47 protein-coding genes and 2 pseudogenes (2 of these 49 running past the window's edge) are annotated in these 57671 nt (G+C 65.0%); 25 read left to right on the plus strand and 24 right to left on the minus strand.

The window, feature by feature from the left end; genetic code table 11:
• Positions 1 to 599, minus strand: the 5' portion of a protein-coding gene (locus tag LOK44_RS14685; RefSeq protein WP_237570793.1) for an SDR family oxidoreductase. It extends 55 nt beyond the left edge of the window; only the first 599 of its 654 coding nucleotides appear in the window; it begins with the start codon at positions 597 to 599; its stop codon lies beyond the left edge, outside the window.
• A 135-nt stretch (positions 600 to 734) separates the two neighbouring features.
• Between LOK44_RS14685 and ggh the strand changes: the two genes are divergently transcribed.
• Positions 735 to 2075 carry a glucosylglycerate hydrolase gene (gene ggh, locus LOK44_RS14690; protein WP_237570794.1) on the plus strand — a complete coding sequence of 447 codons (1341 nt, stop codon included), beginning with the start codon at positions 735 to 737 and terminating at the stop codon, positions 2073 to 2075.
• Positions 2076 to 2090: 15 nt separating this feature from the next.
• Here ggh and LOK44_RS14695 read toward each other — a convergent pair whose 3' ends face one another.
• The 11 genes from LOK44_RS14695 to LOK44_RS14745 form a co-directional block, all read right to left on the minus strand.
• Positions 2091 to 2555 carry a MarR family winged helix-turn-helix transcriptional regulator gene (locus LOK44_RS14695; RefSeq protein WP_237570795.1) on the minus strand — a complete coding sequence of 155 codons (465 nt, stop codon included), beginning with the start codon at positions 2553 to 2555 and terminating at the stop codon, positions 2091 to 2093.
• Positions 2556 to 2605: 50 nt separating this feature from the next.
• Positions 2606 to 3364, minus strand: coding sequence for an amino acid ABC transporter ATP-binding protein (locus LOK44_RS14700; protein ID WP_308192748.1), 759 nt, complete (start codon positions 3362 to 3364; stop codon positions 2606 to 2608).
• On the minus strand, positions 3361 to 5106 hold the full coding sequence (locus LOK44_RS14705; protein WP_237571182.1) for an ABC transporter substrate-binding protein/permease: 1746 nt from the start codon (positions 5104 to 5106) through the stop codon (positions 3361 to 3363). Before LOK44_RS14705 ends, LOK44_RS14700 begins: the two co-directional genes overlap by 4 nt.
• 103 nt (positions 5107 to 5209) lie before the next feature.
• Positions 5210 to 5887: a GntR family transcriptional regulator gene (locus LOK44_RS14710; RefSeq protein ID WP_237570796.1), complete on the minus strand. Its 678-nt coding sequence runs from the start codon at positions 5885 to 5887 to the stop codon at positions 5210 to 5212.
• Between the two features lie 74 nt (positions 5888 to 5961).
• A complete protein-coding gene (locus LOK44_RS14715) occupies positions 5962 to 6765 on the minus strand; it encodes an LLM class F420-dependent oxidoreductase (RefSeq protein WP_237570797.1) in 804 nt (267 codons plus the stop codon).
• Positions 6766 to 6856: 91 nt separating this feature from the next.
• On the minus strand, positions 6857 to 8941 hold the full coding sequence (locus tag LOK44_RS14720) for a PhoX family protein (RefSeq protein ID WP_237570798.1): 2085 nt from the start codon (positions 8939 to 8941) through the stop codon (positions 6857 to 6859).
• Between the two features lie 134 nt (positions 8942 to 9075).
• Positions 9076 to 9216: a hypothetical protein gene (locus tag LOK44_RS14725; RefSeq protein WP_237570799.1), complete on the minus strand. Its 141-nt coding sequence runs from the start codon at positions 9214 to 9216 to the stop codon at positions 9076 to 9078.
• A gap of 40 nt (positions 9217 to 9256) precedes the next feature.
• Complete coding sequence (locus LOK44_RS14730; RefSeq protein ID WP_237570800.1) at positions 9257 to 10159, minus strand: Rv0045c family esterase; 903 nt, start codon at positions 10157 to 10159, stop codon at positions 9257 to 9259.
• Between the two features lie 69 nt (positions 10160 to 10228).
• Positions 10229 to 11314 carry an inositol-3-phosphate synthase gene (locus LOK44_RS14735; RefSeq protein ID WP_237570801.1) on the minus strand — a complete coding sequence of 362 codons (1086 nt, stop codon included), beginning with the start codon at positions 11312 to 11314 and terminating at the stop codon, positions 10229 to 10231.
• 46 nt (positions 11315 to 11360) lie between these two features.
• Positions 11361 to 11909 carry a PadR family transcriptional regulator gene (locus LOK44_RS14740; RefSeq protein ID WP_163919892.1) on the minus strand — a complete coding sequence of 183 codons (549 nt, stop codon included), beginning with the start codon at positions 11907 to 11909 and terminating at the stop codon, positions 11361 to 11363.
• A gap of 251 nt (positions 11910 to 12160) precedes the next feature.
• Complete coding sequence (locus tag LOK44_RS14745) at positions 12161 to 13036, minus strand: DUF1707 SHOCT-like domain-containing protein (RefSeq protein WP_237570802.1); 876 nt, start codon at positions 13034 to 13036, stop codon at positions 12161 to 12163.
• 111 nt (positions 13037 to 13147) lie between these two features.
• On the opposite strand from LOK44_RS14745, the gene LOK44_RS14750 reads away from it, so the two are divergent.
• From LOK44_RS14750 to LOK44_RS30205, 12 genes are all read left to right on the plus strand, one after another.
• Entirely contained in the window at positions 13148 to 13579 is a 432-nt protein-coding gene (locus LOK44_RS14750; RefSeq protein ID WP_237570803.1) for a DUF5318 domain-containing protein, read from the plus strand.
• Positions 13572 to 16112, plus strand: coding sequence for a transglycosylase domain-containing protein (locus LOK44_RS14755; RefSeq protein ID WP_237570804.1), 2541 nt, complete (start codon positions 13572 to 13574; stop codon positions 16110 to 16112). The genes LOK44_RS14750 and LOK44_RS14755 overlap by 8 nt, the downstream gene beginning before the upstream one ends.
• Before the next feature lie 56 nt (positions 16113 to 16168).
• Positions 16169 to 17779, plus strand: coding sequence for a glycosyltransferase family 87 protein (locus LOK44_RS14760; RefSeq protein ID WP_237570805.1), 1611 nt, complete (start codon positions 16169 to 16171; stop codon positions 17777 to 17779).
• A 130-nt stretch (positions 17780 to 17909) separates the two neighbouring features.
• Positions 17910 to 18200 (plus strand): 30S ribosomal protein S6, encoded by a 291-nt coding sequence (rpsF, locus tag LOK44_RS14765; protein WP_003931678.1) that lies wholly within the window; start codon positions 17910 to 17912, stop codon positions 18198 to 18200.
• A 123-nt stretch (positions 18201 to 18323) separates the two neighbouring features.
• A complete protein-coding gene (locus LOK44_RS14770; RefSeq protein ID WP_237570806.1) occupies positions 18324 to 18839 on the plus strand; it encodes a single-stranded DNA-binding protein in 516 nt (171 codons plus the stop codon).
• Positions 18840 to 18901: 62 nt separating this feature from the next.
• Complete coding sequence (gene rpsR / locus LOK44_RS14775) at positions 18902 to 19165, plus strand: 30S ribosomal protein S18 (protein WP_163919897.1); 264 nt, start codon at positions 18902 to 18904, stop codon at positions 19163 to 19165.
• Between the two features lie 14 nt (positions 19166 to 19179).
• A complete protein-coding gene (gene rplI / locus LOK44_RS14780; RefSeq protein ID WP_237570807.1) occupies positions 19180 to 19635 on the plus strand; it encodes a 50S ribosomal protein L9 in 456 nt (151 codons plus the stop codon).
• 482 nt (positions 19636 to 20117) lie between these two features.
• On the plus strand, positions 20118 to 21938 hold the full coding sequence (gene dnaB, locus LOK44_RS14785; RefSeq protein ID WP_372481243.1) for a replicative DNA helicase: 1821 nt from the start codon (positions 20118 to 20120) through the stop codon (positions 21936 to 21938).
• A 1104-nt stretch (positions 21939 to 23042) separates the two neighbouring features.
• Positions 23043 to 23759 (plus strand): TnsA-like heteromeric transposase endonuclease subunit, encoded by a 717-nt coding sequence (locus tag LOK44_RS14790; RefSeq protein ID WP_372481253.1) that lies wholly within the window; start codon positions 23043 to 23045, stop codon positions 23757 to 23759.
• On the plus strand, positions 23756 to 25876 hold the full coding sequence (locus LOK44_RS14795; RefSeq protein WP_237570810.1) for a TnsB C-terminal domain-containing protein: 2121 nt from the start codon (positions 23756 to 23758) through the stop codon (positions 25874 to 25876). Before LOK44_RS14790 ends, LOK44_RS14795 begins: the two co-directional genes overlap by 4 nt.
• Positions 25873 to 26991, plus strand: a complete 1119-nt coding sequence (locus LOK44_RS14800) for a TniB family NTP-binding protein (protein WP_237570811.1) — start codon at positions 25873 to 25875, stop codon at positions 26989 to 26991. Before LOK44_RS14795 ends, LOK44_RS14800 begins: the two co-directional genes overlap by 4 nt.
• Positions 26988 to 29270 (plus strand): TniQ family protein, encoded by a 2283-nt coding sequence (locus LOK44_RS30205; RefSeq protein ID WP_504928327.1) that lies wholly within the window; start codon positions 26988 to 26990, stop codon positions 29268 to 29270. The genes LOK44_RS14800 and LOK44_RS30205 overlap by 4 nt, the downstream gene beginning before the upstream one ends.
• Before the next feature lie 539 nt (positions 29271 to 29809).
• On the opposite strand, the pseudogene LOK44_RS14810 reads toward LOK44_RS30205, so the two are convergent.
• A pseudogene (locus LOK44_RS14810) lies at positions 29810 to 30016 on the minus strand (FitA-like ribbon-helix-helix domain-containing protein); the annotation flags it as partial.
• A 49-nt stretch (positions 30017 to 30065) separates the two neighbouring features.
• A complete protein-coding gene (locus LOK44_RS14815) occupies positions 30066 to 30767 on the minus strand; it encodes a hypothetical protein (protein WP_237570813.1) in 702 nt (233 codons plus the stop codon).
• Between the two features lie 59 nt (positions 30768 to 30826).
• Here LOK44_RS14815 and LOK44_RS14820 point away from each other — a divergent pair, with 59 nt between their 5' ends.
• From LOK44_RS14820 to LOK44_RS14830, 3 genes are all read left to right on the plus strand, one after another.
• Positions 30827 to 31093, plus strand: coding sequence for a helix-turn-helix domain-containing protein (locus LOK44_RS14820; RefSeq protein WP_237570814.1), 267 nt, complete (start codon positions 30827 to 30829; stop codon positions 31091 to 31093).
• A 225-nt stretch (positions 31094 to 31318) separates the two neighbouring features.
• Complete coding sequence (locus tag LOK44_RS14825; RefSeq protein WP_237570815.1) at positions 31319 to 32686, plus strand: hypothetical protein; 1368 nt, start codon at positions 31319 to 31321, stop codon at positions 32684 to 32686.
• A 65-nt stretch (positions 32687 to 32751) separates the two neighbouring features.
• On the plus strand, positions 32752 to 33180 hold the full coding sequence (locus LOK44_RS14830; protein ID WP_237570816.1) for a hypothetical protein: 429 nt from the start codon (positions 32752 to 32754) through the stop codon (positions 33178 to 33180).
• A gap of 90 nt (positions 33181 to 33270) precedes the next feature.
• Here LOK44_RS14830 and LOK44_RS14835 read toward each other — a convergent pair whose 3' ends face one another.
• Complete coding sequence (locus LOK44_RS14835; protein ID WP_237570817.1) at positions 33271 to 33528, minus strand: hypothetical protein; 258 nt, start codon at positions 33526 to 33528, stop codon at positions 33271 to 33273.
• Between the two features lie 336 nt (positions 33529 to 33864).
• Here LOK44_RS14835 and LOK44_RS14840 point away from each other — a divergent pair, with 336 nt between their 5' ends.
• The 3 genes from LOK44_RS14840 to LOK44_RS14850 are packed head-to-tail and all read left to right on the plus strand — an operon-like array spanning position 33865 to position 39662.
• Positions 33865 to 35379 carry a type I restriction-modification system subunit M gene (locus tag LOK44_RS14840; RefSeq protein WP_237570818.1) on the plus strand — a complete coding sequence of 505 codons (1515 nt, stop codon included), beginning with the start codon at positions 33865 to 33867 and terminating at the stop codon, positions 35377 to 35379.
• The gene (locus tag LOK44_RS14845; RefSeq protein WP_237570819.1) at positions 35372 to 36589 is read left to right on the plus strand and encodes a restriction endonuclease subunit S; all 1218 of its coding nucleotides are present in this window, start codon (positions 35372 to 35374) and stop codon (positions 36587 to 36589) included. The genes LOK44_RS14840 and LOK44_RS14845 overlap by 8 nt, the downstream gene beginning before the upstream one ends.
• 1 nt (position 36590) lies before the next feature.
• Entirely contained in the window at positions 36591 to 39662 is a 3072-nt protein-coding gene (locus LOK44_RS14850) for a type I restriction endonuclease subunit R (RefSeq protein WP_237570820.1), read from the plus strand.
• Positions 39663 to 39694: 32 nt separating this feature from the next.
• Here LOK44_RS14850 and LOK44_RS14855 read toward each other — a convergent pair whose 3' ends face one another.
• Together LOK44_RS14855 and LOK44_RS14860 are read right to left on the minus strand one after the other, a co-directional pair.
• Entirely contained in the window at positions 39695 to 41983 is a 2289-nt protein-coding gene (locus LOK44_RS14855; protein WP_237570821.1) for an AAA family ATPase, read from the minus strand.
• Positions 41984 to 42434: 451 nt separating this feature from the next.
• Positions 42435 to 42758, minus strand: coding sequence for a hypothetical protein (locus LOK44_RS14860; protein ID WP_237570822.1), 324 nt, complete (start codon positions 42756 to 42758; stop codon positions 42435 to 42437).
• Positions 42759 to 42806: 48 nt separating this feature from the next.
• Between LOK44_RS14860 and LOK44_RS14865 the strand changes: the two genes are divergently transcribed.
• Entirely contained in the window at positions 42807 to 43883 is a 1077-nt protein-coding gene (locus tag LOK44_RS14865; RefSeq protein WP_237570823.1) for a nucleotide kinase domain-containing protein, read from the plus strand.
• Positions 43884 to 43935: 52 nt separating this feature from the next.
• A complete protein-coding gene (locus LOK44_RS14870) occupies positions 43936 to 44166 on the plus strand; it encodes a hypothetical protein (protein WP_237570824.1) in 231 nt (76 codons plus the stop codon).
• Between the two features lie 3 nt (positions 44167 to 44169).
• Here LOK44_RS14870 and LOK44_RS14875 read toward each other — a convergent pair whose 3' ends face one another.
• The 4 genes from LOK44_RS14875 to LOK44_RS14890 are packed head-to-tail and all read right to left on the minus strand — an operon-like array spanning position 44170 to position 46566.
• Positions 44170 to 45009: a thymidylate synthase family protein gene (locus LOK44_RS14875; RefSeq protein WP_237570825.1), complete on the minus strand. Its 840-nt coding sequence runs from the start codon at positions 45007 to 45009 to the stop codon at positions 44170 to 44172.
• A complete protein-coding gene (locus LOK44_RS14880) occupies positions 45009 to 45935 on the minus strand; it encodes an ImmA/IrrE family metallo-endopeptidase (RefSeq protein ID WP_237570826.1) in 927 nt (308 codons plus the stop codon). Before LOK44_RS14880 ends, LOK44_RS14875 begins: the two co-directional genes overlap by 1 nt.
• 2 nt (positions 45936 to 45937) lie before the next feature.
• The gene (locus tag LOK44_RS14885) at positions 45938 to 46291 is read right to left on the minus strand and encodes a helix-turn-helix domain-containing protein (RefSeq protein ID WP_237570827.1); all 354 of its coding nucleotides are present in this window, start codon (positions 46289 to 46291) and stop codon (positions 45938 to 45940) included.
• Positions 46288 to 46566: an acyl carrier protein gene (locus LOK44_RS14890; protein WP_237570828.1), complete on the minus strand. Its 279-nt coding sequence runs from the start codon at positions 46564 to 46566 to the stop codon at positions 46288 to 46290. Before LOK44_RS14890 ends, LOK44_RS14885 begins: the two co-directional genes overlap by 4 nt.
• Positions 46567 to 46668: 102 nt before the next feature.
• Here LOK44_RS14890 and LOK44_RS14895 point away from each other — a divergent pair, with 102 nt between their 5' ends.
• Both LOK44_RS14895 and LOK44_RS14900 read left to right on the plus strand, forming a co-directional pair.
• On the plus strand, positions 46669 to 47577 hold the full coding sequence (locus LOK44_RS14895) for a nucleoside triphosphate pyrophosphohydrolase family protein (protein ID WP_237570829.1): 909 nt from the start codon (positions 46669 to 46671) through the stop codon (positions 47575 to 47577).
• A 971-nt stretch (positions 47578 to 48548) separates the two neighbouring features.
• A pseudogene (locus tag LOK44_RS14900) lies at positions 48549 to 49873 on the plus strand (ISL3 family transposase).
• Here the strand turns inward: LOK44_RS14900 and dmpG are convergent.
• From dmpG to LOK44_RS14915, 3 genes are all read right to left on the minus strand, one after another.
• The gene (gene dmpG, locus LOK44_RS14905) at positions 49864 to 50943 is read right to left on the minus strand and encodes a 4-hydroxy-2-oxovalerate aldolase (protein ID WP_237570830.1); all 1080 of its coding nucleotides are present in this window, start codon (positions 50941 to 50943) and stop codon (positions 49864 to 49866) included. The pseudogene LOK44_RS14900 and the gene dmpG overlap by 10 nt on opposite strands.
• Complete coding sequence (locus LOK44_RS14910) at positions 50940 to 51860, minus strand: acetaldehyde dehydrogenase (acetylating) (RefSeq protein ID WP_237570831.1); 921 nt, start codon at positions 51858 to 51860, stop codon at positions 50940 to 50942. The genes dmpG and LOK44_RS14910 overlap by 4 nt, the downstream gene beginning before the upstream one ends.
• 232 nt (positions 51861 to 52092) lie before the next feature.
• On the minus strand, positions 52093 to 55557 hold the full coding sequence (locus LOK44_RS14915; protein ID WP_372481244.1) for an indolepyruvate ferredoxin oxidoreductase family protein: 3465 nt from the start codon (positions 55555 to 55557) through the stop codon (positions 52093 to 52095).
• A gap of 158 nt (positions 55558 to 55715) precedes the next feature.
• On the opposite strand from LOK44_RS14915, the gene LOK44_RS14920 reads away from it, so the two are divergent.
• Positions 55716 to 56222 (plus strand): Lrp/AsnC family transcriptional regulator, encoded by a 507-nt coding sequence (locus tag LOK44_RS14920; protein ID WP_237570832.1) that lies wholly within the window; start codon positions 55716 to 55718, stop codon positions 56220 to 56222.
• Between the two features lie 258 nt (positions 56223 to 56480).
• A protein-coding gene (locus LOK44_RS14925) for an aromatic ring-hydroxylating dioxygenase subunit alpha (RefSeq protein WP_237570833.1) crosses the window boundary here: on the plus strand, positions 56481 to 57671 show its 5' portion. 213 nt of this gene lie beyond the right edge of the window; 1191 of the gene's 1404 nt are visible here — the first part of the coding sequence; its start codon is at positions 56481 to 56483; its stop codon lies beyond the right edge, outside the window.

A 57671-nucleotide genomic window follows, 5' to 3' on the forward strand; every position in this document is an offset into this window, starting at 1 on the left:
GCCTGTGCGACCGCCGCTGCCACGGTGTCGGCGCGCAGGAACTGCTCGGGCACGTAGTCCCGTTCCTCGTAGGCGATGAGGTCGCGCTGCATGTCGGTGTCGATCCGGCCGGGATGGATCGAGGTGACGCGTAGGTCCCGCTCGTCGGCGCGCAGCGAGTCCGCGAACGACCGCAGCGCGAACTTGCTCGCCGAGTAGGACGCCAACCCGGGTGAGGCGTTGATGCCGGAGCCCGAGTTGATGAACACGACCTGCCCGCGTGCGGCCCGTAGCGCGGGCAGCAGCGCCAGCGTGAGGGCCACCGCGCCGACGACGTTGACCTCGAGCGTGGCCCGCCACTGCTCGGGGATGGTTTCGGCCACGCGCCCGGGGTACGCGACGCCGGCGTTGTGGATCAGCACGTCGAGTTCGGCGATCGGCTCGACCACGGTCTCGACGTCGCCGGTGTCGGCCAGGTCGATCGGCCACGTCGTCGCGCCGTACAGCTCGGCGACCTCGTCGAGCCGACGCGACGGCCGGCCCGCCAGGAACAGGGTGTGAGTGGGGGCGAGGGCGGCGGCGATGGCCTTGCCAAGGCCGGCCGAAGCACCCGTGATCATCGCGGTTCGGGTCTGTTCTTCGCGCGAGCGCTCATCAGATCTGGTCTGTTCTTCGCGCGAGCGCTCATCACCAGGCACGGCCGCAACGTTACCGAGTTCTGCAAGCCTCGCCGTCCCGTCGCATGATTGACGGCGATGCCCCCCGATCCGACGTTCGCGCCCACCCAGCTCGCGGCCCGCGCCGCCTATCTGCTGCGCGGCAACGACCTGGGCACCATGACGACTGCCGCCCCGCTGCTCTACCCGCACATGTGGAGTTGGGACGCCGCGTTCGTGGCGATCGGGCTGGCGCCGCTGAGCGTCGAGCGGGCCGTCGTCGAACTCGACACCCTGCTCTCTGCGCAGTGGCACAACGGCATGATTCCGCACATCGTCTTCGCCAACGGCGTCGACGGATACTTCCCCGGGCCTGCGCGCTGGGCGTGCGCGTCGCTGACGCCCAACGCCCCGTCGAACCGCCACACCTCCGGCATCACCCAGCCGCCGGTGCACGCGATCGCGGTGCAGCGCATCCTCGATAACGCCCGCACCCGCGGCCGCTCGACCAGGGCGGTGGCCGAGTCGTTCCTCGACCGGCGCTGGTCTGATCTGGTGCGCTGGCACCGTTGGCTGGCCGAGGCGAGGGACCCGAACGAGCGCGGCAGGGTGACGCTGTACCACGGGTGGGAGTCCGGGATGGACAACTCGCCGCGCTGGGACAGCTCGTACGCCAACGTCGTCCCCGGCGACGTGCCGCCGTACGAGCGCGAGGACAACAAGGTCAACACCGACGCCAGCCAGCGGCCGTCGGATCTCGAGTACGACCGCTACCTGTGGCTGCTCGAGGAGATGAAGTCGGCGCGCTACGACGACCTGCTGCTGCCGAAGGTCATGAGCTTCGCGGTGGAGGACGTCTTCGTCTCGGCGATCCTGTCGGTGGCGTGCACCGTGCTCGCCGAGATCGGCGAGGACTACAAGCGCCCGCACGCCGACGTCCGCGACCTGTACGCGTGGGCCGAACGGTTCCGGATGGGCGTCGTCGAGGCATCCGATCAACGCACTGGTGCCGCAAGGGATTACGACACCCGCACCGAGAAGTGGATCCAGACCGAGACCGTCGCGCAGTTCGCCCCGCTGCTCTGCGGTGGACTGCCGCACGACCGGGAACGCGCGCTGCTGCGCCTGCTCGAAGGCCCACGGTTCTGCGGACATCCGGATCTGGAGTACGGCCTCATCCCGTCGACGTCACCGGTGTCGCGGGACTTCCGCGCGCGCGAGTACTGGCGCGGCCCGGTGTGGCCGGTCGTGGGCTGGCTGTTCTCGTGGTGCTTCGCGCGACGCGGGTGGGCCGAACGGGCGGCGGTGCTCCGCCGCGAAGGGCTGCGCCAAGCCAGTGACGGCACGTTCGCCGAATACTACGAGCCGTTCACCGGTGAGCCGCTGGGCAGCATGCAGCAGTCGTGGACGGCGGCTGCGGTACTGGACTGGTTGGGCTGAGCGAGGATTCGAGCGTCAGGACTCGGCGGTCTCGGCGAGGCGAGTGAGCGGCGCCAGCGCCTTGGCGAGGCAGTCGCGATCCTCGACGCTGAGCTTGCTCAGCATCGCCGCGAGCGCCGCCCGTCGGGTCGCCAGCGCCTCGCGGTGCTGGACGAGGCCCCGGGGCGTGACGTCGACGAGCACGGCGCGCAGGTCGGATGGGTCGCGCGAGCGCTTGACCAGTCCCAGTTTCTCGAGCCGGCGGATCGCCACGGTGGTGGTGGGCGTGCGGACGCGTTCGTGCGCAGCCAGCTCGGTCATGCGGATTGGGCCCAGGTCGAGCAGCGTCAGCAGGATCGACAGCTGCGCCAAGGTGAGGTCGGCACCCTCGGCGTCGCTCTTGGGCGCTCCGCCGGTGCGCCGCAGGACGGAGAACAGCTTGGAGAGCACCTGTTGCATCTCTCCAGCCAGCTCAGTGACCTGTGGTTCGGTGTCGACCATAATTCGCTAGTCTAACCTGTCAGTGGCTGTCAGCAGCTGAAGATCGCGGTTTAGAGCACCTGCGACAGGAACTGGCGGAGCCTGTCGGTTTCCGCGGACTCGAAGAGTTGGTCTGGCGGACCGGATTCGACGACGCGACCGTGGTCCATGAACACCACGGAGTCGGCCGTCGACCTGGCGAAGCCCATCTCGTGGGTGACCACCACCATCGTCATGCCGTCGGCCGCGAGGTCGGCGATGAGCGCCAGGATGCCCTTGACCAACTCGGGATCGAGCGCCGAGGTCGCCTCGTCGAAGAACATCACCTGGGGCGCCATCGCCAACGCCCTGGCGATCGCCACGCGCTGCTGCTGACCACCCGACAGCGTGCCGGGCCGCACTTCGGCCTTGTGCCGCAACCCGACTCGCTCCAGCTGCGCCAGCCCCAGTTCGCGGGACTGCTCCTTGCCCAGGCCCTTGAGCTTGCGCGGTCCCAGCGTCACGTTGTCGAGCACGCTGCGGTGCGGGAACAGGTTGAAGTTCTGGAACACCATGCCGATGCGCTGGCGGACGTGGTCGGGATTGTCGGCGAGCACCGAGCGCCCGTCGAGCAGGATGTCGCCCTGGTCGGGTTCGTACAGCCGGTTGAGCGTGCGCAGCAGTGTCGACTTGCCGGACCCGGACGGGCCGATCACCGCCGCGGTGGTGCCTGCGGGCACGTCGACGTCCACGCCGCGCAGCACCGCGTTGGGACCGAACGCCAGGTGAATGTCCGTCGCCGCCAACGACACCGGCTCGAAGGCGGTGGACTTCGTCTCGTTGGTGCTCACACCATCTCCTGGTTTCGCATCGGGCTGGCCGGGTCGAGGGGGTCGTCGGGTTCGGTCTGGGTCCTGCCGCGGCGCAGCCGGTCGTCGATGTAGTTGACGAGGTGCGTCAGCGGGATCGTCAATGCGAGGTAGAACAGCCCGGCGGCGACCAGCGGGGACAAGTTGCCGGTCTGCGCGTTGAGGTCACGGCCCACCTGGAACAGTTCGCGCTGGCTGGCGATGAGACCGAGGAAGTACACCAGCGACGACGCCTTGAGCAGTGAGATGAACTGGTTCACCAGCGCAGGTAGCACCCGCCGGATGCCCTGGGGCACGACGACCAGCCGCATCGACGACGAGTAGCTGAATCCCAGTGCGCGCGAGGCCTCCAACTGTCCGGCCTCGACGCTCTGGATGCCGGAGCGGAAGATCTCGCCGATGTACGCGCCGGCCATCAGACCGAGCGCCGCGATGCCCAGCGGGTAGGGGTTGTTGCCGGTGAGTGGGCTCACGACGGGCCCGATGCCCAGGCCGATCAGCAGGATGATGACGACCTCGGGTAGGCCGCGGAACACGTCGGTGTAGATGCGGGCGGGCCAGCGCAGCCATCGGGTCTTCGAGATGCCCGCCATCGCGAGCCCCATGCCGAGGATGATGCCGATGATGCTCGCGGCGAACGTGAGGATCAGGGTGTTCGGCAGGCCGGTCTTGAACAGGTCGGGGATCGCCTGCTTGTAGAGGTTCCAGTCGAGGAACGTGTCCTTCAGTTGCGACAGCGTGGATTTCGGCGGCGGTGGTGCGCCCGGATCGCCGGCGGCCTCCGCGTTCTCGGCCGCGAGCGCGGTGAAGTCGGGCAGTTGCGGTTCGGGCGCGGCCTTCGACCCGGGTTTCCAGCCCGGCGGCAGCGCGCGGGGCACCCAGTCGGTGTACAGCCGGGCCCACGTCCCGTCGGCGATTACCGCGTCGAGGCCCGCGTTGAGCGCGTCGATCAGCGGCTTGTTCTCCTTGGCGACCGCGTAGGCGACGAAGTTGTCCAGGCTGAAGGTGTTCTCGATGATCTCGGTCGGGTCGCCCGGCTGCACGGTGCCCTGCGCCTGCTGCGACGGCGCCACCCACGCGTCGATCTGCCGGGTCTTGAGGCTGCCGTAGACGGTGTTGTAGTCGGGGAACTTGACCGGGTCGAGGCCCAGGGTGTCGACGACGTACGCCTCCTGGACGGTGCCCTGCACGACGCCGATCCGCTGGCCGGCGGCGAGATCGCCGAAGCCCTTGATCGCCGACCCGCTCGGCACGACGAGTGAGAAGTAGCCGAAGTCGTAGCCGTTGGTGAAGCCGACCGTCTGACGGCGCGCGTCGGTGGTGGTGATCGACGAGGATCCGACGTCGAAGCGCCGCGACGCCACCTGGGCCAGCAGCCCGGAGAAGTCGGTGCCGACGAAGTCGACCCGCAGGCCGAGCTTGTCGGCGATGGCGCGTAGGACCTCGTTGTCGAAGCCGGTGAACTGGCCCGCGGAGTCGATGCAGATGCTGGGTGGCGCGTCGGACAGGGTGCCGACGGTGAGGACGCCGGGGGTCTGCAGACCGAGGCCGTTGACGTCGACGGAGTCGATCGGCACGACGCCCTCGGTGGTGTACTTGTCGGCCCCCGGTCCCTGTGCGGCGGCGGCGAGGTTCGTGGGCAGGGCGCTCGCGCTCTGGATCCCGGGCGGCGCGCACTGGTCGGCGCGCGCGGCCGGCGCCATGCCGAAGCCGAGGCCGAACATCGTCGCGACGACGAGGAGCAGGACGGCGGATTTGGAGATCCCGTCGCGTGTCATCCTCGCAACGTAGCGGTCGCCCCCACCCGGGCCAAAGGGTCCGGCTCCTTCAGAACGAAAGGTCGCCGTTCGGCGACGGCGGTATCACCCGTCGCCGGATCAGTTCGGTCAGCATGATCTGGCCCAGCACGGTGGCGCGTTCCTCGCAGGCCCGGCGCGCAGGCGCGGGATCGTGGCCGACGATCGCCGCGAACTCCGACTCGTAGAACGGCAGCAGCCGTTCCTGGTGGGCGAAGTACGTCGGCCAGAACGTGGGCGGCATCAACGTGGTCGACGCGCGGATGGCCGCCTGCAGACGCGGGCCCGCGTACTGGTCGTTGACGGCGCGGCGGAATCCGACGGCGTCGGCCCCGAAGCCCTTCGACTCCACGCCGGCGCGCAAGCCGGCGAGGAACCCGGCCAGCCGGTCGGTGAAGTCGACGGTCGGGTCGTCGGCCGCCCGCGCCGACGCGATGCCGTTGAGGACGCCGTACAGCTCGTGATGCTCGCGGACGGCCCGCTCGTCGAAACGTTCCACGTAGGCGCCGCGGTGGTAGCGCGTCGAGACGACCCCGTCACGCTCCAGCTGAACCAGGGCCTCCTGCACCGGAACTCGGCTGAGCGCGAGTTCGTCGGCGATCTCGTTGCGGTCGATCCGGTCCCCGGAGCGCAGTTTGCCCGTCAGGACCAGTGTCACCACGTGGGCGACCACCAGGTCCTTCTCTTTGACGCCGTACTTCTTGGGCATGGCGATCCGAAGTGTCTCACGCTGACACGTCGTGCGGGGGCGGTCCGGGCGGATCGCGAGAACCGCCGTCGCGGTTAGCCCTTGGCCCTGTCGTTGCGCCACTTGACCAGCGCCTCGGCGGGCGCGAGGTCGTAGTCGGGGCCGTTGACGCCCATGGTCAGCAGCGTGACACCGAGGCCGACGAGTGACTCGGCGCCCTCGATCATCTGCTCGACGCTCTTCTCGGGCACGCCCGACGAGCGCTCGATCGCCGCCGGGTCGCGGCCCACGTCGGCGCAGTGCGCGTCGAGCACCTCGGCCTTGGCCGGGTAGGTGCTGGCGTCGGTAAAGCCGTGCCAGATGTGGGCGTACTCGGCCACCATCCGCAGCGTCTTCTTCTCGCCCTGGCCACCGATGAGGATCGGGATCTCGCGCACGGGTTGAGGATTCAGCTTGCCCAGCCGCGAGGTGATGCGCGGCAGCGCGGCCGCGAGATCGTTCAGCCGGCTGCCTGCGGTGCCGAACTCGTAGCCGTACTCGTCGTAGTCCTTCTCCTTCCAGCCCGATCCGATGCCAAGGATCAGCCTGCCGTCGGAGATGTTGTCGACGGTGCGTGCCATGTCGGCGAGCAGCTCGGGGTTGCGGTAGGAGTTGCAGCTCACCAGCGCGCCGATCTCGATGCGCGACGTCTGCTCCGCCCACGCGCCGAGCATCGTCCAGCACTCGTAGTGCGCGCCATCGGGGTCGCCGTAGAGCGGGAAGAAGTGATCCCAGTTGAACGCGACGTCGACGCCGATGTCCTCGGCGCGACGGACCGCGTCACGCATGTGGCCGTAGTTGGGGGAGTGCTGGGGCTGCAGCTGGACCGCGATGCGGACGGGGAAGTCAGGAGAGGTCATGGTTCAACACATACCCGTTCTCCCGCGAGCAGACGCCAACTCGCACTGTGGACTACCCGTGAGTGCGAGTTGGCGTCTGCTCGGCATGGGACTAGACGCCAATGTTGCCGCCGTCGCGCCACACCGCCACCACCGACGGGCGCGCCGTGCCGTTGCCGCCCTCGGGCCACCGCGACAGTGGGTTGTCGATGCTGTTGTCGTCGTTCTCGCCAGGGTGCTGCACGGAGACCGTGACGAAGTCGTCGGTCACGACGGGCCCACACGTCTCGGCGCCCAGCGGCACGGAGAGGAACTGCTTGGTCTCACCGCGATTCGGACCGTCGAGTGCGACGGCGAACAGTCCGTCGTTGGAGTCGAGCGCGTTGCCGTCGGTCGAGACCCACAGGTTGCCGTGGCTGTCGAACGCGAGGTTGTCGGGGCAGGAGATCGGGCTGACCTTGGTCTTGTCGAAGCCGGCGAAGTACGTGTCGGCCGCGGCGGGGTCGCCGCACACCAGCAGCAGGTCCCAGGTGAAGACGGTGCCGGTGTGGTCGTCGGTGATCTCGAGGACCTGGCCGCTCTTGTTGTCGTTGCGGGGGTTGGCCGCGTCGACGGCAGCCTCACCGGGCGCGCCGCGTTCGTCGTTGTTGGTGAGCGCGACGTACACCTTGCCGGTCTTCGGGTTGGCCTCGAAGTCCTCGGGACGGTCCATCTTGGTGGCGCCGGCCTTGTCGGCGGCCAGCCGGGTGAACACCGCGACCTCCTGGGCGGTGAAGCCGTCGACCAGCGACTCGGCCTGGCCGCCTGCGCCCGACTTCAGTAGCGGCAGCCACGTGCCGGTGCCCGCGAACGAGCCCTTGGCGGGCAGCTTGCCGGAGCCGTCGATCTCCGCCGCGGGGATGTCGCTGCCGAGCTTGGCGACGTACAGCGTGCCCTCGTCGAGGATCGCCATGTTGTTGGCCATCGCAGCTGTGTTCTCGAAGGCACGGCCGGGGTCTTGAATCTTCCTGCTGGACACGAACTTGTACATGTAGTCGAAGCGCTCGTCGTCGCCGGTGTAGGCGACCACGCTTCCGTCGTCGGTGACGTAGATGTTGGCGCCCTCGTGCTTGAGGCGGCCCATCGCGGAGTGCTTGACCGGCGTGGAGTTCGGGTCCCACGGGTTGAGTTCGACGACGTATCCGAAGCGGTTGACCTCGTTCGGTGACTTCGACACGTCGAAGCGCGGATCGAATGTCTCCCAGAGCAATTCGGTGGGCTCCAGTGCCACGCCGTAGCGCTTCTGGCGATCGGCGTCCGCCGGGTTCGCGGGTGCGCCCTCGGCTGCGCCGAAGTAGCTGTGGAAGTTCTCCTCGCCGGAGAGCACGGTGCCCCACGGGGTGACGCCGCCTGCGCAGTTGGCGAAGGTGCCCAGCACGGTGCGGCCGGTCGGATCGGCGGCGGTCTTGACGAAGTCGGTGCCCGCGGCGGGTCCGGTCAGGGTGAACGGGGTGTCGGCGGTGATGCGCCGGTTGTAGCGGCCCATCACCGGGCGCAGACCGCCCTGGGGTGTGCGCTCTAGTTCGACGACGCCCATGCCGATCGCGGCGATCTCGATGTCGAACTGCTCGCGGGTCGGGGCCTCGGCGTCGTAGCCCGGGAACATGAACTGCGGGGTGACGTATTCGAAGTTGTTGACCAGCAGGTAGCGGCCGGCCTGTCCCTCGATCGGCATCACGGCCGCGAAGTCGTTGTTGAAGCCGAACTGCTGACGCTGCGCCGCAGCGGTCTGCTTCGTGACGTCGAAGACAGGGGCGCCGGGCAGCACCGGGTCACCCCAGCTGATGACGACGCCCTGCTGGTAGCCCGAGGGGATGACGACGGCGTCCTCGCTGTTGGGAGCCACCGCGTCGAACTTCATGCCGGGCAGCGTCTCGGGCGGTGCGGGCGTGGTGGACGACGATGCCTGGGGCGTATCGCTGCTGGTCGAGCATGCGGCCAGGACCGAACCGGCGCCGACGGCGAGCACGGTGACGCCTGCGGTCTGCAGCACCGAGCGACGCGACATCCGCTTGACGATGTCGCCGAAGTACTCGTTGTCACTGGTGTTCGGTGCGGGCTTCGAGCAGGCGTCGCCGCACTTGTAGCGGCAGGTGACGTGCTGCCGCGAGGATCGGCCGTTGTGCGAGATCAGCAGATTGAGTGGGACGAGCGCCATCGTCGATGGTTCCTTTCGCGAATCGACGCGGCCAGGGCTGTGGCCGCGTCATTCGTGAACCTAACGACGCCAGGGAAGCATTCGCCAACGATTGGGTGAACGGACGGGGGCGAGCGCAATGACGGGAGCGAGCGTCAGGCGGGGCCCGGCTCGGTGGCGGGCGCCGGCTCAGACGGGTCCACCGGCACCAGGCGCTCGGGAACCTCCTGCGGCGTGAGGCGCTCGGGTGTCTCGGCGGGAGTCAACGGCTCTGCTGGTTCTGCTGGTGCAGTCATGAGCGGCGGCTACCCGATTCGGTCGCCGACCAACCAATCCTCAGACCGCGAGCACGCCGCGCAGGATGTCGACCAGCGCCTTGGGTTGATCGCCCTGCACCGAGTGTCCGGCGTCGGGGACGACGTGTGTCGTCTTGAAGCCGGGCGCGCCGTTGGCGAACGCCTCGGCGTCCTCGTCGTTGACGAAGAACGAGTTGGCGCCCCGCACCAGGGTGGTCGGCATCGTGATCGATGGGACGTCGTCCCACAGCCCTTCGAAGCCGTCGCCCTTGCGGAACGAGTCGTAACGCCACGTCCAGGTGCCGTCGTCGAGCTGCTTGGTGTTGTGGAACACGCCACGCCGCAACGACTTCCGATCGCGGTTCGGGGCGGCGGCGACGGTCACGTCGAGCATCGCCTCGAAGCTGTCGAAGGTGCGGTCACCCTTGACCAGGGCGACGGCGCCCAGTTGCGCCTTCGTCATCTCCTCGTGGCGTTCCGGGGCCGATGGCGTGACGTCGACGAGTATGAGTTCAGGGACAAGCGCGGGTTCGGTTGCGGCGAGGCGCAGCGCGGTCAGCCCGCCCAGCGACATGCCCACGACCAGGCGTGGAGTGGGTGCCCAGCCGCGCAGGATGGGCCGCAGCGTCTCGGCATTGAGCTTCGGGCCGTAGTCGCCGTCCTTCCGCCACGCCGATCGGCCGTGCCCGGGCAGGTCGATGGCGAGGGCAGGCAGGCCGAGCCCGAGGATGACGGTGTCCCACGTGTGCGCGTTCTGCCCGCCGCCGTGCAGGAACACGATGGCGGGGGAGTTGCCGCCCCACCGCAACGCGCTGATCGGGCCGGACTCGATTCGTTCGACGGGCAGGACCGCCTCGGCGCCGATCTGATCGGCGTTCTCGGACAGCAGCCCGAACTCGTCGAGTGAGAGCAGTTCGTCGTCCGAGATCTCCGCGTTCGCCACGATCGGACCATACCGAAGCGCGGTTTGTGGAGTATCTCCCGCGCTGACCGCGGGAGATACTCCACAGAATCACTCGCCTGCGATGAACTTCTCGAGCTGCGTGCGCGCGATGTCGTCGGCCAGCTGCTTCGGCGGGCTCTTCATCAGGTACGCCGAGGCGGCCTCGATCGGTCCGCCGATGCCGCGGTCGAGGGCGATCTTCGCCGCACGCACCGCGTCGATGATGATGCCTGCCGAGTTCGGCGAGTCCCATACCTCGAGCTTGTACTCGAGGTTCAGCGGCACGTCGCCGAAGGCGCGGCCCTCGAGGCGGACGTAGGCCCACTTGCGGTCGTCGAGCCACGCGACGTGGTCCGACGGGCCGATGTGGACGTTCCGGTCCTCGATCTTGTCGGCCAGCGAGCCGGTCAGGTTCGACGTCACGGCCTGGGTCTTGGAGACCTTCTTGGACTGGAGACGCTCGCGCTCGAGCATGTTCTTGAAGTCCATGTTGCCGCCGACGTTGAGCTGGTAGGTGCGGTCGAGCGTGACGCCGCGGTCCTCGAACAGCTTGGCCATCACGCGGTGGGTGATGGTGGCACCGACCTGGCTCTTGATGTCGTCGCCGACGATCGGCACGCCCGCGTCGGCGAACTTCTTGGCCCACACCGGGTCCGAGGCGATGAACACGGGCAGAGCGTTGACGAACGCCACGCCGGCGTCGATCGCGCACTGGGCGTAGAACTTGTCGGCGTCATCGGAGCCCACCGGCAGGTAGGACACCAGCACGTCGACGTTCGCGTCCTTGAGCGCCTTGACGACGTCGACCGGATCCGAGTCGGACAGTTCGATGGTCTCGGCGTAGTACTTGCCGATGCCGTCGAGGGTCGGGCCGCGCTGCACCGTGACGTCGGTGGGTGGCACGTCGGCGATCTTGATCGTGTTGTTCTCCGAGGCGAAGATCGCCTCGGACAGGTCGAAGCCGACCTTCTTGGCGTCCACGTCGAACGCGGCGACGAACTTGACGTCGCGGACGTGGTACGGGCCCAGCTTGACGTGCATCAGGCCGGGGACGTTGGCGTTCTCGTCTGCGTCCTGGTAGTACTGCACACCTTGGACCAGCGAGGACGCGCAGTTACCTACGCCGACAATCGCGACGCGAACCTCGTTCGACATGGGACTTCTCCTTCTCGGTACTGATCTTCGGTTCTGATTCGGGTGCTTACGAGCTGCCTTCGGGGTGGCCTTGGGCCCCCCGTTCGGCGGCGATCAAGTCGTTGAGCCACTTCACTTCTCGCTCGCTGGACTCCAAGCCGAGCTGATGCAGCTGCTTGGTGTACCGGTCGAACGAACTGCTGGCCCGCGCGACGGCTTCACGCAGACCTTCCCGTCGTTCCTCGACCTGCCTGCGACGGCCTTCGAGGATGCGCATGCGAGCTTCGGCAGGCGTTCGGTTGAAGAACGCCAGGTGGACGCCGAAGCCGTCGTCGGTGTAGTTCTGCGGTCCCGTGTCGGCGACCAGCTCTGCGAAGCGCTGCTTGCCCGCGTCGGAGAGCTTGTAGACCCGGCGTGCCCGGCGAACCTTGACGGCTCCGACGGGCGCGGCCTCCTCGACGATCAACCCGTCGGCCTGCATGCGGCGCAGAGCGGGGTAGAGCGAACCGTAGGAGAAGGCGCGGAACGCCCCCAGCAGGCCCGTCAGCCGCTTGCGCAACTCGTAGCCGTGCATCGGCGATTCGAGCAGTAGCCCCAGAACGGCCAGTTCCAGCACTCGAATCACCCCCTCGGATTTCGCGCGGCTGAGCCGCTACGACAGTTCGACACCTCGCGCAACTGTATCGCACCGATATATGCGGCGCTATAGCGGGGACACGTCCAGTTCAGATTGCGTTCACCTCGACGCCGCGAAGATGCCGCGAAGATGCCCCGAATCACCGCGTTCACGCGCGAACGTGACGCTGGAGTCGCGTGGGAAGCCGAGCGTGACGCTGGCGTCACGCTCGAGGCCGAGAGACGACGGGATCAGTCGTCGACGTAGTCGATGCGCTTGATCTCGCCGTTGGCGCCGAACGTGATCGACCCGCTGCCGAACTCGCTGGAGACGTTGGCCCGGATGGTGAGTTCGCCCGGGGTCTGCGGCTCGCGCGCGGGGTCGACGGTCAGATAGGTGCTGTCTCTCTTCACGTCCGCCGGGTTCATGCCGACGGTCTCGGGAGCGCCGCGAAGGAGTTCGACGGCCTTGACCACGTCGAACGCCGCGAGGTCCACCAGCACGTCGTCGTCACCGGTGGCCGACGTGGACGGGTCGTCGAAGCCGCCGCGATAGGTGTAGCGCAGCGTGCGGCGCTCGTCGGCCGGATCGGCGCGCGCGACGACGGCGTAGTCGGGGTAGACGACCACGCTGTACCCCATGGTGTCGCCGAAGCGCTGGCGCATCTGCTCGAACAGCCCGTTCAAGCCGCCGAGGGACTGCAGTTGGCGCGGCGGCGTCAGCACCTTTCCCTCTACGCCGTCGGACTTCGCGCCAGGGTCGGTCTGGAAGCTCAGCGGCGACGACGTGTTGCCGTACAGCCCCCAGCCGATTGCGATGCCGAGCACCACCAGCACGCCCGCCGTGGCGAGGCGCAGGCCCCAGCCCGCGCCGGTGCTGACGCCGGCCGCGCGCAGGCGCGACGGCTTCTGCAGGTCGGGCATCTGGACGGGGGCGTTGTCGTTCTGCAGGTCGTCGACGAGGGACTGCAGATCGCCGAGCGTGGCCGCCGTCGTCGCCAGCCCGACGCGCGTGCGGTGCTCCTCCATGGAGAGCTGGCCGTCGGCGAGCGCGCTGTCCAATACCTGGCACGTGTTGTTGCGATCGACGTCCCTCGCCCGGGTGTGTGCTGTCTGCCGTGTCGCCACGGTCAAGATCGTAGGAGTTCGCACCCCATCTGCGCAGACCAGATGCCAAACCGGGGCGGCGCGCGCACGGCCGCGCCTCCGCCGTGGACGCCCCGACGTACTCTGGTCCACGTGCGATTGCAGCGACAGGTGGTGGACTACGCGCTCAAGCGGCGGTCCCTGCTCGCAGAGGTGTACTCCGGGCGCACCGGCGTCACCGAGGTCTGCGACGCGAACCCCTATCTGCTGCGCGCAGCGAAATTCCATGGCAAGCAAAGCGAGGTGACGTGCCCGATCTGCAGGAAGGAACAGCTCACGCTGGTGTCCTGGGTGTTCGGCGAGCATCTCGGCGCCGTCTCCGGGTCCGCGCGCTCCACCGAGGAGCTGGTGCTCCTGGCCGCGCGCTTCGAGGAGTTCAAGGTCCACGTGGTCGAGGTGTGCCGCACCTGCAGCTGGAATCACCTGGTCAAGTCGTACGTGCTCGGTGCCCCAGGCCCGCCGAAGGCGAAGAACGCACGCGGCTCACGAGCGGCGCGCTCCGGCGCGCGCACGGCCAGTGAATAGCGAAGGGCGGCAGCACAGGTCGGCCGGCGACGTCCCCAAGGGGTCATCGGCTGACGGTGCCGGGTCGCCCCCGCCCCGCCACTCCGCAGGTCCGGGCCAGGGCCCGCGCCCGCAGCCCCGGCAGGCGCCGCAGCAGCCTCCTCGCCGTCACGGCGGCCCGCCCACACCCGACGACCGTCGCACCGCGGTGCTGCCACCGGTGCGCGGCAACGCGCCCGATCCGCGGCATCGCGATCAGGTCGACGTCGTCAAGGCAGCGCTGGACGGCAGGCCGCCCAAGCAGCCGCCGAACGGCCCGCCGGGCGGCGGGGGCGGACCAGGCGGCCCGTCGGGCGAGACGCCCGGCCCCAAGCATCAGATCAACTGGAAATGGGTGCGCCGCGGTCTTGGCGTGGCCGCGGTCATGGCGATCCTGCTGCCGATCGTCACGTTCGCGATGGCCTACTTCATCGTCGAGGTGCCCAAGCCGGGCGACATCCGCACCGCGCAGGTCTCGACGATCCTCGCAAGCGACGGCAGCGAACTGGCGCGCATCGTCCCGCCCGAGGGCAACCGCGTCGACGTGGACATCGAGCAGATCCCCGTGCACGTGCGGGACGCGGCGATGGCCGCGGAGGACCGTGACTTCTATACCAACCCGGGGTTCTCGTTCACCGGCTTCGCCCGGGCGTTCAAGAACAACATCTTCGGCGGCGACCTGCAGGGCGGGTCGACGATCACCCAGCAGTACGTCAAGAACGCACTCGTGGGTGATGCGCGATCCGGCCTGGGCGGCGTCGTCCGCAAGGCCAAGGAACTCGTCATCTCGACGAAGATGTCGCGGGAGTGGTCCAAGGACGCCGTGCTGCAGTCCTACCTCAACATCATCTACTTCGGCCGCGGCTCCTACGGCATCGCCGCAGCGTCGCAGGCGTACTTCGGCAAGCCCGTCGAGCAGCTGAACGTCGCCGAGGGTGCGCTGATGGCCGCGCTGATCCAGCGTCCGTCGACGCTCGACCCGGCCGTCGACCCCGAGGGCGCCGCGGAGCGGTGGAACTGGGTGCTGGACGGCATGGTCACGATGGGCGCGCTGTCGGAGGCAGACCGCGCCGCCCAGGTGTTCCCGCCGACGGTGCCGCCCGAGCAGGCGACCCAGCAGACGCAGACCACCGGGCCCAACGGGTTGATCGAACGGCAGGTCACCAAGGAGCTGCTCGAGCTCTTCGACATCGACGAGCAGACCCTCAACACCGAGGGCCTGCAGATCACCACGACGATCGACCCGAAGGCGCAGCGGGCCGCCGAGGAAGCAGTGGCCGAGAACCTCGACGGCCAGATGCCCGAGATGCGCTCGGCGGTCGTGTCGATCGACCCCAGGTCCGGCGCGGTGAAGGCCTACTACGGCGGCTCGGATGCCAACGGCTTCGACTTCGCCCAGGCGGGTCTGCCGACGGGTTCGTCGTTCAAAGTCTTCGCACTCGTCGCGGCGCTGCAGCAGGGCATCGGGCTGGGATCGCAGATCGACAGCTCGCCGGTGACCGTCAACGGCATCACGATCAACAACGTCGAAGGCGGCGGTTGCGGGACGTGCAGCATCGCCGAGGCGTTGAAGCGCTCGCTGAACACCAGCTACTACCGGCTGATGTTGAAGCTGAAGAACGGCCCGCAGGACGTCGCCGATGCGGCGCACGCGGCGGGTGTCGCCGAGAGCATCCCCGGCATCGAGCACACGCTCAGCGAGGACGGCCAGGGCGGCCCGCCGAACAACGGCGTCGTGCTCGGCCAGTACCAGTCCCGGGTCATCGACATGGCGTCGGCGTACGCGACGCTCGCCGCGTCGGGCGTCTACCACCGCCCGCACTTCGTGCAACGGGTCGTCAACTCGGAGGGCAAGGTCCTCTTCGACGCCGCCGAGCAGGACAACGCGGGAGAGCAGCGGATCGACAAGGCGGTGGCCGACAACGTCACCTCCGCGATGCAGCCGATCGCCGGCTACTCAAACGGGCACAACCTGGACGACGGTCGGCCGTCGGCGGCGAAGACGGGCACCAACCAGCTTGGTGACACCGGCGCCAACCGCGACGCCTGGATGGTCGGGTTCACGCCGTCGCTGTCGACCGCGGTCTGGGTCGGCACCACCGATGGCGCCCGGCCGCTGGTGAACCAGTACGGGTCGCCGGTGTACGGATCGGGCCTGCCTTCCGACATCTGGAAGGAGACGATGGACGGCGCCCTCGAGGGCACGGACGAGGAGACCTTCCCGAAGCCGACCGAGATCGGTGGCTACGCGGGTGTCCCGCAGGCGCCGGTGCAGGCGCCGCCGTCGAGCACCGCGGTCGTCACCACGCCGCCGCCCCCGTCGGAGAGCGTCATCCAGCCGACACTGGAGATCGCGCCGGGCATCACGATCCCGTTCGGCCCGCCGACCACGGTGACGGCGCCGCCGCCGGGTCCCGTCGTCGACCCGAACGCACCGCCGCCGCCGGGCGGTGGCCCACTGGTCCCCGGACCCCCACCCGGCGCTCCGGTTCCCGCTCTGCCTCCGCCGCCGTGACGGGTGCCGACCCGAACCGGTCGGTCGACCCGGATGCATCTGACACCGTCTCGCCGGTGCCCCTAGCTCAAGACCTCCGGAGCGACGACGTCCGAGACCTGCCCAGCCGCAATGACGTCACGGTCCGCGCGCTGTCCGGTCTGGTCGGCGGCCCGGTCGGCAAGCACGCGCTGATCGGACGGTCGCGGTTCCTGACGCCATTGCGCGTGATGATCGCGATCGCGCTGATGTTCATGGCTCTCGGCTATTCGACGAAGGCCGCCTGCCTGCAGTCGACCGACACCGGCCCCGCCGATCAGCGGGTTGCGGTGTGGGAGAACCAGCGCGCCTACTACGAACTCTGCTACTCCGACACGGTGCCGCTCTACACGGCGGAACTGCTCAATCTCGGGAAGTTCCCGTACAAGTCGAGCTGGATCGAGAAGGACGGCGACGGCCAGCCGCACGTGCAGTACGACGGGTCGCCCGCCGTGCGATACATGGAGTATCCGGTGCTGACGGGGCTCTATCAGTACGTGTCGATGACGCTGGCGAAGAGCTACACCGCGCTGACGAAGCTGGTGTCGGTCCCGATCGTCGCGGAGGTGGTGATGTTCTTCAACATCGCCGCGTTCGGTCTCGCGCTGGCCTGGCTGGCGACGGTGTGGGCGACGTCGCGGCTGGCAGGTCGCCGGCCCTGGGACGCCGCGGTGGTGGCGGCCTCGCCGCTGTTGATCTTCCAGATATTCACCAACTTCGATGCGCTGGCCACCGCGGCCGCGATGGGTGCGCTACTGGCGTGGTCGCGGAAGAAGCCGGTGCTGGCCGGTGCGCTGATCGGCATCGGCGTGGCACTCAAGCTCTATCCGCTGCTGCTCCTGTTGCCGCTGGTGATCCTCGGGGTGCGGTCGGGCCGGATGCGCGACGTCGGCAAGACGGTGCTCGCGACGGTCGTGACGTGGCTGGTGGTGAACCTGCCGATCATGGTGCTGTTCCCGCGGGGGTGGTCGGAGTTCTTCCGGCTCAACACTCGACGCGGCGACGACATGGACTCCATCTACAACGTGATCAAGTCGTTCACCGGGTGGCGTGGCTTCGATCCCGGCCTGGGCTTCTGGGAACCGCCGACCGTGCTCAACGGCGTGACGGCGGTGCTGTTCGCCATCTGCTGTGCGGCGATCGCCTACGTCGGCCTGACGGCGAAGCAGCGTCCGCGTCTTGCGCAGCTGGCCTTCCTCGTGGTGGCGGCGTTCCTGCTGACGAACAAGGTGTGGAGCCCGCAGTACTCGCTGTGGCTGGTGCCGCTGGCCGCGCTGGCCCTGCCGCATCGTCGAATCCTGTTGGCCTGGATGACGATCGACGCCCTGGTCTGGATCCCGCGAATGCTGTTCCTCTACGGGGAGCAGAACATGGGCCTGCCCCAGGAGGTGTTCACGACGACGGTCCTGTTGCGCGACGTCGCCGTGATAGCCCTGTGCGCGTTGGTGATTCGCCAGATCTACCGGCCCGAGGAGGACCTGGTCCGGTGGCGCGGCCGCATCGACGATCCGTCCGGCGGCGTGTTCGACCGTGCACCGGATGCGTTCCCGTCGCGGTGGCCCGACCGGTTGCGGCCCGCCCGGGACCGGACGCCGCCGCCCGTGGATGCCGTCGACGCGGCCGAGCCCGTCCCGGTCGGCGGGTCCTAGCGCTGCCACCAGCATGGATTTGGCTGGTCAGCGGCCCCCTGTGTAACCTGGGCAGGTTGCCGACGCAGGCGATACTCCTGCCACGGATTGTCCGTGGCCGTACATGACCACAGGAGGTGATGAGGTTTCCATGCGTCCATACGAAATCATGGTCATTCTTGACCCAACCCTCGACGAGCGGACTGTAGCCCCGTCGTTGGAGACGTTCCTGAACGTCATTCGCAAGGATGGTGGCTCGGTGGACAAGGTCGACATCTGGGGCCGCCGCCGGCTGGCCTACGAAATCGCCAAGCACGCCGAGGGCATCTACGCCATCGTCGACGTGAAGGCCGAGCCCGCCACTGTGTCCGAACTGGACCGCCAGCTGAACCTGAACGAGTCCGTCCTGCGGACCAAGGTGATGCGGACCGACAAGCACTAAGTCGCCAAACGACGTGCTCGTCGTGGTCGGGCCGTAGGCTCGCCTCCGACCGATCTTCATCGAGCACGCCACCGGCACTGACCTTGCGCGAAGAGCCGACAAACACATCCTCAGGAGGAAACCGTGGCTGGTGACACCATCCTCACCGTCGTCGGAAACCTGACCGCCGACCCCGAACTGCGCTTCACCCCGTCGGGTGCGGCCGTCGCGAACTTCACGGTCGCGTCGACGCCTCGTACGTTCGACCGTCAGACCAGTGAATGGAAGGACGGCGAGGCGCTGTTCCTCCGGTGCAACATCTGGCGGGAGGCGGCCGAGAACGTCGCCGAGAGCCTGACCCGCGGCTCGCGGGTGATCGTCACCGGACGGCTCAAGCAGCGTTCCTTCGAAACCCGCGAGGGTGAGAAGCGGACCGTCGTCGAACTCGAAGTCGACGAAATCGGCCCGTCGCTGAAGTACGCAACGGCGAAGGTCAACAAGGCCAGCCGCGGCGGCGGTGGCGGCGGAGGCGGCTTCGGTAGTGGTGGCGGCGGCGGAGGTGGCGGCTCACGTCCCTCCGAGCCGCCCAAGGACGACCCGTGGGGCAGCGCCCCGGCATCGGGTTCGTTCAGCGGCGCCGACGACGAACCGCCCTTCTGATTCGAACCAGGCGTCTCGAACGACACTGACGCCGACCTAGCGATACCAAGAAAGAGAAAGACATGGCCAAGACCACGACCAAGCGTCGTCCGGCGCCTGAGAAGCCGGTCAAGACCCGCAAGTGCGTGTTCTGCTCCAAGAAGGGCAAGACGCAGAACATCGATTACAAGGACACCGCACTGCTGCGCACGTACATCAGCGAGCGGGGCAAGATCCGCGCCCGCCGCGTGACCGGCAACTGCGTGCAGCACCAGCGCGACATCGCGATCGCAGTGAAGAACGCCCGTGAGGTCGCCTTGCTGCCGTTCAGCGCGGCGACGCGGTAGAGCGGGAGACGACGATGAAACTCATCCTTACTGCCGAGGTCGACCACCTGGGTTCGGCCGGCGACACCGTCGAGGTGAAGGACGGCTACGGCCGCAACTTCCTGCTGCCCCGTGGCCTGGCCATCGCGGCGTCGCGTGGCGCCGAGCGTCAGGCGACCGAGATCCGTCGGGCTCGCGAGGTCAAGTCGGTTCGCGACCGTGAGCACGCCAACGAGCTGAAGAACGCCATCGAGTCGCTGGGCGAGGTCAAGCTGGCCGTCCGTTCGGCGGGCGACAGCGGCAAGCTCTTCGGTTCGATCACCCCGGCCGAGGTCGTCTCCGCCATCAAGAAGGCCGGCGGCCCGAACCTCGACAAGCGCACCGTGCAGCTGCCCAAGGCGCACATCAAGTCGGTCGGCTCGCACCCCGTTTCGGTGCGGCTGACCTCCGAGGTGAGCGCTGCGCTCACGCTGAACGTCGTCGCCGAGTAATTACGACAGCGTCAATACGCCCGGGTGGAGACTTGATCAGTCTTCACCCGGGCGTTGCTGCGTCTGGGGCGAACATTCGCCGACCGATTTCAGTACAGCGAAGCAACGAGCTGTTAACCTCGTCGGCCCGAATACGAAACGCAACACGCCCGGCATGTCAACCCAGGGCGACACGCCGGGGCAATTCGCATCCACAGTGCCTCCAGGCCCGCCTACACTCTTGATCAGCGGGAATGCCCGATTCGCCCAAAGTTGCGCACAGGTTATCCCCAACCCCTCAACATGGTCGTCCACGCCTATCCCCACACCATCCACAGCTTCGCTAACAGGACGACCTTGCGGGCGCTCCAGCAACGTCTAACGTAAGCCGCCGGTACGTCAGATGCGGGCCGCAAGCCCGCGTTGTCGGCGGGCTGACCTATGGTCGCGGGGAGCGACGTCGAACACAGGTTCGACAACTGAGTCGGGGAGGTAGACGCTTAGTGGCCGTCGTCGATGACCGGGGTCGTTCGGACATGCGTTCGGATTCGCAGGCGCCACCGCCCAGCGAGGACTACGGGCGTCAGCCCCCGCAGGACATGGCCGCCGAGCAGTCCGTCCTGGGCGGCATGCTGTTGTCGAAGGACGCGATCGCCGACGTGCTCGAGAAGCTCCGGCCCAACGACTTCTACAAGCCGGCGCACCAGAGCGTCTACGACGCGATCCTCGATCTCTACGGCAGGGGAGAGCCGGCCGACGCCGTGATGGTCGCCGCCGAGCTGGAGCGCCGCGGACTGCTCAAGCGCGTCGGTGGACATCCCTACCTGCACACGCTGATCTCGACGGTGCCGACTGCGGCCAACGCCGGGTACTACGCGGGCATCGTCGCGGAGAAGGCGCTGCTGCGCCGGCTCGTGGAGGCCGGCACGCGGGTCGTGCAGTACGGGTACGCCGGGTCGGATGGCGCCGACGTCGCCGAGGTCGTCGACCGGGCGCAGGCCGAGCTCTACAACGTCACCGACGGTCGCACCTCGGAGGACTTCGTCCCGCTCGAGCAGCTGCTGCAGCCGACGATGGACGAGATCGACGCGATCGCCTCGCAGGGCGGGATCTCCCGTGGCGTGCCGACCGGCTTCGTCGAACTCGACGAGTGCACCAATGGGTTGCACCCGGGGCAGATGATCGTGATCGCGGCTCGGCCCGGTATGGGCAAGGCGCTCGCGCTGGACACCCCGCTGCCCACGCCGACCGGCTGGACCACGATGGGCGAGGTTCGGGTCGGCGACGACGTCGTCGGCGTGGACGGGGCGCCGACGCGCGTCGTCGCCGCGACCGAGGTGATGGTCGGCCGGCCCTGCTACGAGGTGGAGTTCTCCGACGGCACGATGATCGTCGCGGACGAAGAGCACCAGTGGCCCACCGAGGCCGGCATCCGCACCACCGCGGAGTTGCGCAGCGGTGCCGACCGCATGATCCCGACGGCCGTGCATGCTCAGTCGGGCGGCGGCCGCACGGCGCTGCTGGCGCCGCCGCTGTACGTGGCGTGGGTGCGCCGGGTCGACAGCGTGCCGGTGCGGTGCATCCAGGTCGACAACGAGTCGCACCTCTACCTCGCAGGCGACGGCATGGTGCCGACGCACAACTCGACGCTGGGTCTGGACTTCCTGCGGTCGTGCTCGATCAAGAACCGGATGTCGAGCGTCGTGTTCTCCCTCGAGATGAGCAAGACCGAGATCGTCATGCGTCTGCTGTCGGCCGAGGCGAAGATCAAGCTGGCCGACATGCGGTCGGGCCGGATGAGCGACGACGACTGGACGCGGTTGGCGCGTCGGATGAGCGAGATCAGCGAGGCACCGCTCTACATCGACGACTCACCGAACCTCACGATGATGGAGATCCGCGCGAAAGCGCGTCGCCTGCACCAGAAGGCGGACTTGCGGCTGATCGTCATCGACTACCTGCAGCTGATGACGTCGGGCAAGAAGGTCGAGTCACGCCAGCAGGAAGTCTCCGAGTTCTCCCGCCAGCTCAAGCTCTTGGCGAAGGAGCTGCACGTTCCGGTGATCGCGATGAGCCAGCTGAACCGTGGTCCCGAGCAGCGCACCGACAAGAAGCCGATGCTGTCGGACCTTCGTGAGTCGGGCGCCATCGAGCAGGACGCCGACATGGTGATCCTGCTACACCGGCCCGACGCCTTCGAGCGCGACGACCCCCGCGGCGGCGAGGCGGATCTCATTCTCGCCAAACACCGCAACGGTCCGACCAAGACCATCACCGTGGCGCATCAGCTGCACCTGTCGCGGTTTACGAACATGGCGCACTAGGGGTTTTGGGTGTAGGTTCTCAGCCCGCGTGTCATATTCTCAGCGGAGTTGTCATGTGGTTGTCATGTGTCTCATGAAGTTGTCATGGCGGGCGCCGATGAGAACAAGACGATTCGTCGTTATTGTCTGCCGGTCCTTGCGAGTCGCGTGGGATCGCAAGAGCTGAGGGATCGACTCCACCTCGGTCAGATTGGAGCCCTCGTGCGCACTGGGGGCGGCGAGCAGAATCGGATAGCGTGCGCACGCCTGTGTGTCGGTGCCGACTCTTCGCGGGGCGCGAGAACTCAACGCCCTGGAGGCCGCTGGCGGGTGGCACTTCTTCCATGTGACAAAGATCACATCATCTGAATTAGACTGCCTTGGAACGGCCTTCGCATCCCTAGACGATCGGTAAGGGGTGCAGGTGACCTGCACTTTCATTCAAAACACACACGGACTGCGGCGTGGCGCGTGAATTGATCACGTCGAACTATCTTGCTGCGACGCGCAATTCGAATCGGCGGCAACTGCGCCAATTCTTCAGTAACGAGGTGTTCGATGCCGTTAGGCGATCGGCATTTCAACGGCACGATGCCGGTGTGGAAAATGACCCGTGGTCAGGAAGGTGCGGAAGATGAGCCGACCAAAGCTAGGTCCGCGAGATCGAGTCCGTGTCGAGTTCCGCCTACCGCGCGAAGTGGCTGAGGCTGCGTACCGCTGCGCAGACGACTGGGACGTGTCCCTGTCAGAAGCTGGATCCAGACTCATCGAATCCGGCTACACAAGCCTCGGTTCGCAGCCGAAAATCCCTGACTTAGTTGATGTTTCGCGCCTAGAAGGCTCGGCTGGCCTGAACCAGTCCACGAACCCAGCGACGGACGGAGGGGATGCGACTCGGGGGGCGTAGTGAAGTCGCCGCAGTAGCGGCGCCCCAGATATGGCGAAGGGCCGGGCTGGCACCCGACCCCGCGCTAGCGGCACTGAAGTCCGCAGTTCCAGATAAGCCCCTCCGAAGGGACCTCATGATTGCAACGCATTCCTGCGCCCATGTCAACGCTCCGACACGTGTGTCGAGACCTCGGCGCCGCGGCGGTGTTACCGGTGGCTGAACTTCGCACCCCTCCGATCGCAGCGTCCCTTTCCTTCAAAACTCGCCACGACGATGCCGTCCAAACAGTCGAGTGGGACACCGCGAAGGGCGTCGCAACGTGTTCCCTCGCACCCTGGCGGACATTCCGGTGGTGGTACGGGCAGCGCCACTACTCCGGGACCTACTGGTCAGCGACAATGCAAGATCATGTGATCTATGAATCCCGGCTGGAGCTGACGCGACTCATCTACGCCGACTTTGATCCTGCAGTGACTTTTATTGTGGCCCAACCCTTCTTGATCGAAGCCGACATGGAAGGAAAGAGGCGGCGACGCATCCCGGACTACCTGCTCTTGACATCGACCGGACCTGTGGTCGTCGACGTCAAACCGCTGGCCCGTACAACTTCACCCAAAGTCACTTACTCCCTGACGTGGACGCGCGAGCTCATCCAGGAGTTGGGGTGGCGCTACGAGGTGTGGACAGAGCCGCCGCCGATCGAACTCGCAAACCGGCGCTTCCTCGCCGGATACCGTGATGAGCGTCGGATGAACGCGGGTGTCCTTGAACAGCTCCGCAACAGCCAGATCGATGGGTTGTCGATACAGCAGGCAATCCTTTCCTGCGACGAATGGCCCCAACCGCTCGCGCGTGCTGGCGTATGTCATCTCCTTTGGTGCGGGTCCCTGCATACCGACCTGAGCACCCCGCTCCAATCGTCTTCCATTCTCCGCAAAGGACCGAACTCATGAAACATCGGCGACGAATCGGCCCTGGAGTCCGGCTCGCGTACCAGGGCGAATTGATTGAAGTTATTGAGATCCGCACGGCTTCAGGCGGCAACATCGCAACAGTTAAAACTGTCGGTACCAACCAAATTCGTACCGTCGCATTTTCCGACATCCTGATGTACCGGTCTGAGCAACCCCATGGGGAGTCCTGGGACGCGGGAGACGATGAACCACCTGAGGACGTTGCCGCCACGATCCTGGGCATGCTCGGCGAGGAGGAGCGCAACGCGGTCCGCGACCGCGCTGGCCACGTCCGGGAAGTCCTTACCGGATACCGTGACGAACTGGGCGAGTCCTGCGATGACGCCGAGTCGAAGCCGCAGTACGACCCGGCGCTCCCTCTGAGTGCCCGCTACGAGGCAAAGGCCGTCGAACTCGGGGTCGACGTGCGCACCATCCAGCGGATGGTGGCCGCCTACCGGGCTCACGGGGAGGCAGGTCTGGCCAGAGGCAGGGGCATCCGGGTCGACGCCATGCCAAGTGTGGATAGTCGCTGGCGGGATACCGCCGTGGAGGTCATGGTGGAAAGCTTCGACCAGTCGCGTCCTTCCCGCACCGCGGTGATCAAGCGCACCAACGCTCGAGTGATCGCCCGCTTCGGACCCGACGTTGTGCCGCTACCGAGCCGAGCCACAGCCTTTCGGATGCTAACCGAACTGGAATCTAAGCACCCGACCTTCCGATTGAGCACCAAACGCAACCGCGACATCGCCGAGCGAAACCCCGGTGTTTACGGAAAGCTGCGGCCCACGCGGCCGGGGGAATACATGCTCATGGACACGACCAGGTTGGACGTATTCGCGATGGACCCACTGACCCTGCGGTGGTGTCAGGTGGAGCTGACTGTGGCAATGGACTGGTACACACGGTGCATCACCGGCCTGCGTCTGACGCCGGTGTCCACCAAGTCCGTAGACGTGGCGACCGTGTTGTACCAGGCCTACCGGCCACCGGCCGCCCCATCTACATGGCCGCGGGAGGCGACTTGGCCAGAACACGGAATCCCCTGCTCCGTTCTCCTGGACGCCAACGGCATCGAACGTGAAGGCGTCCGTGCGATCGGCCCGGCCATCGTCCCGGAAACGCTGATCGTAGATCACGGAAAGGTGTACGTCTCCAATCACATGACCAGCGTCTGCCAACGGATGGGGATCTCAATTCAGCCGGCACGCCTACGAACTGGACGAGACAAAGGGCCGATCGAACGCTTCTTTCGCACAATTCGCGAAGACCTGCTGCAGTATCTGCCCGGCTACAAAGGCCCTGATATTCACTCCCGGGGTAAGCACCCCGAAGGGGAGGCACATTTCTACATCAACGATCTTGAGGCGATCATCCGTGAGTGGATTGCGGTGGTGTATCACCGCAGGCCACATGCTGGCTTGATCGAACCCGCGCTGCCCGGCCTCGAACTCTCACCGGTCACGATGTTCGAGCATGGGCTCGCACGCGCGGGCTATATCGAAGCGCCGAGGACCCCCGACCTGGCCTACGAGTTCCTGGCTGTCACGAAGCGGACAATCCAGCCCTACGGTATCGAGATCGACCGTCGGATATACAAGGGCCCGGTTCTCGATAGGCGTCGACACGAACGAAGCCCGTACCCAGGAGGATTGTGGCCGGTCCATTGCCATCCCGACGATATCTCCCAGGTCTACTTCCGCGATCCCGATAGTCGTATCTGGCACACCTTGATCTGGGAACACGCTGGCGCACTGGACACTCCGTTCAGCGACGAAGCGCTGAAGTACGCACGGGACCTGGCCGAGCAGAAGTACACCTACCCCAACGACGAGCTGGCTATGGGGCTCCTCCTCGAGCGTTGGAATCTGGGTCTGGGGAGATCGCTAGCCGAGCGGCGCATCGCGCTTCGGCTGTCACGGGAGGATGAGTTACGGTGTGCAGCAGTCACTTATGAGACTGAATCGACGTCGAAGCTGCCGTCGGTTCGACATGCACTTTCCGAATCAGCCGGGATGGGGGCGGATGAACCCACCTCCATCGAGACAGAGACAGTTTGCGGGGACGACGGCGACAGTCCTGAAGACTTCTACGCCGATGCCTGGGAGGATGCGTGACGACAGCACCGCGCGTTCGACGGCAGCAGCCTGCCCTGGACAATCTGACTCTGTCGCGTAAGGAAGGCTGGTTCGCGTTCGCCAACAGCCCCATCCTTTCGACACCCGAGCGGCTGACCCAAACCGAACTGACAAACCTGAGCGATGACCAGTTGGCGAAGTACAACGCGCGACGACGCCATTGGCATGCGAATCTCGGCCCGATCAAGACCCCGCAGTTGGTGGGACTGCACGAGGACTTATGGGACATCGTCGACAGCAACCTACAATCCGGCGACAAGCCGAAAAGCGCAGTCGCCGTTGATGGGTTTCCTGGCCTAGGCAAGACCACCGCGGCGCTAGCCTTCGCCAGGGATTTTCATGCCCGTGAAATCGCGGAGTACGGGCATACGACAGCCGAGGGCCACGAACGGATTCCAGTTTGCCGCGTCGGCCTAACCGGAAACACCGGGATGCTGGATTTCAACCGGGCGATGCTCGGGTACTTCGGACACCCCGGCATCAGCCGCGGCACGGCAGCCCAACTTGCTCATCGCGTACTCGACTGCGTGCTGAGCTGCGAAACCCGACTGTTGATGATCGACGATCTGCACTTCTTGCGGTGGGGAAACAGCCAGAGCGTTGAGATCAGCAATCACTTCAAGTACATCGCGAATGAGTTCCCGGTGACGATCATGTACATCGGTGTCGGGTTAGCAGCCAAGGGACTGTTCTCCGAGGGAGAGTCCTACCAAGACGCCGTTATCGCCCAAACAGGCAGACGCACAACACGACTCACTATGGACTCGTTCGATATCAAGACGAGATCCGCACGACAGTGCTGGCGACAACTGCTCCTGACACTAGAAAAGCGAATAGTCCTTGCCGGAAGCTACCCGGGAATGCTCGCCGACGAACTCTCGGACTACCTCTACGCGCGTTCCACCGGCCATATCGGCTCCCTGATGACCCTGATCAACCGGGGTTGCCAACGAGCCGTACGTACGGGCGCGGAATGCCTGAGCAAGGACCTGCTCGATTCAGTCAAGAACGACGCCGCCGCGGAAAAAGCACGTAGAGAGCTTGAGTCGGCGATGACCAATGGGAAGATCACAACTCGCGTCGGCACAACATGAGTATCACCGCTCGGCGCATCCCGATCAACGTCGAACCCGTCGACGGCGAGGCACTCGACTCCTGGCTGGAAGCGCTCGCTGCTCGCACACGCACCAATTGGGGTGATCTGCTCGCAGCCGTCGGCCTAGGTGGTGCCGCGTCAGTCCGATGGCTACCGCAGTGGATGGTGGCGATCAGCACGGATCAGCAATCCGCACTGCACGGAGCAACGGGCGTCGAACCCACCACCCTCGCAGCGATGACGTTGTCCCACTACGAAGGGCGAGCTCTTGCGGCCAAGTCCCGCACGACCCTGGACTACAGATTTCCATGGGGCCCACGAGCAGGCTCGCGCTACTGTCCCCAGTGCCTCTCGGAATCGGGCGGCCGATGGCAACTTTCCTGGAGGCTGGGCTGGACCTTCGCGTGTCTTCAGCACCAATGCCTGCTCGCCGATAGTTGCCCTGGCTGTCGGAGCGGCGCAATGGAGCGAGCCCGCCCCTACGGCCTGATCCCAAGGCCGGGCAGCTGCGAAGCTATCGATGGTGTTCGATCACCGAGAGTCGCTCGGTGCGGGACAGATATGTCGACCTCCGAGACTCTCACTTTCAACGACGAGGCCCATCGCGTCCTTTTCGCGCAGAGATGGATCAACAGCATCATCGACGGAGAACCTCTGGCGACGGGTCTTTACGCACAGGGAGATGAGCAGGGCCGCGCTGTCCTGTCTTCTGTAAGGGCGATCGCCGTCAGAGCCTTGTCCTACGCGATACCGGAAGAACTGGAACTCATCGTCGCCTCCGACCTGCTTGACGTGTACCGGCGGGACCATCCTCAGCTTCCTACTAGCACGCAGCGGAGTGACTTTCGACAGCTACGAATTCGCGCACCCCGGTCCGCCAGTTTGACTGCGGTCGGAGTGCTTTCCGCGCTTCACTGCCTAGACCAACCTGACGTGCAATCAGCAGGAAACGAGCTCCGTTGGTTGACGACCGCCATGCGTGCCCGAAAGGCGCTGCCCTGCACAACCAATCTGCTCTGGACGCCAGGAATATCAAGGGCCGTGCAACTCGCGGCACTGGGTCCGGCCCTGAAACCGAGCGATCAGCTTCGATACCGGACGATCACCCAGTGGCCATCCGTGCCGTCGAGAACGCACGCCGAGGTTAGGCACCTTTCGCGCAAGATCCCCACCCTGCTGTGGCCGAAGTTGTCGCTACCGCTGGCGATTCCGGGAAGCCATCAACGCCAACTTCGGGCCGCGCTTTCGGTAGCACTGCTACTAGTCGGTGCGTCGGTCGTGCTCAAGCACAGCGTGCGCATCCTGCGCAGTCCCATTGATGAACAGGGAGCGTCCCGTGTTCTGCAGCTGCTCCAAAAGCAACCAGAATGGCCCAATATCAACCGCGCCATCGACGACCTTGCCGACTGCTTGAACGACACCGACGTCCCCATCGACTACGCGCGCAGACGCACACTGGATTACCGCACGTTGTTGCCGGACAGCGTCTGGTTTCGCATCTGCAGAGAGACCGACACCGCAGCCCAAGGGTCCGCCCGAGCCGCCGTGGCCCGCTGCTATTTGGAGGAGCTATTATCCGGCGGACCTACCGGAGTCCAGGGTCTGAAACCGATGGTGCGCAGCAAGATTTCCGACTTCCCGTACTACCTGACGCCCGCGCTCGCCGCCGCACTCGATGACCACGCTCTTGAGTTCCTCGCGAGCCAGAATGTCTGCGACGAGCCCGTCCGCTATGAACCTCCGTCGACGTGCATGAGTGGACTTCAGTTGCCAGGCATTAACCCGGATGAGGCGGACGTCGACGCGCTTCACCACTATCTGCAGGACGGGCTGCCGCTCGGGCGTGCCGCTCAGCGAGCCGGCATCGAAATAGAGGCCGCCCGCTATCTGCTGAGTTCCTATCCCTGTCCTGCATTGCGAGATGGGGACCATGGTGCTTATTTCCTCGCGAAACAAGCCTTTCCGCGCCACCGGTTTATCGATCACTACAACGTGGAGTGTCGGAGCCTACGTGATATTGCCGATATCGCCGGAGTGAGCAGACAGACCATGGCGCGACTGGCGAGCGACTACGAGATCGACCTACGCAGCGGCGGCCGGCCGCCGAAGCGCACGGTCGAGCGCGAGTGGCTCTATACGGAGTACATCACCCGCGGGCGGACCCTTCCGGAACTCGCTCGCGAACAAGGTGTGGGCGCATCCACGATGGCGCGGTGGGCAAGAGCCCACGGTATTCCGTTGCGGTCCCGTGGCGGTACAAGAAAGGCCGCCGGTTAATGGTCCCTATTGCCCACTACTGCTCGCCGGTGTTTCGCATCGCCGAGTGATGCACACCGAACCGGCCGACCACGACCACGGAATTGGTTGCGAAACCGTGGCGGCACATGCAGTCTTGTGCGGGATGCCGAAAGCGGTCACCCCAGTGCGGCATTGGCCACGCGCCCGGGCTTCCACTGATGACGTATCCGTATCAGTGCTATCGCGGGTTAGGTTCCTACGAGTTCCAAAGTCACCGCCGGGCTGGCGCCCCATCGGAGGGCACCGGCCGGCGGAACGAAGACATGCAGCACTTTTCTGGCGAACCAGCGTCCCAGGTACTTGCCTCGGACGGGTCGATGAACTGTTCGGAATGTTCGACCGAATTTGCCAACTCCGCCAAGGCGCGTTTGCATTCTGGCACGCCACGACGTTGGTGTTCAACAGGATGTTCACGACGACTCCTCGCCCTCCCAGCCTGCAAGCTCGGCATCGGGTAAAAGCTCGTCAAAGTCTGCGGGGACGGACAGGCTCGGTAGTTGCCCAAACGTCCGCGGGGCCGGGGTGGTCGGCACCAAGCCGAGGCGTTCGGGCTCGAACTCGATGTCATGGCCGCTGTCGGCGCCGAGCAGTACCGACATCGGGACATCTTCACCCGACAAAGCATCGGCCAGGATCGCGCGGGCTTCGGCTTCGACGGAGCGACGGTGACGTGCGGCGCGCGCTCGCAGTGCAGCCTTAGTCCCGTCGGGAAGGTTGCGGATCACGAGCTGCTCCACACGAGCGACGATATCAGCCGAGGCTAGGCAATGTTCGTCACTGAAACTCGCCCGAGCGCTGCCAGGCTGCCTGGGTATCGATCCAGGTTCCATCTGTTTGCCGCTTGCGCTGCCATTCGAGTCGGACGAGTTCGGCTGCCCGTGCGATGTGCTGAGCGCCCTCCTCTAGGAGGCGGTCCTCGAGGGCTGCGATTTCGTCGCGGTGCTTGTCGAAGCGGCGACGTTCAACCGCAGTCAAGTGGCTGTAACAGTGCTGTGCAAACACGCCGGAGCCGAGATAGATAGCTGTGTTACTGCAGGCCCGCTTTGCTTTAGTTGCCGACGTGCACGCTGGCCTTGGAGTCCCAACTTGAGGCCCGTCGTCGATCGGCATTGCGTCGTCGAGTTCAGCGTCGAACAGCGACGCTGCAGGCTCGCGTGGCCGGACCATGCGGGCTCCCGATCTGACGGCGGCATGGTGACGGGCAAAGATTGCCTTCGGTCGTGAGAAGTAGTCGCTCCACGCAACCTCCAGCTCGGCCCGTTGGTTCAGAAGACTGGCCGCGCGGAAAGCCGACCTTGCTGTGTTTTGGATAGCGCTAAGTCCGCTGATGAGTTCATCTAGGTTCAGACCGACGTCGCGCTGCACATCGTTGGCGATCAGCAGGCATTCGAGGAGCGTCAGGCATAGCTGATCCAGTACCTCGATGCCGTCGGGTGTCGCGAAGTCCTCACTTCGTAGGGCACTCGGGTCCGACACCGGCCTAATGTACTACTAGTAGGGCAGACTTTGATCGCGGACGCCACTTCTCTGTCTGCGTGCCTACTCGTCCCAGTCAGAACGACCCCGAGAGGGTCGCCCAGTGGGAGCGGCTGAGGCAGATGGTCGGTCAGAACATCCGCGAATCGCGAATCCGGCAAGGAATGTCACAGGAGACGCTTGCCCTTCTTTCGGGCGTGACTCGGAACGTCTTGATTGATGTCGAGCACGGCCGGCGTGGGCTGCTGTATGAACGCATCTACGACCTTGCGAATGCGTTGCAGGTGCCGATAGATCAACTGCTACAAGAGCAGCGACGAGGCTAGCGGCGACCTCGGCGGCCAGATCGTCGAAACTCGGCCGCCGCGTAGAGGGCTTCCTCGGCCCGTTCGATGTCTATGTGGTCTGTTGATCAATTCGGGCGGAAAGCCCGCGACAAGTTTGGCCGCATTCAACGGTGAACTGCCATTCTCGCAGAGAACGGGGTGCAGGGGCCGCGACCCACAGCAACGGCAACATGACCTGTCACCGCCGAGCAATACGCTCAGGTGGTGGATTCACAGCCAATCGCGCTGAGCGACATCGACACAACTCGTGCGATTCGCACCGATGACGAACTCGGCCGCCTGGTCGCCGCGATTCACGGGTCGCGGCCCGAAGTCCAGGAGACCAACTGGCTGGAGTGGAAGAGCAGCCTCGACCTCAACACCGCCGCGGGCAAGTTTGCCGTCGCCAAAGCGGCCCTTGGATTCGCCAACCGCTCAGTCGAAGATGCTCGACTCAACTGCGGCGGCGTGGCCTACATGGTGGTCGGGGTGGAACCTGGCGCGGCGGCCGGAATCCCCGCTATCGACCACGCCGACCTCACGCCGGGGATCAAGACGTACGCCGTGACACCCCGGTTCACGCCGCGCACGATTCGGTTCGAAGGCGTCGAGGTGCTCGTGGTCGTCGTCGAACCGCCGGAGGTCGGCGACCCGCAACACACGCTGCAGAAGCAGTACGACAAGTACCACGCCGGCATTGTGTTCCACCGCGGAGCAGCCCGCACCGCTCCCGCGGGGCCCAAGGAAATGGAGATGCTCAGTCGCCGCCTGGTGCAGGGCACGCAGCGGCCGGAACTAGACCTGACTCTCGGGTACGTGGCGGAGCCGATCATCCGATTCAGCGTCGAGCAGGAGCAGCTCGACGACTGGATGCGGCGACGCGAGAAGTACGTCCGCGCGAACGCCGGTAAGCTGCCGGAGCCCCCGCCGTCGACTCCGAGGCACCACAGCTCGATGGACATCACTCGGTTCGCGGGGCTGGACTCGATGAACTTGTTCGGCCGGTACGCCAGCCCGAAGGACGCTGAGGAGTTCGACCAGAGGGTCGCCGACTACCTCGCCACGGTGCGTAGCCGCCTGCTCGACCACGTGCTCCGGCAGATCGTCGACGACGATGACGCGAACACCGTGCACTTCGAGGTCGTCAACGACACCGACGACCCGGTTTCCGGCGTGCAGCTAATGGTCCGCATCCGCAAGGGCGGCGTTCTCGTCCGTACCTACCCCCCGAGTGTCCGGGACCTTCCCGAGCTGCCGAAGTGGCCTGACCCGCTGGATGGGATGCTCGCGAACACTCATGCCGGTCTGGCGAGGGCTCAGGTCCCCGGCTTCTTCCCCCACGCCGGGTCTGTTGTCGACAAGGGCGACATCTTCGAGATCACCTGGGACGTCGGCGACCTCCGGCCGTGTGAGAGGTCCGGCAACTTCACTCTCACTGTCGTCGCCGGCATGAAGGCGCCGGAAGAGATCAGCGTGGAGATGATCGCCAGCGCCATGGACCGACGTGGAATCCGTAGAAATTCGGAGCAATTGACCGTCACTCCCGAGGCGTGGACCCTCGACGACTTCTTCGAAGCCGAACCAAAGGACTGACCGGCCTCGTCGACCGGTCCGTCACGCGCTCTGGGCCCCCCGTGACACGACTAACGTTGCGCGGCATGAACTTCGTTGTTGCGCGCAGGTTGGAGAAATGGCCGAGCGCAGAGACCCGCGCCGAAGCCGCCCGCATGTTCAATAGCGGCGCATCTCTGGCCGAGGTTCTACGCCGTTACCACGATGCTGTGCCCAACCAGTGGAAAGGCAAGCCTGTCGAACCGGCCCGCCGGGTGATCTACGCCCACTACGCGCTACTGCAAGAGATTCAGGGCGACCCGGATGTCGATCCCGCTGACGCTGCGAATGTCGAGAGGATTATTCGCGAGGACGGTCTGCCGCGTGCGTGCGTGCGTACCGGCAGCGCATTGACGCGATACCGGAATGAGTGGCCGCGGTTGAGCTGGTACCGCGGCCAAGCCCCGGAATGCTGGACCACCGAGTACGAGGTGTTGCTGAGTGCAGAACCGGGACCGGCCACCACACCGTCATAAGCACGGTGCGCTCCCGCGACGTGGCCGCTCTTGGCCTCGACCTGTCATTGACGCAGTCGCGACTGTCACCACAATCGGAAACGTGGTGACTCAACCCAGGTCGAGGTGCTGACGGACAACGGCGATGTCCTGCATATGGAGACGCGCGATTCGCTTCGACTTCACGGCGAACGCGAGCTTTTCGATGACCACGAGCCGCAACCCGTGTTCGGGGATTAGAGTGCGCTTGCGCGCGTCGTAGAGGTGGCGCTGTTGTCCGCGGCCGACCCCCGAGACGGTCTGGCGGCGGTCGAACAACGAAGAAGGTTGCGAGTGCTGTTCCTCCTGGAACTCGACGACCAGTCCCACGTCCGGCCAGTACCCGTCGACGGGAAGCCGCGTGCCCCTGTGCAGTTTGGGAGACGGGTCTCCTCGGAGCCAGTCGAAGGTGCCTGGCGGCGCCCCACGGTCCCGAGGATCTCGTCGCATATGTCGAGGACGTAATGCTCGTCGGATTCGGCACGGCTGCCCATCCATCGATTCTCACAGGGCGCGCCAGGTGTTGATCTCGCGCGTGCCGAGCGGCGAGATGACCAGGGTGTTGACTTTCGGCCTGGCCTGCTACGAAAGTGCGTAGCCCGCTGAAAGGATGTCACGGGGCTCCGAAATGAAGGAGTTCAACCGACCGAAAGAAGCACGCACCCGGTGACAATAACCCAGCAAGACCTTGAGACGCGGCTGTGGGACGCGGCCAACGCGCTGCGCGGACCGGTCGACCCCGCCGACTTCAAGACCTACGTCTTTCCGATGCTGTTCTGGAAGTGGATATCCGACACCTGGGCGTACGAGCGCAAGGAAGCCCTCGACGAGTACGGCGACGACCTCGACGACGAGATCGAGGCCGACTTCCACAGGTTCGAGATGCCCGCGGGCACGCTATGGTCCGAGGTCACGACCAAGGTCAAGAACCTGGGAGCCGAAATCGCACGGACGTTCCAGCAGATCGAGAAGGCCAACCCGCGCTCGCTGGCCGGCGTATTCGGCGATGCGTCGTGGGGCAACCAGGAGCGCATTCCCGAGTCGGCATTGCTCGGCCTTATCAAGGCGTTCAACCAGATCAGACTCGACCCGTCCACGGTCTCCCACGACCTGCTCGGTGCCGGGTACGAATACCTGCTGAAAAACTTCGCCGACGAGTCCGGCAAGAAGGCCGGTGAGTTCTTCACACCGCGCGAGGTCGTGCACCTGCTCGTCGGCATCCTGGAACCGCAGCCAGGCGAGGCCGTCTACGACCCGGCGTGCGGATCGGGCGGCATGCTGGTGGCCACCATAAACCAGCTGCGCGCCTCCGGCATGGACCACCGCACGCTGCGCCTGTACGGCCAGGAGATCAACCTGACCACCTCCTCGATCGCGCGGATGAACCTTTTCCTACACGAGATCGAGGACTTCGACATCAAGCGCGGTGACACGCTCCGCGCACCCGCGTTCAAGGACACCGCCGGCGCGGTCCGCCAGTTCGACGCGGTGATCGCCAACCCGCCTTTCTCACTGGCCAACTGGGGTGCTGACCGGTGGGCGGCGGACCCTCGGGCGATCTGCGGGGTGCCGCCGGCGAAGAACGGCGACTATGCGTTCGTGCAGCACATGGTCTCCTCGATGAAGCCCGGTACCGGCCGGGTCGGCGTCGTAATGCCCCACGGCGCCCTGTTCCGCGGTGGTGCAGAGGGCCGCATCAGGCAGTGCTTGATCGAAAAGGACCTCCTCGAGGCCGTCGTCGGGCTCCCGCCGAACCTCTTCTACTCGACCCAGATTCCCGCCTGCCTGCTGATCTTCCGCGATCAGAAACCAGTTGACCGACAGAACCACGTACTTTTCATCGACGGGTCGGCTCGGTTCCACAATGGCAAGAACCAGAACCGCATGTCCGAGGACGACGTCGAGACGCTCACTAGGGTCTACCGCACCGGCGAGGACCCCGACGGTGAAGGTGGCGCGAACATGCGCCTGGTGCCGTTCGACGAGATCCAGGACCACGGCTTCGACCTGAATATCGGGCGCTACATCAAGGTCGCAGCAGAGGAGGCCGCCGACTTGGGCACCTTGCTTGTTGCGTACGCGGACGCGCGCCAGCACCGCATCGGGACTGAAGCTGTCATGTTCGAAGGTCTCGCAGCTGCGGGGATCGACCTGAGCATGTTCGGGTTGGCAGATGAATGAGTGGGAGGTGAAGCGGCTAGATGAAGTGGCTGATCGAATTGCCGTCAAGAACTCTGCTGGCCATCAGCGGGTTCTGACCGTCGCCGCAGGCCATGGCCTTGTCGACCAGGAGACATACTTCAATAAGCGCGTTGCAAGCGCAGATCTGAGCGGTTACTGGATCGTTGAGCCAGGCGACTTTGTCTACAACAAGAGCACCTCGAAGGACGCTCCTTGGGGCGTCATTGCTCGATGGGATGGCGACGAGCCCGCCGTCGTCACAACGCTCTACATCGTTTTCCGAGCCCACCCCAACATCGAATCGGACTACCTCCTCCATGCCTGCAACGGCACGTACTTCTTCAACTCAATCCGCGGGACGCTGCGAGAGGGAGCACGCTCTCATGGCCTACTGAACGTTCGCCTTGCCGAGTTCTTCGGTGCGCAGTTGGTGGTCCCGCCTGTTGACGAGCAGCGTCGCATAGTCGACGTCATGGCATTGGTGGATGCGCAGAGCGAGGCGCTTGTAGCGGAGGCCGACAGTCTTATTCGGTTGTCCCGCGCGCGACGATCGCAACTAGTGAACGATGAATCGGTTCCCGAGGTTCGCGCCCATCAGGCTTTCGAGTTCTCGACAGGGGTGCGACGGACCCCAGATCGAGCCAACGGGCCAAACATGACTCGCTACCTGCGCTCGGCCAATGTCGGATACGGATCGCTCGATCTATCGGATGTCCTTGAGATGAATTACGAGCCGCACGAACGCGAGAAGTTCAGTCTGCGAAATGGGGACGTCTTGGTATCCGAAGGAAGCGCGAGCGCAAAGGCAGTGGGAATGCCAGCCGTGTGGCGCAACGAGATTCCGGGCCCGGTCTGCTTCCAGATGACCCTACTTCGCCTCCGTGCGATCGCTGAGGTCTGTACTCCAGACTTTGCCTTTCAGTGGTGTTTGTGGGCCTATGAAGCGGGCAGATTCCTTGATGTTGCTGGCGGCACAAACATTAAGCACATCAGTGCGAAGCGGTCGCGCCAGATGCCAGTGCGATTGCCATCCTTGACGCGGCAGCGGGAAATCACGTTGGAGTTGGATTCCCTGGGTGTCCAATTGACGTCAACGCGCTCTGAGCTCGCACAACTCTGCTCCTTCCGCTCTTCCTTCCTTTCTTCCTTACTGAGCCAGGAAATCGAGATTCCCGAGGCTTACGACCTTTTGCTTGCGGGGGTGGCGTGACATGGGATGGACAGAGTCCTCCACGATCCAGCGGTCTCTGCTGGAGTGGGCGGAGGGAGCCGGCTGGGAGCCCACCCCAGGCGACGAATTGCCGCGCGAAGAGCACGACGTCGTTGTTGAGGACTGGGCCCGGGAGGCGATGCTCGCACTAAATCCGGAGCTCGTCGACGACCCGGAGTCGGCCGATCTCGTCTTGCATGAGGTCAACCAGGCGATCCTCGATGCGCACAACGGCCTCGTCGCTGCCAACGAACGTCTCACCGTGATGCTTCGCGGCGACCACGCGTTTCCCACCATGACTGGCAAGCACGTGCCGCGTAGGTTCATCGATTTCGAGAATCTGGAGAACAACCGGTTCGTCGTCGCCGACGAGGTCCGCATCACCGGGGCGGTGAAGACTAGGCGGTTCGACGTCGTTTACTACGTCAACGGGTTCCCGCTCGTCGTTGCGGAGACAAAGACGCCTGTCAAGCAGGCTGTCTCATGGGTGAACGCGGCGAAAGATATTCACGACGTGTACGAGGAGGAGTACCCGAACTTCTTCGCCACCAACGTCTTCAACGTCGCCACTGAGGGTCTCGAATTCAGGATGGCTCCCATCCGCGCGGTCCCGGACCCTGACTCCGAGATCTGGGCCCCGTGGGGCTCGACCGAGGACGACCCGAAGGTTGTCACCGGCCCTGCCCGTGTCGAGCGCGCCGCGCGGTTGCTGCTTCGGCCGGAGACGATCCTGCCGATTCTCAAAGACCTAGTGATGTTCCGGCACGCGCGGGATGCATCGGAGGTCGACATCAAGTTCCTGCCGCGCTATCCGCAGTTCGAGGCGGCGCTGGCGATCCACGACAAGGTGCTTGCGGACCGGCCCGGCGGGCTGATCTGGCACCACCAGGGCTCGGGCAAGACCGAGCTGATGGCCTTCGCCGCAGCGCGCCTGCTGAGGGATGACGCGGTCGCTGACAAGTTCGGCAGCGCGCCCACGGTGATCGTCATCGCCGACCGCAAGGACCTCGTGCGCCAAACCGCGGAGATGTTCGAGACTGCCGGTATGCCGCGCGTGAGCGTGCCCAAGAATCGGCGCGAGCTGTTCGCTCTGCTTCGAAGCAATGAGCCAGGAGTCGTCATCACAACGGTGCACAAGTTCGCCGAAGCAGGGCAGCTGAACGACCGCTCGAACATCATCGTCCTCGTCGACGAGGCGCACCGGTCCCAGGAGGGGAAGTTCGGCGACGCGTGGCGCGCTGCCGTGCCGAACGCAAAGTTCTTCGGCGCGACCGGAACCGCGATCCAGGACAAAGAGCGCTCGACCTTCAAGTTGTTCGGCGATCCGTCCGATCCGGACTTCGTCATGTCGCGCTACACCCCGGAGCAGTCGATTGCTGACGGGTTCACCAAGCCCGTCGTCGTCGAGGGCAGGTCCGTCGGCTTCAGCCTCGACAAGGAAGCGTTGGACGAGGCGTTCGACGAACTGGCGGTGGAGGAGGACCTCGACGAGGACGAGAAGGTGTACCTCTCGGGGAAGGCCTCGCACATCGAGACGATCCTGTCCAATCCGGACCGCGTCGCCGCGGTGTGCGCCGACATCGTCGACCACTTCCTGACATTCGTCGCTCCGTTGGGGCAGAAGGCTCAGGTCGTGGCCTACAACCAGAGGCTGGTCATCGCGTACGCACAGGCCATTGAGGTTGAGCTCGCACGTCGCGGAGCGGTGATGCTCGACGGCCAGCTGCGCGAGGTCGGCGTGGTGATGCACGTCGCCGACAGCAAGGACACGCCGAAGGAGTTCAAGAAGTACCTGCTCACCCCTGAGCAGGAAGAAGCGCTCAAGCGCCGGTTCAAGAAGGTCGACGACCCGATGTCGTTCATCGTGGTCACCGCGAAGTGGATGACAGGTTTCAACGCGCCCATCGAGGGCGTGCTGTACCTCGACAAGCCCGCCAAGGAGGCGAACCTCTTCCAGACAATCACCCGGCCGAACCGGCCGTGGAAGAACCCAGTCACGGGTCAGCGCAAGGACTATGGGCGCGTGGTCGACTACATCGGCCTCGCCAAGGCCATCGGCAACGCGATCGCAGGCCCGAAGGCGAGCGAGGACGAGGACGACGACCTGAACGTCGTCGACGCGTCCAAGTTGGCGGGCAAGTTCGTCACCGACCTGACGAAGCTCCTCCACCTCTTCGCCGGTATTGACACCGCCGACGCCTCCTTCGAGTCCCTCGCCGAAGCGCACGAGCGGATCCCCGACGGGAGCTCGCAGCGCACGGAGTTCGTCGAGGGCTACGTGGCACTGCAGACCGTGTGGGAGTTCCTCGACCCCCACCCGATGCTGCTGCCCTTCAAGCAGCAGTATCACTGGCTGGCGAAGGTGTACGAGTCCATCCGCCCGAAGGACGTCTCCAAGTCTTTCCTGTGGGCCCGCCTCGGCGCAAAGACCACGGAACTCATCCACGGCCACATGAACGAGGTCGCCGTGAAGTCGATGGCATCGCGGACGGTCACCCTCGACGCCGCAGGGCTGGCGCTCATGAAGAGCATCGCGGCCCAGTTGAAGCTCTCGGACGATTCGCCGGGCAAGGGGGAGGGCGACGTCTACCAGGACGTGCTGGACTCGATCGAAACGCGGCTCAAGCGCCGGCTCGCGGAGGGCGATAGCCCTGTTTACAAGTCTCTTGCCGAACGGATCGAGAAGCTCCGGGCCAAGGCGATCGAGAATGTCGAGGACTCGCTCGCGTTCCTCGAGGAGGCGCTGAAAGTCGCCCAGGACGTCGTCGCGGCAGACCGCGCAGCTGAGGAGGGCGACGAGGAGGCATTGGAGCGCCTCACCGATCCGAAGAGGGGCGTTCTTACGCAGATCGTGGAGGAGAACACGCCGGAAGGGTTGCACAAGATCGTCCCGGAGATCGTTGGCCGCATCGACGCGATCGTCGGCGAAGTCGCCTACACGGGCTGGAATTCGAGCGACTCCGGCGACAAGTCCGTCCGTCGGGAGTTGCGCGCGGTGCTCAGGAACTACTCGCTGCCGATCAAGGGCGAATTGTTCGACCGGATCTATCAATATGTGCGCGAGAATTACTAGCGCTCGTCGGCGGAGTGCACAGGTCGGAATGTCTAGGGCAGGCTCGCCGGATCGACACCAGCCGCCGTACACATGCGTTCAAAGTGCGTCGGGTCGGACTCTCGTAAGAACTGCATGCACCGGCGGATCTGTCCGTGTACCGCTCGCGCGTCGAGTACGTCAACGCTTTCGCTGCCCTCGCCATGAGAGTGCTTGTTGCAGAAGGTGAACACGTCGCGGAAAGGCTCACCTGGCTGCGCCTGCACCAGAACTTCGAGCTGCTGCGCGAAGTCCGTGCGGTGTGGTGCTTTGTAGCTGGCGAAGATCTCAAGAACCCGTCGGGCCGCGTTGGGCAGCAGGAACAGGCGGTCGTGGTCCTGGGAATCGAGAACCCCGGCCATGACCATCGAGAAGAGGTAGGTGTACTCGGAGGTGTTTTTCACCAGAACTTGGGGTAGCGCTCCCACCTTGGACGTTCGCTCGCCGTCCGTTGCGGACGCGTAGATCTCGAGGAAGGAAACCCTGGGAAACAGGAGTTCGCCGGGGTCTTGATTGCGGATCGCCTTCATCGACTTCCCCCACATCCCCTTGTAGGACAGGAGGAATAGCCGAAGCAGGCCGAAGTCGTGGGTGAGGACGATGTATTGGCCGAACTTTTCTAGGGTGTCGAACAGCCACTGATGCGTGGCGAAAAGGGCTTCGCGGTCGAGGGAACTCGACGGGTCGTCGATGACGACGATGCGCTGGGCCTTGTCGACGCCCGGGGTCTGCTGATCTTCCAGGTTTCGGAGAAAGTAGAGCAGCGACAGTGTTGTCCGCTCGCCGTCGCTGAGGTCCGTACCCGGCTTATCGCCTCGTCGACACGCGTACGACTTGCCGTCATCGGTGACGGCCACGCTGATGTGGTCCTTGCCGTAAACACGGGCGAGGTCGCGGGTGAGTGTGTCGGCCATGTCCTTGGTGGTGAACTTGGCCTGACGCACCTCGTCGAGCTTCTTCTCGGCGAGCTGGGCAGCCTTGGCGCTCGCAGACGCCTTCGCAGCGTGCGTGGTCACCTGCCCGTCGAGGTCGCGGAACGCTTCGGCCTGTGAACCTACGATGTGGTCGAGAACGGTCTTCTTGCGATCCGCACTGAGTTCAGCGTGGTCGCGCACCTGCTGGTTGTGCTCGGAGATCGCCTGCGTCACAACGGTGGTCGAAGGAGGTGAACCGAGCACGGACCATTCGGGTGGCTCAGGCGTGCTGCTCGGGTCCGCGATCTTCAGTTCGAGGGACGCTTCGACACGTTCGCACGCGGTAACGCGTTCGGTGACTTCGACCGACAGCCGTTCAACCGCCAACCCATACGCCGCCTGGAGGTCGCTCGCCAACTCCGTTGAGTCGGGGATCGAGGCAATCCACCTCGTGAGCGCTGTCTTCTCCTGCGTGACGGACTCCTTGAGCTGCTTGGCCCTGCCTCTTATGTCGAGCCAGCTCTCGTCGAAGTGGCGTGCCAACTGCGTGCGGCGTTCCGGGGTGATCGTTCCGGCGCAGAACAGGCACTCATCGCTCTCGGCGTGCAGGTCTAGTCCGCGCTCGACCCATGCTTGTGCGATGGGGCTCTTCTCGAGCGCCTCGATCGCTACTCGTGTGGGGGTTTCGGGCAGAAGATCGGCCAGAACCTCCAGGTCTGATGCAACCGCCGAGGGCGGCGCGGACACCTCGGCGACCACGGACGGTGCGCCTTCTCCGAGACGCTGCAGGGCCTCGGTGTGGCTGCTCGCGTCAGGCAAGTCCCCCTTGTAGGTGCGGAGGTTCTCCTCGATCTTCGGGATCGAGTAGCGGCTTCGGGTGAAGTGCTGGTAGTCAAAGGTCTGCAGTTCGGAGATGATCCGCTCCTGCACCTCCTTCGTGAGCGCTTTGAGCTTCTTCTCGGCGGCGTCCTGACTCTTCTCTGCCTCGCGGGCCTCGGACTGGAGGCGATCGACTTCGCCGACGAGCCTCTCTTCCTCGCCCTTGGCGTCGATCGCCTCCTTTCCCAGGGTGACGATCGCGGCAGCGCTGGCCCCGTCGAGGAACGCCGACAGATTCTCATCGACCCATTTGCGGGTGTAGACGGCCATATGAGGCGACGGGCTGGTGCCGCCCGCACGAACAGTTGTCTTATTCCCCTTCTCGTCCTCCCAGACCACACCGGTGGCGGAGCTTGAATCAGCCAGGCTCAGAAGGAGTTCGGCGACCGTCGACTTGCCGCTTCCGTTGTGTCCGTAGGCGATCGTTCGCTTACCAAGCGGGAAATCGCTTGCCCAAAATCCGGTGTTGAGGGAGCGCCACGGGGCTTTGACATCGATTCGACGGAGCATTGTCGGATGTTAGGTCGGGTGTACGACAGTCGACGGCGGCGTCAGTCGCCCGCGCGCCGAGCGGAACCCGACAGGAACGTCGCATCGGGCCGACTGCTGCCTAGCCTCCCGACTCATGTGCGCGACTTCGGCCGGAGGCGTCCCCGTCATGCCATAGCCCACCCCGCGGCGATCCGCGGACTCGGTGGGGGCTGGCGGAGACCGCCGTGTTCGCGTCGCCGGCCGTGAAGTCTCAATGGTCCCAGTTCACTGCTGCGCCCGCCGAGACTGCGACCTTCCCGCTCTGTCCCCGGGCTGGTCGATCGGCCGCATCGGTCGCTGGTACGGAGAGTTCGCCTACACCGGCATGAACGTGTGCTCATGCTGGCACTGACACGACGGGGCGGGGACGTGGCGACGACGTGTAATCGAGATCTGGATCCCGCTCGATCACCGGTGGCCGTGCAGATTGTCACCGCGGCGTCGCTGGATCAGCCAATGCGTGGCACAGGGCCTCGAGTTCCGCCCACGCCGTTCCCGGCGCGGTCCGAAAGTATTTGGCGCCTCGCATACCCGGCAGTCGGTGATCTTCGTAGAGCAACTCTGCGGCGAGTAGGCGCTGCAGCACCGGCCGCACGAGGCTATCCGGCAGGCGGGTTTCGACGGCGAGTTCACGGGTGGTGAAAGCGGTGGCGCCGCCGATGCGGGTGATCGCGCGCACGACGGAGACCAAGTAGCGGTTATTGAACAACGCCGACGACCGGTCGGCATGTGCGTCCTCTGCAGCATGCGTCACACGTATACGATGACACGTGTAGCGAATCACTTAACGCAAGGACGCTGTATGTCACTCGAAGTGGGCCCACGACAGTTGGCATTTACGGGGTTGGATGATGAGCCGATGGTGGCCCCGCCGCGAAGCCAGATAACCGGCCCGGTAATCAAGGTCGCTGGGCGCACGTTCGAGACGACGCCGGTGTTTGACACGTACTGGGCGTTCGCCGCGCGTCGTCAGCATGTGTACGAGGCGCGACTTGCCGGGCTGCCCGGGCCGTGGACCACCGATCCGGTCCTGCGTTCGCATCGATTCACCAATTGCTTCCGCGCGTCGGACCGTGTGAGCCAGTTCTTGATCCGCAACGTGGCCTACTGCGGTTCCCAAGAACCCGAAGAACTCGTCTTCCGGGTGTTGTTGTTCAAGTTGTTCAACAAAATCGAGACCTGGCAGCTCCTGGAGCAGCAGCTGGGGTTTCCCACGTTGAGCGATTTCGACGTCACGCGCTACGGGGAGGTGCTCGACGACGTGTTCGCCCGGGGGCAGCGGTTGTACTCCGCGGCCTACGTGATGCCGCCTCCACAGCTTGGGGCTGACCGCAAGCACCGCAACCACCTGCGGTTGCTCGATCACATGATGGGCAGCAAGGTCACCGACCGTTTGACGTCGGCGCCACGCATGCAGGATGCCTTCGAAGTCCTCAAGAGTTATCCCGCCATCGGCGATTTCTTGGCATTCCAGTTCCTGATTGACATCAACTACACCAGGGCGTTGAACTTCGATGAGATGGAATTCGTGGTGGCAGGTCCCGGTGCTCGTGACGGTATCCGTAAGTGTTTCGGCCCCGCCAGTGCCGGAGTGGAACGCGAGCTGATCGAGTACATGGCGCACAGCCAGGACGAACACTTCGCCCGGCTGGGTCTGACGTTCGGCGGTCTGTTCGGTCGTCCACTGCAACTGATCGATTGTCAGAACCTGTTCTGCGAAGTCGACAAGTACGCCCGGGTCATGCATCCCGACATCGCCGGATACAGCGGGCGCTCGCGGATCAAACAGAAATTTCACCCGATCAGCCGCGCGGTGCCGGCCTGGTTCCCGCCGAAGTGGCGCCTTGGGCTTAGTGCAGAATTGCCAGGGGCCTGCTGAGGGTGACGCGCGGCGTTACGCTCTGGCGAGGATGACTGAAGGAGGCGACATCATGGTTGGCGGCGACACGCGCGACCGAGAGTTGCTGTTGGTGGTGGGAAGCCTGCAGAAGTTGGCGATGCGAGTGGAATCGCGGTTCAACCCTGACATGGGCGAGGCCGCCGCCGACGACGACTCAACAACCGCTTCCGATTTGGTGGAGTTCGCCCGCGCCTGCCGCGCTGTGCTCGACGATCCCGGGGTTAGCGCTCGATTGCAGGCGGTCACCAGCCACCGCTGGTAGCCGCTACCGAGTCAGGTCGTCGCGCAAATTCTGCAGTGCGCCAACGTGGTCGCGGCGCAGCTTGTCGGCGTGAGCCTGCCCGGCCACCACGGTCAGAATGCCGGTCCGCAGGCCGCACCGGCCGGCGACATAGCGGTGCAACCGCGCAATACCGAGGTAGTTGCCCAAGCCGCGCTCCATGACGTACTGAGAGCGGTAATGCGCCACGGTGTGCAGCGACTCGGTGTCGTGCTGAAACGACAAGAACGACAGGCACGGGAAACCCATGGCGGAGGTGTCGCGGCGGGGCTCGAAGATGGGCACCCCGACGCTGTCCTCCGGTGGGGGACCGGCCACTTCGTCCGGGCCGCCGTCGGGGCCCCCGGACTCGGCGACGGGGATCTCCACGGTGGCTTCGTAGCGGGCCCGTTTCGGCCGAGCGGAGTCCAATTCCCGACTGATGATCGCTATCACCCGTGCCAGCTGGTTCACCGTTCCGGCCGGCCCTGGGTAGGCGACCAGCCGCAGGAAGTAGGTCCCGTCGCGGTTGGCCCCGGGTGCCAGGCGTCGCAGTTCTGGATAGATCGCCTCGTAGCGCTGACCGAGAGCCACCGGATCGGGCGACGTGGCGACCATACTGACCGGGAAGATCGTATTGGCCACGGTCGAGACGGACTGCAGACCGAATTCGGTCAACAGGTCGTCGGCCGCTCGGTAGATCCGATCATGACCGTCGGCGCCTGCGCTGTCGATCCTGGTCACGGTGTGGAACGCCCGGTGTTGCGGCTTGGCCGCGACCGCGAGGATGGTGTCCAACCAAGCGGTGGCCAGGTCGGGCTGACGGACGTCGATGGGTTCGGTCATCACGCATCTCCTGGAATTGGCGCCGCGGTCTGCAGCGAGGAGAGGTAGAGCCCGGCCGGACGGGACTGCACGAGCAGCGAATACGACCCGGACTCGGTGGCCACCGACACCGGAGCCTCCAGGGTGGTGGGTTCGGTACATACCAGCAGCCGGCTGCTTTGCGCATTGACGCCGATGTCTTCGACGGGACCCGCCGAGTTCTGTAGCTCGGTGCCTGGGACCAGCAGCAGGTCGCCGCTGGAGGCCACCGCCGCAGGGGTGTGGCGCGGCGCGAGGCTCAGGTCCCACACCTCGACGTCGCGGGTCGAGCTGAGGTCCTGGCTGGCGAGGCGGCGCTTTATCACCCCCGGTGAGATCGACCCCAACTGTTGGGCTCGGGGCCGGGAGATCATCTTCAGCGTCGCGAGGTGCCGCACTGTCGCGGCGTAGCTGGTACCGAGTCGCAGGGCGAGCTGGTAGATCTGCTCCGCGCCGGTGGGGGCGGCGACGCCCATGTCGGCCAGCACGGCGTGCACCGCTCGGCGCGGCATCAAGAACCAGGCCGCGAACGCCTCGGCAGTCTTCTCGTGATCGGGCCAGCCCCCTCGCCGGGTGTCGCGCAGCGATTCACCAGAATCTTCGAGGGCACCACTGTCGAGCGTGCATTGGTGCCCCAGCCGGTGATGGCCGAGTTCGTGTGCGGCGCTGTGGCGTCGCACTGCTCGGGTGAGGCGATTGTTGACCAGGATGCCAGTCGCAATGTCCCGGCCGGTGAGATAGGCCCCGAACAGGGTGGGTAGCGGTCGATACAGCAACACGACGCCAGCACGATGGATGGCTGGGGCAACCGCCACCGGAATGGCGCAGGGGTCGATACCCAGCCCGTCATGGGCCTGGGTGGCTGCGATCGCCGCAACACGATGTGCGGTCTGCCACGACATGACCATGCTCAGGACCGTTCCGTGCGCCGCATGTACTGCAGGTACTCGGCGAACTTGAGGACCTCTTCGTGATCGTGAGAAGTCATCTCGGTCAGCACCCGGCCCAGCGCGACCGGGATATTGGTGGGTCCGGCGTCCTCGACGCCCAAGAAATAGCTCGGCGGATACCGGTAGAGCCGGGACAGCTTGCGCAGCTCAAGGCTGTCGACCTTGCGGTTGCCGCGCTCGATCTCTGAGATCGCCGAACGCGGAATCCCGGTCATGGAGGTGACTTGTAGCTGGGAGAGGCCCAGGTATTCGCGAATCTCCCTGAGTCGGTTGGCCAGTGCCTTTTGGTCGAACTCTGGTGCGTTCGCGCTCACGCCGATGCCCGCCCGGAGCTTTGAGCGTCGAGTTGTTGCATGACCGCTACGACGAAACTCCGAACCGACAGCAGGGCCTGGGCGGTCGCCTCGGTCGCCGGCAGTACCACCCCCGTGGCATTCTGCACCAGCACCAGGATTTCTACGGCGAGCAGCGAATCGATGGGCATTTCGTCCCCGAGTGCGGCAAGCGCGGCCCGCAGCTGCTCGACGCTGACCTCGGCCCGCTCGGCGAGTAGCCCGAGGATCAGATCCTCAACTTCGTCATGTGTCATGACTCAACCTCCTTTGTTGGCTTTCCCAACAGCCCTGATTGATGATACAACAGTGTCGGCGGATCGATCAGGTCTGTCGGAAAAACCAGCAGGAGGTGCCGAATGGAGATCGACGACTATCAACGCAGGACACGCGAGACTGCCCAACCGCACCTCCTGACGGCAGACCGCGGTGGCGGTGCCCCAGTGTCGCCCCTGGTTGTGTACTTGCTCGGGTTGGCGGGCGAGGCGGGCTCGGTCGACACGGTGTACAAGAAATATCTGCGCGACGGCGAGGCGTACGGCAACTGGAAGATGCAGCTGCGAGAAGAGCTCGGCGACGTGCTCTGGTACGTCGCGGCGATCGCTGCTGAGGCCGAACTGACCTTGGACGACATCGCCACCGCCAACCTGCACAAGACACAGTCACGGTGGTTGCCGTCCACAAACTATCAGCTCGATGCCGCCGCGCCACCCGCCGAGCAGCTACCGCGATCGGGAACTATGGAATTTCGTGAGATCGTCAACGCCGACGGCCGCCCCGAGGTGACGGTCTGGATGGACAGCCGCCAACTTGGCCAGCCACTGACGGACAACTCCCTCGACGAGGACGGCTACCGGTTTCACGACGTGTTCCATTTGACGTACGCGGCTGTCCTGGGGTGGTCACCGCAGCTACGAAAGATGTTGGGGTGCAAGCGTAAATCCACACCGGACATTGACAACGCCGAAGATGGCGGGCGCGCAATCGTCACCGAGGAGGGCCTGGCCCATCTTGCATTTGCATACGGATCCCAGCAAGGCCACCTCGCGGGGATCGAGCGTCTTGACCAGGCGCTGCTGGACGTGATCGCCATGATGACGAGTAAGTTCGAGGTCGGAGCTCGCACGGCGGCGGACTGGGAAGTGGCAATTCTGCAGGGGCACCGGATGTTTCGGGAGCTGATCGCTCACCATGGCGGGTCGGTCACCTTTGATGCCGACCAGCGTGTCGTCGTCTTCACCCCGCCCGCGCCAGAGAACGCCGCCTGACATACGGCCAGCCACTTCCAGATGGGCTTGGTCATCGACGACCCCGCCGCATCGGTACGGCAACTCACTGCCGCGGGGGGACAGTGATGCTTCAGCAATGTGCGCGTACTCGTTGTGCCTTAACGCGAACATGACTCGTTCACCCGAGACTACGATCAAAGGCCGACGCGAGAACACCGTCAGTCTGTCACCTGATCGTGCAGCAGACCCTTGCTGCGTAGTCGGCCGCGTGTGAACAGATGAAACCTTGGGAACCGCGGCTTTCGTCCAGGCAGGTATCGCGAGGCGCCGGGCGTCGAACTCCCGGTCCCGGATCCATGAAGCCTCAGAACCAGCCAACCGCGTGTAAAGTCTTCCATCATCCGGCCCAACCGTTACGTTGCCGTCTATGTCGGAAACACACCAGCGCAACGCATCAGTGGCTAATGCGCCCCGCGGATTGAAATCCTGGCTGCGCAATCGGCGGCGTGTGGTTCTGGGCGTCGACCATCGCGGTGTCGTCAATCATCGGCTTATGGGTCGGCAGCCAGATCGCACACGACTTGGGGCAAACGGTCGAGTGGTACACGGGATTCGGTCAATGGCTTGGCGCTCTGGGTAGTTTGATAGCGGCGGGGGTCGCATTGTGGATCGCGGTATCGGAACGCCATCACTCCGAGCGGCAACACGAGGCTGATCTCGAGCGGCAAGCGAGCCTCGTCCAAGTTGTCGCGGGGAAGCTGGGAATGCACCAAGCTATGGGGCCGTCTGTGCCTGTTACGGGTGTCAGCGTTCGCAACAGGCGGGCAGACCGGATCTTTGACGTAACTCTCGGTGTCTTAAGAGCAGGGGACAGTGCTATCGGCAATGTATCTGTTAAGGGGCTCTTCATGATTGAGGGTGTAGTGCGCGTCGGCGCGTCGTTGCCGGGGTAGAGGTCGAGGTCTTCCGATGATGGGAGTTCTCACGCTGCCCATCAGGAAGACCTCGACGTGCACAACGCTACCGGTGGTGCGGGCTTCGCCTGCGCTGATCTGACCACTTTCTGTCGCCTTGATGAACTCGGTCTGGAGGTGACCGGTCAGCGCGTGGAGCCCGGCGGCGCGGTGTTGGCGTGTCGGATCACTGATGAGGATCGGTGGTGTCGTCGTTGCGGCGAGCAGGGCATCGCGCGGGACACCGTGACACGCCAACTTGCTCATGAGCCGTTCGGGTGGCGGCCCACCACCTTGGTCCTCACCGTGCGCCGCTACCGCTGTGCTGGCTGCGCTCATGTGTGGCGCCAGGACAGCAGTGCTGCGGCCCAGCCACGGACCAAGCTCTCTCGTCGTGGCCTGCGGTGGGCGCTGGAAGCCATTGTGTGCCAACATCTGAGCGTGGCTCGGGTAGCCGAGGGTCTCGGGGTGTCGTGGAACACCGCCAACAATGCCGTGTTGGCTGAGGGGAAGCGGATTCTGATCGACGACCCAGCCCGGTTCGACGGCGTGCGGGTGATCGGGGTCGATGAGCACGTGTGGCGCCACACCCGCCGCGGTGACAAGTACGTCACCGTGATCATCGATCTGACCGCGGTGCGCGACGGCACCGGGCCGGCGCGGCTGCTCGACATGCTTGAGGGACGGTCCAAACAGGCCTTCAAGCAATGGTTGGCCGACCTGACGAGGCTCATCGCTGGCGTGATGGTGTGGAAGTCGTTGCGATGGACGGATTCAGCGGCTTCAAGACAGCCGCCACCGAAGAACTCCCCGACGCGGTGGCGGTGATGGACCCGTTCCATGTGGTCCGCCTGGCCGGCAACACCCTCGATGAGTGCCGACGCCGGATCCAGCTGGACACCTGCGGGCACCGGGGCCGCAAGACCGACCCGCTCTACAGCGCACGGCGGACTCTGCACACCGGGGTCGATCTGCTCACCGACAAGCAGAAAGCCCGGTTACAGGCGCTGTTCGCCGGCGATGCCCACGTCGAGGTCGAGGCCACCTGGTCGATCTATCAGCGCACCGTCGCGGCCTACCGCGAACCCGACCGAACCAAGGGCCGCACCCTCATGCAGGCCGTGATCGACACGCTCAGCGACGGGGTCCCCAAAGCCCTGCAGGAGGCGATCACCCTCGGGCGGACCCTCAACAAACGTGCCGCCGACATCCTGGCCTACTTCGACCGGCCCGGCACCAGCAACGGACCGACCGAAGCGATCAACGGCCGACTCGAACACCTTCGCGGCTCCGCCCTGGGATTTCGCAACCTCACCAACTACATCGCTCGATCACTGCTGGAGACCGGCGGGTTCAGACCCCGACTACACCCTCAATCATGAAGAGCCGTCAATGCGGCTGATTTGCCGCCGCATTCGGCGTCCTGTTCGCGTTTGATTTCTAGGGCGATGTCGATGAGTTGGTCCTCCTGGCCGCCGATGAGCTTGCGTTGCCCGGCCCGGTGCAGAAGTTGATGCGTGGGTACGCCGTAACGCTCGGACTGGCGGATGGCGTGCTTGAGGAAGCTGGAGTACACCCCGGAATAGCCCATGATCAGCGCGTTGCGGTCCAGCAGGCACTCGGCGGGCATCGCAGGCCGCACGACGTCCTCTGCGGCGTCGGCGATCTCGAAGAAGTCGATACCGGTCTTGACGCCGATCTTGTCGAACACCCCGATCATCGCCTCGACCGGCGCATTGCCCGCACCCGCGCCGAAGCGCCGCGTGCTGCCGTCGATCTGCTTGGCGCCCGCGCGCACCGCTTCCACCGAGTTCGCGACCCCTAGGCCGAGGTTTTCGTGGCCGTGAAACCCGACCTGCGCGTCGTCGCCGAGTTCGGCGACCAACGCCGCGACCTGGTCGGCCACACCTTCGAGCACCAGCGCACCCGCGGAGTCCACGACGTAAACGCATTGGCAGCCCGCATCGGCCATGATGCGGGCCTGGGCGGCCAGCTTCTCCGGCGGGATCGTGTGCGCCATCATCAGGAAGCCGACGGTCTCCAGGCCGAGGTCGCGGGCGAACCCGAAGTGCTGGATCGACACGTCTGCCTCGGTGCAATGCGTGGCGACGCGGCAGATCGAACCGCCGTTCTGCTGCGCCTCGGCGATGTCGTCCTTGGTGCCCAGACCGGGCAGCATGAGGAAGGCGATCTTGGACTCCTTGGCCGTCTCGGCCGCCAGCTTGATCAGTTGCTGCTCCGGGGTCTTGGAGAAGCCGTAGTTGAAGCTCGACCCGCCAAGCCCGTCGCCGTGGGTCACCTCGATGACCGGCACGCCCGCGGCATCGAGTGTCGCGACGATCGACTGCACTTCGTCCTTGGTGAACTGATGGCGCTTGTGGTGCGAACCGTCGCGCAGGGACGTGTCGGTCATCCGGACGTCCCAGATCGGATTGAAGAAGACCTCACTCATGCTTGCGCACCTCCAGCAGTCGCAGTAACCCGTTCCTTCGCGATCTCCTCGCCGACCTTGGTGGCCGCCGCGGTCATGATGTCCAGGTTCCCCGCGTACGGCGGCAGGTAGTCACCCGCGCCCTCCACCTCCACGAAGATCGTCACCAACGCCTGACCGCCCGAGTGCACCGACGGCGGGTCGAACTGCGGTTCGTTGAGGCACCGGTAGCCCGGCACGTAGGTCTGCACCTCGACGGCGACCTCCTTGATGGACCGGGTGATCGCATCCTGGTCGGCATCTTCGGGGATGGCGCAGAAGATGGTGTCGCGCATGATCATCGGCGGTTCGGCCGGGTTGAGGATGATGATGGCCTTACCGCGCCTGGCGCCGCCGATGACCTCGATGCCCCTACTCGTGGTCCTGGTGAACTCGTCGATGTTGGCCCGGGTTCCCGGGCCTGCCGACGCGCTGGACACCGACGCCACGATCTCGGCATAGGGCACGTCCACCACGCGACTCACCGCGTAGACCATCGGGATGGTGGCCTGCCCCCCACACGTGACCATGTTGACGTTCGGCGCGTCGAGGTGCTCGCGCAGGTTCGCCGGCGGGATGACCCCCGGCCCGACCGCGGCCGGGGTCAGGTCGATGGCGCGGATGCCGGCCTCTTCGTAGCGGGGTGCGGCGTCGCGGTGCACGTAGGCGCTGGTCGCCTCGAACACCAGGTCCGGCTTCTCGTCGAGTGCCAGTAGCCAGTCGACGCCCTCGTGGCTGGTCTCCAACCCGAGCTTGCGGGCCCGCGCGAGGCCCTCGCTCTGCGGGTCGATGCCGATCATCCAACGCGGCTCGAGCCAGTCGGACCTCAGCAGCTTGCACAACAGGTCGGTACTGATGTTGCCCGACCCGACGATCGCCACGGTGGCCTTCGATGGCATGTGTACTCCTCCTACTCGGCGGACAGTGTCATGACGAGCTGGCCGTGCCAGCGTCACTGGATCTCAGAGTGGAATTCGCTTCGTTGTTCCGGACGCATGAGTGCCTGGCGCACAGTAGGTTCCGGATGGCGAATGGGTGAGCAGGGGCATCATACGCATCCGGCCGGAGTATCTGGATCGGACGCAAGAGCCGCGGCTGTTCCGATCGCAATGCGGCACCGCGCGCGGCCCGTCACGGCAACTGCAGTGAGTCGGTGGCGATCCCAAGTTCGGCGAGGCGTGCCACATAAACGTCGAGATTGTGCATCTTGACCTCTTCATAGCCGCGAATGAGGTCCGGGGTCGACGCGACGACGATGACCCGTTCATACGACTCTGCCGTGAGGGACTCCAGCAGATCCTTGATCGTTCGTTCGTAATGCGCGACCAAGCGGCGTTCAGTCCGTCGTATGTGGGTGTGGCCGAAGGGATCCAGCCGGGACCCCCGCAGCCACTTGCCGCGGGCGAGGACGCGGAGGGCGACCTGGGTCCGCGGCCCGATGCCGACCTTCTTCTTGCGACCCAGGGCCTTCAGCGTCGGCGGGTGCAGTTTGAACGTCAGGTTCTGCCCACCGGGGACCTGCGCGCGTACCGATGCGAGGAAGGCCGGGTCGGTCAGCATCCTGGCAACCTCGTACTCATCCTTGTAGGCGATGAGCTTGAAGAAGTTTCGGGTCACCGCTTCGGACAGGTCGGTCCGGTCGGTCGTTTCGCGCTCCTTGTCCCACACCAGCTGCGTGAGGGTGATGAGCCGGGCCGCGGTGCGGTCGCCCTGGTAGGCAATGAGGTCTGCGGCACGCCGCCGAAGTAGCTCTCCGACGGAGCCGGTGACCGAGGTCGTCGCAAAGAGATGTTCAGGCACCACGAGGGCTTGCCCGGCACTGGGGGAAACCGTTGCAGCGTGAAAGGCACCCGGTTCGGCGACGGCAACCCGGCCCCACCGGAACGCAGCCTGATTCATGTGCACGGCAACGCCGTTGATAGAGATCGCATCTTCGATTGAGGCGGCGCTCAACGGAATCGCACCTGCCTGATAAGCCGCGCCAACGAGGAGGAAGTTAGCGGTCGTGGTGTTGCCGAACAACTTCTGGGCCGCCGCCAACGCGTCGAAGGACACCAGCGAACGAACCCGGACGTCCAGCCGGGACAGCAGGACCTCGTCGCTGGGATGCTCGACGCTGCCGTCGTAGACCATCGGGCCGGTGGGGGTCCTACTGGTCGACGCAATCGCGACGGTCCGCTCCGAACTGCCGACCTCAAGATTCTTGGGTTCCACGGCAGTGAGCAAGTCGAACGCCAAGATGCAGTGTGCTGCCCCCGGGCTGACCCGATTGGACGATGCAGCGGGCCCGCCGCTGATTCGCAGGTGCGACGTCACGGGGCCGGCCTTCTGACTGAGTCCCGTTTGGTCAAGTCCTTCGGCATGCAGGCCGGCCCGTACCGCGGCCATTGCCAGCACCTGATTGGCGGTCACGATCCCCGTTCCGCCGATACCTGCCAGAAACACGTTGTAAACGCCGGAGATTGGCGGAAGTGCGGGCTCGGGCACCTCCGGCGGGACAGCACGATCCAGCGCAACGGTGGGGGCACCTCCGGCGGGAACCTCCACGGTGACGAAGGATGGGCAGTTCCCATCTAGGCACGTGTAGTCCGTATTGCAGGTGCTCTGATCAATGCGGGTCTTTCGACCGAGTTCGGTGTCAACTGGCTGCACCGACAAACAGTTGCTCTTGACGCCGCAGTCGCCGCAGCCTTCACAGACCGCCTCGTTGATCACCACGCGGGTCAGTCGAGCAGGCAACCTTCCGTGCTTGCGCTTGCGCCGTGCTTCGGCCGCGCACTGCTGGTCGTAGATCAGCGCGGTGACGCCCTCGGTGTCACGCAGGAGTAGCTGGGCTTCGTCGAGACGATCGCGGTGCCACAGCAGAACGCCGTCGGCAAACGCCGCGCCCTTGTGCCGCTCCGGTTCGTCGGCGCAAATGATCACCTTCGTGACTCCGTCGGCGCGCAGCTTGTGGGTGAGTTCGGGAACCGTCAAGCCCGCCTCGACGTCCTGGGCTCCGGTCATCGCGACCGCCGAGTTGTACAGAATCTTGTAGGTGATGTTCACACCGGCGGCGACACACGCCTGAACGGCGAGCTGTCCGGAGTGGAAATACGTTCCGTCGCCGATGTTCTGGAAGATGTGTCGGACATCGGTGAAGGGGGACTGGCCAATCCACTGAGCACCCTCACCACCCATCTGGGTCAGCGCGGTGACCTGAGAGTCCGTGCGCGCGGACATCGTGACCAAGGTATGGCAGCCGATCCCGCCGCCAGCCAGGGAACCCTCCGGCACGGCGGTTGAACGGTTGTGCGGACAGCCGGAACAGAAGTACGCGGTTCGACTCGTCGGCAGCACCGTCAGGTCGAGCGACGGCGGTGCAGCGGGTGTGAGCGCCACCTTGTCCTTCAACAACGCACGCAGTGGTGAGAGCAGGCGCGCAGCAACGAGTTCGCCGCCTGGCGGAATCAGAATGTCACCGCCTGCGCCAAGCTTGCCGACAATCTGCGGTGCCGCGCTGCGGCCGTAGAGGATTTCCTTGACCTGCGTCTCGACGAAGGCTGACTTGTCCTCGACGACGAGAACCTGTTCGACGCCGCAGGCGAGTCGCGACACGATCTCGGGCCCGAGGGGGTAGGGCATGCCGACGCGCAGGATTCGGATGCCGTTGCGCATCAGCTCGTGGTCGGTCACGCCGAGTTCGTGGAGTGCCTCGCGCACCGTGTCGTACGCAGTGCCGACGGCGATGATGCCCAGCCACGCCTGCGCCGGGTCCACCTCGATGCGGTCGATCGCGTTGGCGGCGTTGAATGCTCGTACCATCGCCCAACGGGGGCCGTAGAGATCGGCTTCGGCGAGCAGGCTGTCCGGCGGTGCCGCGCACAGGCGCTGATTGTACGTCCAGGGTCGCCCGTCCCATTCGATCGTGGGAACGTTGATGTCGAATTCGGTGAAGTCGCGGTCCAGTGTCCACACGCCGTCGGCAACGTCGGCGACGATCTTCATGGCTGGCCAGCATCCCGATGCGCGGGACAATGCAACCGCGTACATGCCGAATGCGATGACCTCTTCTGCGTTGCGGGGGAAGAAGATCGGCATGGACAGCGCAGCGAGAGATCGCTCGCTGGCCACTGGGAGGCTTGATGACTTTGCGCCGGGGTCGTCGCCGACGAGGGCGACCGCGCCGCCGTGTGGATTGGCGCCGAACATCGCGCCGTGCCTTAAGGCATCGCTGGCGCGGTCGAGACCGGGTCCCTTGCCGTACCAGATGCCGATGACTCCGTCGTAGGACTCGGTGCCCGATGGCAGGTTGTTCTGGCTGCCCCACACCGAAGTGGCCGCAAGTTCCTCGTTGACGCCGGGCACGAGGTGGACGTGATGTTCCGATTCGAGTTCCGGCAGGCTCGCCAGTAGCTGGTCCAGGCCTCCGAGGGGGCTGCCCTGATACCCGGAGACGAAGGTGGCGACCCGCCGCCCGGCCCGCATGTCACGTTCGTGTTGTTCGACCATCTGCCGCGCGATGGCCTGCACCCCGGTCAGCAACACCGGTCCGGAGGAAGCCCGGTAGCGATCTTTCAAGAGGGGATCTGGTCCGGCCGTACGAAGATCGGTCAAGGTGAATTTCCGCCCAAGTGTCGATGATGCCGATACGCGGCATGTGATTCGGAAGTACAGTCAAGACTGCCTTTAGTCGGAATCTTGGTCAACTAAGGGTATTTCAACTGATCTAACGGTTCAGCTGAGTGGACACGACTCGGAGTGAGGTGATTCGGATGCTCAGCATCGATCGGCTGGACGTCGAGTTGCTGGAGATCCTCGCGCGGGACGCCCGAGCCGGGGTCGTGGAAATGGCGTCGACGCTCTGCATCTCGCGCAACACCGTGCAATCACGTTTGAAGCGACTCGAGGACGGCGGTCTGCTCACCGGTTACCGGCCCGAGCTCACCCTCGCACATGCTGGAGTGGCCACCCAAGCCTTCATTGGGCTCGAGGTGCAGCAGGGCTGCCTGGGGTCGATCGTCGAAGCGCTACGAGAAATACCGCAGGTGCTGGAGGTCCACGCGACGACCGGACGCGACGATCTGCTGGTGCGCGCCGCGACCCAGACCCAGGCTGGCCTGCAGCAATTGATCGAACAGCTCGTGGGAACCCCGGGGGTGGTCCACTCGACCACCACGCTGGCGCTGACGACGCCGTTGGCCTACCGAGTGGTGCCGTTGCTCAAGGACATCACCAAGGACGCCGGCTGGGGACGGTCGACACCTGCTCCCAGGGACTGAGTCCGCGCCCGCGACGTATTGAACATATAGTACGATTTATGTATTATTCATGCGTCATGTATTGGAACCCATATCGACGCGTTCAATCTCCCTGCGACGATCGACCGGAAAGTTCGGATGACACATGCACATTGACGCCCACCCTGTTGTGAGCGAGGTGTTTGCCGATGCGGTCAGCCGCCGAAACCAAGAATTTCTGGCCCACGCAGAGCGCTTGTGCCGTGCCGGGGCATCGGCCAGCATCGAAGGTGGCGGGTCGTGACCGACTACTCTGATGTCCTCGATGACGTGCGGCGAGGCATGATCCCGGCGCACATCTACAACGATCGCGGGATCTTCGAGCTGGAGAAGCGGAAGATCTTCAGTCGGGCCTGGATCTTCGTCGGCCACGAATCCGAGATTGCACAACCCGGTGACTACGTCGTGCGACGAGTCCTCGAGGACTCCTTCATCGTCACACGTGACGAAGATGGCTGCGTCCGTGCCCATTTCAACATGTGTCTGCATCGCGGGATGCAGGTCTGCCGCGCGGAGATGGGCAACGCATCTCATTTCCGATGCCCCTATCACGGCTGGTCGTACCGCAACGACGGCAGGATTGTCGGACTTCCATTCCATCAAGAGGCATATGGCGGCGAGGAGGGGTTCGCCCGCAAGGGACAAAGGCTCCTGCCCGCGCCGAACATCGGCATCTACAACGGGATGATCTTCCTCAGCTTGGATGCGGGTGCACCGCCGCTGGAGGAGTATCTCGGTGACTTCCGTTTCTACCTCGACTTCTACACGAAGCAGAGTCCGGGTGGCATCGAGTTGCACGGACCGCAACGGTGGCGGATCAAGGCGAATTGGAAGATCGGCGCCGAGAACTTCGCCGGCGACATGTACCACACGCCCCAAACCCACACCTCGGTCGTCGAGATCGGTCTGTTCCGCGAACCAAACGCCCAGAAACGCAAAGAGGGCGCGCTGTATTGGGCCGGAAACGGGGGCGGAACGACCTACAAACTTCCCGACGGAACGCTGGAGGAGCGTTTGCGTTACGTCGGATACCCCGACCCAATGATCGAGCGCATGAAGCAATGCTGGTCAGCCGAACAGCTCGCCATCATCGGCACCGATGGGTTCATGTTCAGTGCGGCCTCGCTCTACCCCAACATGTCGTTCGTTCACAACTGGCCGAAGGTCGGGACCAGCGACGACGTGCTGCCGTTCATCACGCTGCGACAATGGCAACCCATCAGCGAGGACGAGACAGAGGTGCTGTCGTGGTTCGCTGTTGACGCTGCGGCCCCGGAAGACTTCAAGGCCCTTTCCTACAAGGCCTATCTCATGTGTTTCGGTAGCACCGGCATGTTCGAGCAAGACGACGTCGAGAACTGGGTGTCGCTGACGAATACCGCAGCGGGATCGATGGCCCGTCGGCTACTGCTCAACAGCCGCATGGGTCTG

This window comes from Mycolicibacterium lacusdiani (assembly GCF_021916785.1).
GTDB classification, from domain to species: Bacteria; Actinomycetota; Actinomycetes; order Mycobacteriales; family Mycobacteriaceae; genus Mycobacterium; species Mycobacterium lacusdiani.

Bases quoted from the DNA above. Each gene is read 5' to 3' on its own strand.
- ggh (WP_237570794.1), top strand. From the start codon at position 735: ATGCCCCCCGATCCGACGTTCGCGCCCACCCAGCTCGCGGCCCGCGCC.
- LOK44_RS14695 (WP_237570795.1), bottom strand. From the start codon at position 2,555: ATGGTCGACACCGAACCACAGGTCACTGAGCTGGCTGGAGAGATGCAA.
- LOK44_RS14705 (WP_237571182.1), bottom strand. From the start codon at position 5,106: ATGTTCGGCCTCGGCTTCGGCATGGCGCCGGCCGCGCGCGCCGACCAG.
- LOK44_RS14710 (WP_237570796.1), bottom strand. From the start codon at position 5,887: ATGCCCAAGAAGTACGGCGTCAAAGAGAAGGACCTGGTGGTCGCCCAC.
- LOK44_RS14715 (WP_237570797.1), bottom strand. From the start codon at position 6,765: ATGACCTCTCCTGACTTCCCCGTCCGCATCGCGGTCCAGCTGCAGCCC.
- LOK44_RS14720 (WP_237570798.1), bottom strand. From the start codon at position 8,941: ATGGCGCTCGTCCCACTCAATCTGCTGATCTCGCACAACGGCCGATCC.
- LOK44_RS14725 (WP_237570799.1), bottom strand. From the start codon at position 9,216: ATGACTGCACCAGCAGAACCAGCAGAGCCGTTGACTCCCGCCGAGACA.
- LOK44_RS14735 (WP_237570801.1), bottom strand. From the start codon at position 11,314: ATGTCGAACGAGGTTCGCGTCGCGATTGTCGGCGTAGGTAACTGCGCG.
- rpsF (WP_003931678.1), top strand. From the start codon at position 17,910: ATGCGTCCATACGAAATCATGGTCATTCTTGACCCAACCCTCGACGAG.
- rpsR (WP_163919897.1), top strand. From the start codon at position 18,902: ATGGCCAAGACCACGACCAAGCGTCGTCCGGCGCCTGAGAAGCCGGTC.
- rplI (WP_237570807.1), top strand. From the start codon at position 19,180: ATGAAACTCATCCTTACTGCCGAGGTCGACCACCTGGGTTCGGCCGGC.
- LOK44_RS14795 (WP_237570810.1), top strand. From the start codon at position 23,756: ATGAAACATCGGCGACGAATCGGCCCTGGAGTCCGGCTCGCGTACCAG.
- LOK44_RS30205 (WP_504928327.1), top strand. From the start codon at position 26,988: ATGAGTATCACCGCTCGGCGCATCCCGATCAACGTCGAACCCGTCGAC.
- LOK44_RS14830 (WP_237570816.1), top strand. From the start codon at position 32,752: ATGAACTTCGTTGTTGCGCGCAGGTTGGAGAAATGGCCGAGCGCAGAG.
- LOK44_RS14845 (WP_237570819.1), top strand. From the start codon at position 35,372: ATGAATGAGTGGGAGGTGAAGCGGCTAGATGAAGTGGCTGATCGAATT.
- LOK44_RS14850 (WP_237570820.1), top strand. From the start codon at position 36,591: ATGGGATGGACAGAGTCCTCCACGATCCAGCGGTCTCTGCTGGAGTGG.
- LOK44_RS14855 (WP_237570821.1), bottom strand. From the start codon at position 41,983: ATGCTCCGTCGAATCGATGTCAAAGCCCCGTGGCGCTCCCTCAACACC.
- LOK44_RS14865 (WP_237570823.1), top strand. From the start codon at position 42,807: ATGTCACTCGAAGTGGGCCCACGACAGTTGGCATTTACGGGGTTGGAT.
- LOK44_RS14870 (WP_237570824.1), top strand. From the start codon at position 43,936: ATGGTTGGCGGCGACACGCGCGACCGAGAGTTGCTGTTGGTGGTGGGA.
- LOK44_RS14875 (WP_237570825.1), bottom strand. From the start codon at position 45,009: ATGACCGAACCCATCGACGTCCGTCAGCCCGACCTGGCCACCGCTTGG.
- LOK44_RS14880 (WP_237570826.1), bottom strand. From the start codon at position 45,935: ATGGTCATGTCGTGGCAGACCGCACATCGTGTTGCGGCGATCGCAGCC.
- LOK44_RS14890 (WP_237570828.1), bottom strand. From the start codon at position 46,566: ATGACACATGACGAAGTTGAGGATCTGATCCTCGGGCTACTCGCCGAG.
- LOK44_RS14895 (WP_237570829.1), top strand. From the start codon at position 46,669: ATGGAGATCGACGACTATCAACGCAGGACACGCGAGACTGCCCAACCG.
- dmpG (WP_237570830.1), bottom strand. From the start codon at position 50,943: ATGAGTGAGGTCTTCTTCAATCCGATCTGGGACGTCCGGATGACCGAC.
- LOK44_RS14910 (WP_237570831.1), bottom strand. From the start codon at position 51,860: ATGCCATCGAAGGCCACCGTGGCGATCGTCGGGTCGGGCAACATCAGT.
- LOK44_RS14920 (WP_237570832.1), top strand. From the start codon at position 55,716: ATGCTCAGCATCGATCGGCTGGACGTCGAGTTGCTGGAGATCCTCGCG.